The 56,131-nt window shown below is 63.2% G+C and carries 55 protein-coding genes (2 of these 55 only partly in view); 48 read left to right on the top strand and 7 right to left on the bottom strand.

Features of this window, described 5'->3' with window-relative positions:
- The 4 genes from DN388_RS04885 to map all read right to left on the bottom strand — a co-directional run.
- A protein-coding gene (locus DN388_RS04885) for a M12 family metallopeptidase (protein ID WP_052504292.1) crosses the window boundary here: on the bottom strand, positions 1 to 325 show its beginning. The gene continues 419 nt to the left of window position 1, outside the view; only the first 325 of its 744 coding nucleotides appear in the window; the start codon lies at positions 323 to 325; the stop codon falls past the left edge of the window.
- Positions 326 to 419: 94 nt separating this feature from the next.
- A complete protein-coding gene (gene dapC / locus DN388_RS04880) occupies positions 420 to 1,613 on the bottom strand; it encodes a succinyldiaminopimelate transaminase (RefSeq protein WP_043863249.1) in 1,194 nt (397 codons plus the stop codon).
- A gap of 23 nt (positions 1,614 to 1,636) precedes the next feature.
- Complete coding sequence (locus DN388_RS04875; RefSeq protein ID WP_043863250.1) at positions 1,637 to 4,339, bottom strand: [protein-PII] uridylyltransferase; 2,703 nt, start codon at positions 4,337 to 4,339, stop codon at positions 1,637 to 1,639.
- A gap of 20 nt (positions 4,340 to 4,359) precedes the next feature.
- The gene (map, locus tag DN388_RS04870; protein WP_043863251.1) at positions 4,360 to 5,142 is read right to left on the bottom strand and encodes a type I methionyl aminopeptidase; all 783 of its coding nucleotides are present in this window, start codon (positions 5,140 to 5,142) and stop codon (positions 4,360 to 4,362) included.
- Positions 5,143 to 5,487: 345 nt separating this feature from the next.
- Between map and rpsB the strand changes: the two genes are divergently transcribed.
- From rpsB to ispD, 23 genes are all read left to right on the top strand, one after another.
- The gene (gene rpsB, locus DN388_RS04865) at positions 5,488 to 6,228 is read left to right on the top strand and encodes a 30S ribosomal protein S2 (protein WP_043863252.1); all 741 of its coding nucleotides are present in this window, start codon (positions 5,488 to 5,490) and stop codon (positions 6,226 to 6,228) included.
- 193 nt (positions 6,229 to 6,421) lie between these two features.
- Positions 6,422 to 7,285, top strand: a complete 864-nt coding sequence (tsf, locus tag DN388_RS04860; RefSeq protein ID WP_043863253.1) for a translation elongation factor Ts — start codon at positions 6,422 to 6,424, stop codon at positions 7,283 to 7,285.
- Positions 7,286 to 7,467: 182 nt separating this feature from the next.
- Positions 7,468 to 8,211 carry a UMP kinase gene (pyrH, locus tag DN388_RS04855; protein ID WP_038614006.1) on the top strand — a complete coding sequence of 248 codons (744 nt, stop codon included), beginning with the start codon at positions 7,468 to 7,470 and terminating at the stop codon, positions 8,209 to 8,211.
- Positions 8,208 to 8,765: a ribosome recycling factor gene (gene frr / locus DN388_RS04850; RefSeq protein ID WP_043863254.1), complete on the top strand. Its 558-nt coding sequence runs from the start codon at positions 8,208 to 8,210 to the stop codon at positions 8,763 to 8,765. Before pyrH ends, frr begins: the two co-directional genes overlap by 4 nt.
- An 18-nt stretch (positions 8,766 to 8,783) precedes the next feature.
- Complete coding sequence (uppS, locus tag DN388_RS04845) at positions 8,784 to 9,539, top strand: polyprenyl diphosphate synthase (RefSeq protein ID WP_043863255.1); 756 nt, start codon at positions 8,784 to 8,786, stop codon at positions 9,537 to 9,539.
- Complete coding sequence (locus tag DN388_RS04840; protein ID WP_054915002.1) at positions 9,539 to 10,354, top strand: phosphatidate cytidylyltransferase; 816 nt, start codon at positions 9,539 to 9,541, stop codon at positions 10,352 to 10,354. Before uppS ends, DN388_RS04840 begins: the two co-directional genes overlap by 1 nt.
- Positions 10,351 to 11,541, top strand: coding sequence for a 1-deoxy-D-xylulose-5-phosphate reductoisomerase (ispC, locus tag DN388_RS04835; RefSeq protein WP_254997172.1), 1,191 nt, complete (start codon positions 10,351 to 10,353; stop codon positions 11,539 to 11,541). Before DN388_RS04840 ends, ispC begins: the two co-directional genes overlap by 4 nt.
- Positions 11,542 to 11,598: 57 nt before the next feature.
- On the top strand, positions 11,599 to 12,951 hold the full coding sequence (rseP, locus tag DN388_RS04830; protein WP_254997170.1) for an RIP metalloprotease RseP: 1,353 nt from the start codon (positions 11,599 to 11,601) through the stop codon (positions 12,949 to 12,951).
- A 74-nt stretch (positions 12,952 to 13,025) separates the two neighbouring features.
- Positions 13,026 to 15,374: an outer membrane protein assembly factor BamA gene (gene bamA, locus DN388_RS04825; RefSeq protein WP_043863259.1), complete on the top strand. Its 2,349-nt coding sequence runs from the start codon at positions 13,026 to 13,028 to the stop codon at positions 15,372 to 15,374.
- A 45-nt stretch (positions 15,375 to 15,419) separates the two neighbouring features.
- The gene (locus tag DN388_RS04820; protein ID WP_043863260.1) at positions 15,420 to 15,923 is read left to right on the top strand and encodes an OmpH family outer membrane protein; all 504 of its coding nucleotides are present in this window, start codon (positions 15,420 to 15,422) and stop codon (positions 15,921 to 15,923) included.
- Between the two features lie 2 nt (positions 15,924 to 15,925).
- Positions 15,926 to 16,981 (top strand): UDP-3-O-(3-hydroxymyristoyl)glucosamine N-acyltransferase, encoded by a 1,056-nt coding sequence (gene lpxD, locus DN388_RS04815; protein ID WP_254997165.1) that lies wholly within the window; start codon positions 15,926 to 15,928, stop codon positions 16,979 to 16,981.
- A gap of 112 nt (positions 16,982 to 17,093) precedes the next feature.
- Positions 17,094 to 17,534 (top strand): 3-hydroxyacyl-ACP dehydratase FabZ, encoded by a 441-nt coding sequence (fabZ, locus tag DN388_RS04810; protein ID WP_038613986.1) that lies wholly within the window; start codon positions 17,094 to 17,096, stop codon positions 17,532 to 17,534.
- Positions 17,531 to 18,307 (top strand): acyl-ACP--UDP-N-acetylglucosamine O-acyltransferase, encoded by a 777-nt coding sequence (gene lpxA, locus DN388_RS04805; protein ID WP_088514540.1) that lies wholly within the window; start codon positions 17,531 to 17,533, stop codon positions 18,305 to 18,307. The genes fabZ and lpxA overlap by 4 nt, the downstream gene beginning before the upstream one ends.
- Before the next feature lies 1 nt (position 18,308).
- Entirely contained in the window at positions 18,309 to 19,436 is a 1,128-nt protein-coding gene (gene lpxB / locus DN388_RS04800) for a lipid-A-disaccharide synthase (protein ID WP_078480069.1), read from the top strand.
- Positions 19,437 to 20,066 carry a ribonuclease HII gene (gene rnhB / locus DN388_RS04795; RefSeq protein ID WP_054914999.1) on the top strand — a complete coding sequence of 210 codons (630 nt, stop codon included), beginning with the start codon at positions 19,437 to 19,439 and terminating at the stop codon, positions 20,064 to 20,066.
- Positions 20,067 to 20,168: 102 nt separating this feature from the next.
- Positions 20,169 to 23,690, top strand: coding sequence for a DNA polymerase III subunit alpha (gene dnaE / locus DN388_RS04790; protein WP_254997159.1), 3,522 nt, complete (start codon positions 20,169 to 20,171; stop codon positions 23,688 to 23,690).
- 106 nt (positions 23,691 to 23,796) lie between these two features.
- A complete protein-coding gene (locus tag DN388_RS04785; protein WP_043863266.1) occupies positions 23,797 to 24,744 on the top strand; it encodes an acetyl-CoA carboxylase carboxyltransferase subunit alpha in 948 nt (315 codons plus the stop codon).
- Positions 24,745 to 24,807: 63 nt separating this feature from the next.
- Complete coding sequence (gene tilS / locus DN388_RS04780) at positions 24,808 to 26,091, top strand: tRNA lysidine(34) synthetase TilS (protein ID WP_254997156.1); 1,284 nt, start codon at positions 24,808 to 24,810, stop codon at positions 26,089 to 26,091.
- Between the two features lie 271 nt (positions 26,092 to 26,362).
- Positions 26,363 to 27,991 (top strand): CTP synthase, encoded by a 1,629-nt coding sequence (locus DN388_RS04775; protein ID WP_043863268.1) that lies wholly within the window; start codon positions 26,363 to 26,365, stop codon positions 27,989 to 27,991.
- Positions 27,992 to 27,994: 3 nt separating this feature from the next.
- Positions 27,995 to 28,840 carry a 3-deoxy-8-phosphooctulonate synthase gene (gene kdsA, locus DN388_RS04770; protein WP_043863269.1) on the top strand — a complete coding sequence of 282 codons (846 nt, stop codon included), beginning with the start codon at positions 27,995 to 27,997 and terminating at the stop codon, positions 28,838 to 28,840.
- 155 nt (positions 28,841 to 28,995) lie between these two features.
- A complete protein-coding gene (gene eno / locus DN388_RS04765; RefSeq protein ID WP_043863270.1) occupies positions 28,996 to 30,285 on the top strand; it encodes a phosphopyruvate hydratase in 1,290 nt (429 codons plus the stop codon).
- Between the two features lie 160 nt (positions 30,286 to 30,445).
- Positions 30,446 to 30,724 (top strand): cell division protein FtsB, encoded by a 279-nt coding sequence (gene ftsB, locus DN388_RS04760; protein WP_043863271.1) that lies wholly within the window; start codon positions 30,446 to 30,448, stop codon positions 30,722 to 30,724.
- Positions 30,721 to 31,431, top strand: coding sequence for a 2-C-methyl-D-erythritol 4-phosphate cytidylyltransferase (ispD, locus tag DN388_RS04755; protein ID WP_054914996.1), 711 nt, complete (start codon positions 30,721 to 30,723; stop codon positions 31,429 to 31,431). The genes ftsB and ispD overlap by 4 nt, the downstream gene beginning before the upstream one ends.
- Positions 31,432 to 31,526: 95 nt before the next feature.
- Here ispD and DN388_RS04750 read toward each other — a convergent pair whose 3' ends face one another.
- Positions 31,527 to 32,423, bottom strand: a complete 897-nt coding sequence (locus DN388_RS04750; RefSeq protein ID WP_043863273.1) for a LysR substrate-binding domain-containing protein — start codon at positions 32,421 to 32,423, stop codon at positions 31,527 to 31,529.
- 106 nt (positions 32,424 to 32,529) lie between these two features.
- Between DN388_RS04750 and DN388_RS04745 the strand changes: the two genes are divergently transcribed.
- From DN388_RS04745 to rpoS, 8 genes are all read left to right on the top strand, one after another.
- A complete protein-coding gene (locus DN388_RS04745; protein ID WP_043863274.1) occupies positions 32,530 to 33,642 on the top strand; it encodes an S-(hydroxymethyl)glutathione dehydrogenase/class III alcohol dehydrogenase in 1,113 nt (370 codons plus the stop codon).
- An 8-nt stretch (positions 33,643 to 33,650) separates the two neighbouring features.
- Positions 33,651 to 34,499 carry an S-formylglutathione hydrolase gene (fghA, locus tag DN388_RS04740; protein ID WP_043863275.1) on the top strand — a complete coding sequence of 283 codons (849 nt, stop codon included), beginning with the start codon at positions 33,651 to 33,653 and terminating at the stop codon, positions 34,497 to 34,499.
- Between the two features lie 76 nt (positions 34,500 to 34,575).
- A complete protein-coding gene (ispF, locus tag DN388_RS04735; RefSeq protein WP_043863276.1) occupies positions 34,576 to 35,049 on the top strand; it encodes a 2-C-methyl-D-erythritol 2,4-cyclodiphosphate synthase in 474 nt (157 codons plus the stop codon).
- Positions 35,046 to 36,104, top strand: a complete 1,059-nt coding sequence (gene truD / locus DN388_RS04730) for a tRNA pseudouridine(13) synthase TruD (protein WP_043863277.1) — start codon at positions 35,046 to 35,048, stop codon at positions 36,102 to 36,104. The genes ispF and truD overlap by 4 nt, the downstream gene beginning before the upstream one ends.
- Positions 36,092 to 36,841 (top strand): 5'/3'-nucleotidase SurE, encoded by a 750-nt coding sequence (gene surE, locus DN388_RS04725; protein WP_043863278.1) that lies wholly within the window; start codon positions 36,092 to 36,094, stop codon positions 36,839 to 36,841. Before truD ends, surE begins: the two co-directional genes overlap by 13 nt.
- Positions 36,841 to 37,518 carry a protein-L-isoaspartate(D-aspartate) O-methyltransferase gene (locus DN388_RS04720; protein WP_162484879.1) on the top strand — a complete coding sequence of 226 codons (678 nt, stop codon included), beginning with the start codon at positions 36,841 to 36,843 and terminating at the stop codon, positions 37,516 to 37,518. The genes surE and DN388_RS04720 overlap by 1 nt, the downstream gene beginning before the upstream one ends.
- 174 nt (positions 37,519 to 37,692) lie before the next feature.
- Positions 37,693 to 38,553, top strand: a complete 861-nt coding sequence (locus tag DN388_RS04715) for a peptidoglycan DD-metalloendopeptidase family protein (protein ID WP_043863279.1) — start codon at positions 37,693 to 37,695, stop codon at positions 38,551 to 38,553.
- A 108-nt stretch (positions 38,554 to 38,661) separates the two neighbouring features.
- Positions 38,662 to 39,669, top strand: a complete 1,008-nt coding sequence (gene rpoS, locus DN388_RS04710; protein WP_054914992.1) for an RNA polymerase sigma factor RpoS — start codon at positions 38,662 to 38,664, stop codon at positions 39,667 to 39,669.
- 536 nt (positions 39,670 to 40,205) lie between these two features.
- Here rpoS and fdxA read toward each other — a convergent pair.
- Positions 40,206 to 40,529 carry a ferredoxin FdxA gene (gene fdxA / locus DN388_RS04705; RefSeq protein ID WP_043863281.1) on the bottom strand — a complete coding sequence of 108 codons (324 nt, stop codon included), beginning with the start codon at positions 40,527 to 40,529 and terminating at the stop codon, positions 40,206 to 40,208.
- Positions 40,530 to 40,668: 139 nt separating this feature from the next.
- A complete protein-coding gene (gene mutS, locus DN388_RS04700) occupies positions 40,669 to 43,236 on the bottom strand; it encodes a DNA mismatch repair protein MutS (RefSeq protein ID WP_254997139.1) in 2,568 nt (855 codons plus the stop codon).
- A gap of 169 nt (positions 43,237 to 43,405) precedes the next feature.
- Between mutS and DN388_RS04695 the strand changes: the two genes are divergently transcribed.
- The 17 genes from DN388_RS04695 to DN388_RS04615 form a co-directional block, all read left to right on the top strand.
- Positions 43,406 to 44,140: an XRE family transcriptional regulator gene (locus tag DN388_RS04695; RefSeq protein ID WP_078480062.1), complete on the top strand. Its 735-nt coding sequence runs from the start codon at positions 43,406 to 43,408 to the stop codon at positions 44,138 to 44,140.
- Positions 44,141 to 44,682: 542 nt separating this feature from the next.
- Complete coding sequence (locus tag DN388_RS04690; RefSeq protein ID WP_254997136.1) at positions 44,683 to 45,066, top strand: phage holin family protein; 384 nt, start codon at positions 44,683 to 44,685, stop codon at positions 45,064 to 45,066.
- A gap of 57 nt (positions 45,067 to 45,123) precedes the next feature.
- Positions 45,124 to 46,143 (top strand): hypothetical protein, encoded by a 1,020-nt coding sequence (locus tag DN388_RS04685; protein ID WP_236176925.1) that lies wholly within the window; start codon positions 45,124 to 45,126, stop codon positions 46,141 to 46,143.
- Between the two features lie 73 nt (positions 46,144 to 46,216).
- Positions 46,217 to 46,735: a hypothetical protein gene (locus DN388_RS04680; RefSeq protein WP_058541495.1), complete on the top strand. Its 519-nt coding sequence runs from the start codon at positions 46,217 to 46,219 to the stop codon at positions 46,733 to 46,735.
- Positions 46,732 to 47,292 (top strand): phage baseplate assembly protein V, encoded by a 561-nt coding sequence (locus DN388_RS04675; protein ID WP_043864286.1) that lies wholly within the window; start codon positions 46,732 to 46,734, stop codon positions 47,290 to 47,292. The genes DN388_RS04680 and DN388_RS04675 overlap by 4 nt, the downstream gene beginning before the upstream one ends.
- An 80-nt stretch (positions 47,293 to 47,372) precedes the next feature.
- The gene (locus DN388_RS04670) at positions 47,373 to 47,699 is read left to right on the top strand and encodes a GPW/gp25 family protein (RefSeq protein ID WP_043864285.1); all 327 of its coding nucleotides are present in this window, start codon (positions 47,373 to 47,375) and stop codon (positions 47,697 to 47,699) included.
- Positions 47,696 to 48,577, top strand: a complete 882-nt coding sequence (locus DN388_RS04665; RefSeq protein ID WP_088514467.1) for a baseplate J/gp47 family protein — start codon at positions 47,696 to 47,698, stop codon at positions 48,575 to 48,577. Before DN388_RS04670 ends, DN388_RS04665 begins: the two co-directional genes overlap by 4 nt.
- A gap of 1 nt (position 48,578) precedes the next feature.
- The gene (locus DN388_RS04660) at positions 48,579 to 49,181 is read left to right on the top strand and encodes a phage tail protein I (protein WP_054914988.1); all 603 of its coding nucleotides are present in this window, start codon (positions 48,579 to 48,581) and stop codon (positions 49,179 to 49,181) included.
- Positions 49,181 to 51,097 (top strand): phage tail protein, encoded by a 1,917-nt coding sequence (locus DN388_RS04655; protein WP_100633087.1) that lies wholly within the window; start codon positions 49,181 to 49,183, stop codon positions 51,095 to 51,097. Before DN388_RS04660 ends, DN388_RS04655 begins: the two co-directional genes overlap by 1 nt.
- 2 nt (positions 51,098 to 51,099) lie before the next feature.
- Positions 51,100 to 51,537 (top strand): phage tail assembly chaperone, encoded by a 438-nt coding sequence (locus DN388_RS04650; RefSeq protein WP_100633088.1) that lies wholly within the window; start codon positions 51,100 to 51,102, stop codon positions 51,535 to 51,537.
- Between the two features lie 67 nt (positions 51,538 to 51,604).
- On the top strand, positions 51,605 to 51,790 hold the full coding sequence (locus tag DN388_RS04645) for a Com family DNA-binding transcriptional regulator (protein ID WP_080922947.1): 186 nt from the start codon (positions 51,605 to 51,607) through the stop codon (positions 51,788 to 51,790).
- Between the two features lie 10 nt (positions 51,791 to 51,800).
- Positions 51,801 to 52,133, top strand: coding sequence for a hypothetical protein (locus DN388_RS04640; protein ID WP_088514470.1), 333 nt, complete (start codon positions 51,801 to 51,803; stop codon positions 52,131 to 52,133).
- Positions 52,134 to 52,242: 109 nt separating this feature from the next.
- On the top strand, positions 52,243 to 53,409 hold the full coding sequence (locus DN388_RS04635) for a phage tail sheath family protein (RefSeq protein ID WP_088514471.1): 1,167 nt from the start codon (positions 52,243 to 52,245) through the stop codon (positions 53,407 to 53,409).
- Between the two features lie 12 nt (positions 53,410 to 53,421).
- Complete coding sequence (locus tag DN388_RS04630) at positions 53,422 to 53,931, top strand: phage major tail tube protein (protein ID WP_123752976.1); 510 nt, start codon at positions 53,422 to 53,424, stop codon at positions 53,929 to 53,931.
- Positions 53,932 to 53,940: 9 nt separating this feature from the next.
- Positions 53,941 to 54,240 (top strand): phage tail assembly protein, encoded by a 300-nt coding sequence (locus tag DN388_RS04625; protein WP_043864277.1) that lies wholly within the window; start codon positions 53,941 to 53,943, stop codon positions 54,238 to 54,240.
- A 140-nt stretch (positions 54,241 to 54,380) separates the two neighbouring features.
- Positions 54,381 to 55,763, top strand: a complete 1,383-nt coding sequence (locus DN388_RS04620; protein ID WP_123752977.1) for a hypothetical protein — start codon at positions 54,381 to 54,383, stop codon at positions 55,761 to 55,763.
- A 9-nt stretch (positions 55,764 to 55,772) separates the two neighbouring features.
- Positions 55,773 to 56,131, top strand: partial view of a phage tail protein gene (locus DN388_RS04615; RefSeq protein ID WP_123752978.1) — the 5' portion only. The gene runs 487 nt beyond the window's last position; 359 of the gene's 846 nt are visible here — the first part of the coding sequence; its start codon is at positions 55,773 to 55,775; the stop codon falls past the right edge of the window.

Raw genomic sequence — 56,131 nt, 5'->3', positions numbered from 1 at the left:
TCCCCGTGCCGCTTGGCTTCATCTCGATCCTGATCTGTGCCTCGGCCCAGTCGGCGGTGCGCTGGAACTTGAGGTTGGCGTACGCCAGCCATTGGCAGGCAACCTCGAAGATGCTCTGTTGCGTCTGTTCCGGTACGTCGGCCGCGAAGGCGATGAGCAGGGTGCGGCCCGGCGCCCACAGGCGGCTGTGGTAGGCAACGCCGCGTTTCTGACGACCCGAGCGCGAGGGCTGCGGGGCGTTGAGCGGGTTTTCTTTCAGGGCTGTTTCGTAGGATTGCTGCTGATCGGCCACCTGGGTGACCTTGCACAAGGTTGGTATGTCCATGCTGGAGCTCCTGTTGAGTGGAGCTCCATGATTGGCGGGCCGACCGGGCCTTGGGCGTTACTTATCTATCGGTCGGCCGACCAGGCGTACCGGCTCAGCCTTCGACGAATGCGCGGATGCGCTGGGCCGCCTCGACACATTCGGCAAGCGGGGCCACCAGCGCCAGGCGCACGCGTCCGGCCCCCGGATTGAAGCCCTCCACCTCGCGAGACAGGTACGAGCCCGGCACCACGGTCACGTGCTGCTGTTCGAACAGGTCGCGGCAGAACTGCGCGTCATCGCCGGGGACCTTCGGCCACAGGTAGAAACCGCCGTCGGGCTTCTGTACATCCATTACCGGGGCCAGCACCTGCAGCACGGCGTCGAACTTCTCGCGATACAGGTCGCGGTTCTCCAGGACATGCGCCTCGTCGTTCCAGGCGGCGATGCTCGCCAGCTGGGTCTGTACCGGCATCGCGCAACCGTGATAGGTGCGGTAGAGCAAAAAGGCCTTGAGAATCTCGGCATCGCCGGCCACGAAGCCCGAACGCAGGCCTGGCAGGTTGGAGCGCTTGGACAGGCTGTGGAACACCACACAGCGCTTGAAGTCGCTGCGGCCAAGTTCCACGCAGGCGCTGAGCAGGCCGGGTGGCGGGGCCTGCTCGTCGAAGTACAGCTCGCTGTAGCACTCGTCGGCGGCGATCACGAAGTCGTGCTCGTCGGCCAGTGCGATGAGTTTTTTCAGGGTGTCCAGCGGCACCAGTGCGCCAGTCGGGTTGCCTGGCGAGCACAGGAACAGGATCTGGCAACGCTGCCAGATCTCGGCTGGCACCGCGTCGAAGTCCGGGTTGAAGCCGTTGCTGTCCAGGCACGGCAGGTAGTGCGGCTGGGCGCCGGCGAGCAACGCGGCACCTTCGTAGATCTGGTAGAACGGGTTGGGGCTGACGATCAGCGCGTCCTCACCACGGCTGACCACCGCCTGGGTGAAGGCGAACAGCGCCTCGCGGGTGCCGTTGACGGGCAGCACGTGCTGTGCGGCACTCAGCCAGCCGGCCGGTACACCGAAGCGGCGCTCGCACCAGTGCACGATGCTTTCGCGTAGCGCGGGCAGGCCCAGGGTGGTGGGGTACACCGCCATCTTGTCGAGGTTGTCGGCCAGCGCCTTGGCCACGAATGCCGGCGAGGCGTGCTTGGGCTCGCCGATCGACAGGGCGATGGCGCGCTTGTCTGCGGCCGGCGTCACGCCATCGAGCAGGGCACGCAGTTTCTCGAACGGGTAGGGCTGAAGCTGGTTCAAAGCGTTGTTCATTGGCGCTGGGTCTCGTCAATCGGTCAAAGGGTGAGGCGGGTCATCTCGACGCCGGTGGCCTGGTCGACGCGCAACTGCTCGACGATCTCGGCCTGCAGGCGGCGGCACAGTTCAGGGTCGGACAGCGGCTGGTTGTCGGCGTCGGTAATGAAGAACACGTCTTCCACCCGCTCGCCCAGGGTGGCGATCTTGGCGTTCTGCAGCGACAGGTCGAACTCCAGGAAGATCTTGCCGATGCGTGCCAGCAGGCCCGGGCGGTCCGGGGCGCTGAGCTCGAGGATGGTCACCGGGCGCTGGGCATCGTTGAGGATGGTCACCTGGGGCGCGAAGGTGAAGTGCTTGAGCTGGCGCGGTACCCGACGCTGGATGATGGTGGGGTAGTCGTCGGGGTTGCGCAGGGCTTCGGTGAGGCCTTCACGGATTTCCTTGACGCGCTGCGGGTTGTCGCCGATCGAGCCGCCGTCGTTGTCGAGCACGATGTAGGTGTCGAGGGTGAACTGGCTGCTGGAGGTGATGATGCGTGCGTCGTGGATGTTCAGGTTGAGCTGGTCCATCGCGGCCACGGTCACGGCGAAGAAGTCGTGCTGGTCGGGGGCATAGATGAAGATCTGCGTACCGCCCTCGAACTCGCGCTGGGTGGTCTCCTTGATCAGCACCAGCGGGCCGCCGTCGGCCGGCTGCTGCAGGATCGCGTCGGAGTGCCAGGCCACGTCCGCGGCGGTGTGGCGCAGGAAGTAGTCATCGCCCAGTTGCGACCACAGTTGTTCGACGTCGTCCGGGTCGGTGCCTTCGCGTACCAGGATGTCCAGAGCTGCGCTCTGGGTCTGGCGGATCTGCTCTTCGCGTTCCAGCGGGTTTTCCAGGCCGCGGCGCAGGGCCCGCTTGGTTTCGGTGTAGAGCTGGCGCAGCAGGCTGGCGCGCCAGGAGTTCCACAGGCTCGGGTTGGTGGCGTTGATGTCGGCCACGGTGAGCACATAGAGGTAGTCCAGGTGCACCAGGTCGCCGACCAGCTGGGCGAAGTCGTGGATCACCTGCGGGTCGGAGAGGTCCTTGCGCTGGGCAGTGGTCGACATCACCAGGTGGTTCTGTACCAGCCACACGATCAACCGGCTGTCCCAGGCGGGCAACTGGTGGCGGCTGCAGAATGCCTGGGCGTCCACCGCACCGATCTCGGAATGGTCGCCCTGACGCCCCTTGCCGATGTCGTGGTACAGGCCGGCGAGGTAGATCAGCTCGGGCTTGGGCAGGCGCCCCATGAGCTTGCTGGCCAGCGGGAATTTCTCGGACACGGGGGTGTACTGCAGTTTGCGCAGGTGCTTGATCAGGTTCAGGGTGTGCGCATCGACCGTATAGATGTGGAACAGGTCGTGCTGCATCTGCCCCACGATCAGGCCGAACTCGGGCAGGTAGCGCCCCAGGATGCCGTAGCGGTTCATGCGGCGCAGGTTGCGGTGGATGCCGATCTCGCACTTGAACAGCTCGATGAACAGGCTGGTGTTGCGGATATCGTTGCGGAACTCGTCGTCGATCAGGTGCCGGTGCTCGCGCAGCAGGCGGATGGTGTCGGCACGCACGCCCTTGATTTCGGGGTGCTGGGCCATCAGCACGAAGATCTCGAGCATGGCGAACGGGGTGCGCTTGAACACGTTGCTGCGCACCGCCTCGATATAGCCGTCATGCAGCTGGAAGCGCGGGTTCAGCGGCTGGGTGCTGCTGGCGCTGTCATCGGCGAGGATGACTTCCTCGAAGTGCTGGATGATCAGGTCGCTGAGCTCGGCGATGCTCATCACCACCCGGTAGTACTGCTGCATGAACTGTTCGATGGCGCGCTTGGGGTTGTCATCGGTAAAGCCCAGCAACGCGGCGATGCTGCGCTGGTGGTCGAACAGCAGGCGGTCTTCGGCGCGCCCGGCGAGCATGTGCAGGGCGTAGCGCACCTTCCACAGAAACTCCTGTGACGAGGCCAGCAGGTTGTTCTCGCTCTCCAGCAGGAAGCCTTCGCCGGCCAGCGCATGCAGGTTGAGCGTGCCGTACTGGCGGCGCGCTACCCAGAGCACGGTCTGGATGTCGCGCAGGCCGCCGGGGGAGCCCTTGACGTTGGGTTCCAGGTTGTACTCGGTGTCGTTGTACTTGTGGTGGCGCGCCTTCTGCTCGGCGCGCTTGGCCAGGAAGAATTCCTTGCTTGGCCACATGTGCGCCGTGCTGGTGACCTCGAGCATGCGCTGGCGCAGGTGTTCGGGGCCGCAGATGGTGCGGCTTTCCATCAGGTTGGTGACCACCGTGAGGTCGGCGCGCGCCTGTTCGGCGCATTCGTCCACCGAGCGCACGCTCTGGCCGACTTCCAGGCCGATGTCCCAGAGAAGGGTGAGAAAGCGCTCGATCGAGTCGCGAAACACCTCGTGGTCGGCGTCATCGAGCAGGATCAGCAGGTCGATGTCGGAGTAGGGGTGCAGCTCGCCGCGCCCGTAGCCGCCGGTGGCGATCAGGGCGATGTCGGCGGCTTCGCTCCAGCTGAACTGGTTCCATGCCTGTTGCAGGATGTTGTCGACGAACCAGGCGCGGTCCTCGATCAGTCGGCGGATCTCGCGGCCGCTGCGAAAGCGCCCGTCGAGCACCTCGCCGGCCTGGCGGATGGCTTTCTTGAAGGCCGCTATGGGGCTGGCCTTGAGGGCCAGTTCCGCCTGGAACTGGCCGCGGTCGAACAGCTCGGGGTCCACCTGGGGCATCGATGACGTTCCTGTGAGGGTCAGGCCGAAGTGCGCGGGATCGTGTCGTCCTTGCGCAGGGTGAAGATCTCGTAGCCGGTGGCGGTGACCACCAGGGTGTGTTCCCACTGCGCCGAGAGCTTGCGGTCCTTGGTGATGGCGGTCCAGCCGTCGCCCAGCACCTTGGTGTCGGCCTTGCCCTGGTTGATCATCGGCTCGATGGTGAAGGTCATGCCTTCCTTGAGTTCCATGCCGGTACCGGCGCGGCCGTAGTGCAGGATCTGCGGCTCTTCATGGAACACCTTGCCGATACCGTGGCCGCAGAACTCGCGCACCACCGAGAAGCCGTTCTTTTCGGCGTGCTTCTGGATCACTTCGCCGATGTCGCCCAGGCGGCAGCCCGGCTTGACCAGCTCGATGGCCTTGTACATGCACTCCTGGGTGACCTGGGACAGGCGCTCGGCCCATACCGGCACGGTGCCGACGTGGAACATGCGGCTGGTGTCGCCGTGGTAGCCGTCCTTGATCACGGTCACGTCGATGTTCAGCGTGTCGCCATCCTTGAGCGGCTTGTCGCCCGGGATGCCGTGGCACACCACGTGGTTGACCGAGGTGCAGATCGACTTGGGGAAGCCCTTGTAGTTCAGGGGCGCGGGGATGGCCTGCTGCACGTTGACGATGTAGTCGTGGCACAGGCGGTCGAGTTCCTCGGTGGTGACACCGGGCTTGACGTGTTCTTCGATCATCTCCAGGACTTCGGCGGCCAGGCGGCCGGCGACGCGCATCTTTTCGATGTCTTCGGCGGTTTTGATAGTGACGGTCATTGCAGGCTCTCTACGGCGCGCGCAGGCGCAAATGAAACGGGAAAGGCGTGATTCTAACAGAGCGAGGCGGCGGGCTGGGGCCTGGGCTGCGGGGCATTGCCTACTATTTATGTTGATTGCATCGGTCGCTGCGTGAGCAGGGCGGGTGCAACCCTCGGGTGTCGTCTGTTTTTTCGGTTTCGCTCGGCTCACTTGTGTGGTATAAAATGCGCCGCTTTCGGGGATAGCCCCGTCTGCTCAAACCCACACACGTGTCGACACGATGGCCTGGGTGCCCCTGACTTCGGTTTCGGGGTTGGTCATTGGGATACGTGGAGGCCCAACCCGACTTATCAAGGAACTATCATGTCCCAAGTCAACATGCGCGATATGCTGAAGGCCGGTGTGCACTTCGGTCACCAAACCCGTTACTGGAATCCGAAAATGGGCAAGTACATTTTCGGCGCGCGCAACAAGATCCACATCATCAACCTTGAAAAAACCCTGCCGATGTTCAACGAGGCACTGACCTTCGTAGAGCGCCTGGCCCAGGGTAAAAACAAGATTCTGTTCGTCGGCACCAAGCGTTCCGCTGGCAAGATCGTTGCTGAAGAAGCAGCACGTTGCGGTTCGCCGTACGTCGATCACCGCTGGTTGGGCGGCATGCTGACCAACTACAAGACCATCCGTGCTTCGATCAAGCGTCTGCGCGACCTGGAAACCCAGGCCGAAGATGGTACCTTCACCAAGCTGACCAAGAAAGAAGCGCTGATGCGCACCCGCGATCTGGAAAAACTGGACCGCAGCCTGGGTGGTATCAAGGACATGGGCGGCCTGCCTGATGCCCTGTTCGTGATCGACGTTGACCACGAGCGCATCGCTATCACCGAAGCCAACAAGCTGGGTATCCCGGTCATCGGCGTTGTCGATACCAACAGCAGCCCGGAAGGCGTTGACTACATCATCCCAGGCAACGATGACGCCATTCGCGCCATCCAGCTGTACATGGGTTCGATGGCTGACGCCGTTATCCGTGGTCGCAACAACGTTGCCGGCGGCACCGAAGTGTTCGCAGAAGAAGCAGCTGCACCGGCTGCCGAAGCCTGAGTAGCTGACGCTTAGCGTCGACTCGGCACGCAAAAAGGGGGCTTGGCCCCCTTTTTGCCACCTTGAAATCCTCTTGTCAGCGTCGCCGTTGCATCATTGCGAACTGCATGTGCTCTGGCAGTGGATTTCCAGAATTGAACGCCCGTCAGGTATCGGGTGGAATGGTTGAAAACCTATCCAAGAGGAATTTGAAATGGCAGCAATTACTGCAGCGCTGGTAAAAGAACTGCGCGAGCGTACCGGCGAAGGCATGATGGATTGCAAGAAAGCCCTGGAAAAGGCTGGCGGCGACATCGAAAAAGCCATTGACGACATGCGCGCTTCGGGTGCCATCAAGGCAGCCAAGAAAGCTGGCAACGTTGCCGCTGAAGGCGCCATCGCCATCAAGGCCGACGACAAGTCCGCTGTCCTGCTGGAAGTGAACTCGCAGACCGACTTCCTGGCCCTGCAAGACGACTTCAAGGCCTTCGTCGCCGAAAGCGTCGAGCAAGCCTTCGCTGAAAAACTGACCGACGCTGCGCCGCTGATCGCTGCGCGTGAAGCTGCTCGTGAAGCCCTGGTGGCCAAGGTTGGCGAAAACGTCAACATCCGTCGCCTGGTGCGCGTTGAAGGTGACGTTGTCGGTACCTACCTGCACGGCAACAAGATCGGTGTTGCAGTGGTCCTGAAGGGCGGCGACGTCCAACTGGCCAAAGAGATCGCCATGCACGTGGCGGCAAGCAACCCTGAGTTCCTGCTGCCGTCGGAAGTTTCGGCTGAAGCGATCGAGCGCGAAAAAGCCGTGTTCCTGCAGCTGAACGAAGAGAAGATCAAAGGCAAGCCTGAGAACATCGTCGAGAACATGGTCAAAGGCCGTATCTCGAAGTTCCTGGCCGAAGCCAGCCTGGTCGAGCAAGCCTTCGTCATGAACCCGGAAATCAAGGTCGGCGAGCTGGCCAAGAAAGCCGGTGCCGAAATCGTTTCCTTCACCTACTTCAAGGTAGGCGAAGGCATCGAGAAGCCAGTCGACAACTTCGCTGAAGAAGTTGCTGCACAGCTGGCTGCTGCCAAGCAGTAAGACAGAGTCACCTCTGTCGCCCCAAAGAGGCTGCCCGCTCACGCGCGCAGCCTCTTTGTCAAAGCGGGGGCGGTTTACAACGCCGCCCTTTCGCTGGCGCAGTCGCTGCGCCACGCTACAGTTAGCAGGCTGAAAACAGCCCGCCCAGATTTTTTTTCAAAACGCCGCAGGAGAGATTCGCAATGGCTCAGCAGGGCAGTGGTTATCAAGCTCGCTATAAACGCATTCTACTCAAGCTTAGCGGCGAGGCCCTGATGGGCTCGGAAGAGTTCGGCATCGACCCCAAGGTGCTGGATCGCATGGCGCTGGAAGTCGGCCAGCTGGTCGGTATCGGTGTGCAGGTCGGCCTGGTGATCGGTGGCGGCAACCTGTTCCGTGGCGCGGCGCTCAGCGCAGCGGGCATGGATCGCGTTACCGGCGACCACATGGGTATGCTGGCCACGGTAATGAATGCGCTGGCCATGCGCGATGCGCTGGAGCGCGCCAACATCACCGCCATCGTCATGTCGGCGATCTCCATGGTAGGCGTGACCGATCACTATGATCGCCGCAAGGCCATGCGCCACCTGAACTCGAAAGAAGTGGTAATTTTCGCGGCCGGTACCGGCAACCCGTTCTTCACCACCGACTCCGCCGCCTGCCTGCGCGCCATCGAAATCGATGCCGACGTGGTATTGAAGGCAACCAAGGTCGATGGTGTATACACTGCAGACCCATTCAAAGACCCGCATGCCGAGAAGTTCGATCATCTTACCTACGATGAAGTGCTGGATCGCAAGCTGGGCGTGATGGACCTGACAGCTATCTGTCTGTGCCGAGACCACAAGATGCCGTTGCGCGTCTTCAACATGAACAAGCCTGGCGCCCTGCTGAACATCGTGCATGGTGGCGCTGAAGGGACCCTGATCGAGGAAGTTCAAAAATGATCAACGAAATCAAGAAAGACGCCCAAGCGCGTATGCAGAAATCCCTGGAGTCTCTGGCTTATGCGTTCGGCCAGATTCGTACCGGCAAGGCACACCCCAGCATCCTGGCAAGCGTGATGGTGCCTTACTACGGTACCGACACCCCGATCAGCGGCGTGGCCAACGTCACCGTGAAAGATTCGCGCACCCTGCAAGTCGTGGCGTTCGAGCGCAACATGCTCGCTGCCGTCGACAAGGCCATCCAGAGCGCCGGTTTGAATCTCAATCCGACCAACCTGGGTGAGCTGCTGCTGATCAGCATGCCAGCCCTGACCGAAGAAACCCGCAAGGGCTTCACCAAGCAGGCGCGCAGTGCAGCCGAAGACGCGCGCGTTGCTGTGCGCAACATTCGCCGCGATGCTCTGGGTGAACTGAAGAAGCTGGTCAAGGACAAGGAAATCAGTGAAGACGAAGAGCGTCGCGCCATTGCTGATATCGACAAGCTGACCAAAGATACCGAGGCCCAGATCACCAAGGCCACCGAAGAGAAAGAAAAGGACCTGATGGCCGTTTAAGGGCCGGGACTTTTTTCAATGGAAAAGACCAAGCAGGGTGTGCCTCCATCGGTGCCGCGCCATGTCGCGATCATCATGGATGGAAATAATCGCTGGGCGAAGAAGCGCCTGTTGCCCGGCGTTGCCGGGCACAAGGCAGGCGTGGATGCGGTGCGCGCGGTCATCGAGGTGTGCGCCGAGGCCAAGGTCGAGGTCCTGACCCTGTTCGCGTTCTCCAGCGAGAACTGGCAGCGCCCGGCCGACGAGGTCGGTGCGCTGATGGAGCTGTTCTTCTCGGCGCTGCGCCGCGAGGCCAGGCGGCTCAACGAGAACAACATCAGCCTGCGCATCATCGGTGATCGCTCGCGCTTTCACCCTGAGTTGCAGGCTGCCATGCGCGAGGCCGAGGCGCTGACCGCAGGCAGCAATCGCTTCATCCTGCAGATCGCCGCCAACTACGGTGGTCAGTGGGATATCGCCCAGGCCGCCCAGCGCCTGGCGCGTGAAGTGCAGGCCGGGCATCTGCGCCCGGAAGACATCACCCCCGAGTTGCTGCAGCCGTGCCTGGCGACAGGCGATCTGCCGTTGCCCGACCTGTGCATCCGCACCGGTGGCGAGCACCGCATCAGCAACTTCCTGCTGTGGCAGCTGGCGTACGCCGAGCTGTATTTCTCCGACCTGTTCTGGCCGGACTTCAAACACGAGGCCATGCGCACTGCATTGGCCGATTTCGCTTCGCGCCAGCGCCGCTTCGGTAAAACCAGCGAGCAGGTCGAGGCTGGAGCCCGTGCTTAATGCTTAAACAACGCATCATCACTGCGCTGATTCTGTTGCCGATTGCCCTGTGCGGGTTTTTCCTGCTCGACGGGGCGAACTTTGCCTTGTTCATCGGCCTGGTGGTCACCCTTGGGGCCTGGGAATGGGCCCGCCTGGCCGGGCTGATCGCCCAGGGCCTGCGCGTTGCCTATGCCGTGGTGGTCGCCGGCCTGCTGATGCTGCTGCACCTGATGCCGGAGCTGGCACCCTGGGTGCTGGGCGTTTCGGTGCTGTGGTGGGCGCTGGCCACCTGGCTGGTGCTGACCTACCCGCGTACCAGCGAGCTGTGGGCCAGTGTGGCCTGCCGCCTGCTGATCGGCCTGCTGGTGCTGTTGCCGGCCTGGCAAGGCCTGGTGCTGATCAAGCACTGGCCCCTGGGCAACTGGCTGATCATGGCGGTGATGGTCCTGGTATGGGGCGCCGATATCGGCGCCTACTTCTCGGGCCGGGCCTTTGGCAAGCGCAAGCTGGCGCCGCAGGTCAGCCCCGGCAAGAGCTGGGAAGGTGTCTACGGTGGCCTGGCGCTGAGCCTGGTGATCACGGCGGTGGTGGGCGTGACCCGCGAGTGGAGCGCCGGCGAGCTGATCCTCGGTCTGTTCGGTGCCGCCGTCGTGGTACTGGTGTCGGTGGTCGGCGACCTGACCGAAAGCATGTTCAAGCGCCGTTCCGGAATCAAGGACAGCAGCAACCTGCTGCCGGGGCATGGTGGGGTACTGGATCGCATCGACAGCCTCACGGCTGCCATCCCGCTGTTTGCCGTGCTGCTGTGGGCCGCCAACTGGGGCGCGCTGTGAGCCGCCCGCAACGGATCACGGTGCTGGGCGCCACAGGTTCCATTGGCCTGAGCACACTGGACGTGATTGCCCGTCACCCCGAGCGCTACCAGGCCTATGCCCTGAGCGGCTATTCGCGCCTGGGCGAGCTGCTGGCCCTGTGCCTGCGCCATGCTCCGGTGTTTGCCGTGGTGCCGGGCGATGAGGCCGCGCAGCAGTTGCAGGCCGACCTGCGTGCTGCGGGGTCGAGTACCGAGGTGCTGGTGGGCGAGCAGGGCCTGTGCCAGGTGGCGGCCGACCCGCAGGTGGATGCGGTGATGGCGGCCATCGTCGGTGCGGCGGGGTTGCGTCCGACCCTGGCCGCAGTGGAGGCGGGCAAGAAGGTGCTGCTGGCCAACAAGGAGGCGCTGGTGATGTCCGGCGCCCTGTTTATGCAGGCCGTGCAGCGCAGTGGTGCGGTACTGCTGCCGATCGACAGCGAGCACAACGCGATCTTCCAGTGCCTGCCCAGGGACTATGCCCGCGGCCTGGCCCAGGTGGGTGTGCGGCGCATCCTGCTGACCGCCTCCGGTGGTCCGTTTCGTGAAACGCCGCAGGCCGAGCTGGAGCATGTCACCCCGGAGCAGGCCTGTGCGCACCCGAACTGGTCCATGGGGCGCAAGATCTCCGTCGACTCGGCCAGCATGATGAACAAGGGCCTGGAGCTGATCGAGGCGTGCTGGCTGTTCGATGCCAGGCCTGCCCAGGTCGAGGTGGTGGTCCACCCGCAAAGCGTGATTCACTCGCTGGTCGACTACGTCGATGGTTCGGTGCTGGCGCAGTTGGGCAACCCCGACATGCGCACGCCGATCGCCAACGCCCTGGCCTGGCCGCAGCGCATCGACTCGGGTGTGGCGCCGCTGGACCTGTTCGCCGTTGCCCGCCTGGATTTCCAGGCGCCGGACGAGCAGCGCTTTCCGTGTCTGCGCCTGGCGCGTGAAGCGGCGGACGCCGGCAACAGTGCCCCTGCGATGCTCAATGCGGCCAATGAAGTGGCCGTCGAGGCATTTCTTCAGCGGCGCATCCGCTTCCCGCAGATCCCGAGTATCATCGAGCACGTGCTCAACCAGGAAGCGGTCGTTGCCGTGCCGACGCTGGAGGCGGTGTTTGCAGCCGACCAGCGTGCACGCAGCCTGGCCGGGCACTGGTTGGATCGTCACGGGGTCTGAGGTGCGACGTCGCCACGGGTTGCGCCCGCTCCCGCTGAACGCTATTCGGAGAAAGACATGAGTGCGCTCTACATGATTATCGGCACCCTGGTCGCATTGGGCGTGCTGGTCACCTTTCACGAGTTCGGTCACTTCTGGGTGGCGCGGCGCTGCGGCGTCAAGGTTTTGCGGTTTTCCGTAGGGTTCGGCATGCCGCTGGTACGTTGGCATGACCGCCATGGTACCGAGTTCGTGGTGGCCGCCATTCCCCTGGGCGGCTACGTGAAGATGCTCGACGAGCGCGAAGGCGAAGTGCCTGCCGACCAGCTCGAGCAGTCGTTCAACCGCAAGAGCGTGCGCCAGCGCATCGCTATCGTCGCCGCCGGCCCCATCGCCAACTTTCTGCTGGCCATCGTGTTCTTCTGGGCACTGGCCATGCTTGGCAGCCAGCAGGCGCGGCCGGTCATCGGCGCGGTCGAGGCTGGCAGCCTGGCGGCTGCCGCAGGCCTTAGCGCCGGCCAGGAGATCGTCGCGGTCGACGGCAAGCCGACCAACGGCTGGGCAGCGGTCAACCTGCAGCTGGTGCGCCGGCTGGGTGAAAGCGGCGCGCTGCAGGTCAGCGTGCGTGAAGAGGGTACCAGCACCGACAGCAGCCATGTGCTCAAGCTCGATGCCTGGCTCAAGGGTGCCGACGAGCCCGACCCGATCCGCTCCCTGGGCATCCGCCCATGGCGCCCGGCGCTGGTGCCGGTGCTGGCCGAACTTGATCCCAAGGGGCCGGCCCAGGCCGCCGGTCTGAAAACCGGCGACCGCCTGCTGGCACTCGACGGCAAGGCGCTTGACGATTGGCAGCAGGTGGTGGACACCGTGCGCGGCCGTGCCGGCAGCCGCATCGTGCTGAGCGTGGCGCGTGACGGGGCGACGCTGGAGTTGCCGGTAACCCTCGCCAGCCGTGGCGAAGGCCAGAATGCCAGTGGTTACCTGGGGGCAGGCGTGGCGCCGGTGGAGTGGCCTGCGGCCATGTTGCGCGAGGTCAGTTATGGCCCGCTGCAGGGCCTGGGCGAGGGTGTTTCGCGCACCTGGAACATGAGCGTGCTGACCCTCGATTCGCTGAAGAAAATGCTGTTCGGCGAGCTCTCGGTAAAAAACTTGAGCGGACCGATAACCATTGCTAAAGTGGCGGGCGCTTCGGCCCAGTCCGGCGTTGGGGATTTCCTGAATTTCCTCGCCTACCTGAGCATTAGCCTGGGGGTTCTTAATTTGCTGCCCATTCCTGTACTGGATGGGGGGCATTTGCTGTTTTACCTGATCGAATGGGCGCGTGGTCGTCCGCTTTCGGATCGGGTGCAAGGTTGGGGGGTCCAGATCGGTATCAGTTTGGTAGTCGGGGTGATGTTGCTTGCCCTGATCAACGATTTGGGTCGACTGTAACGCTTCGCTCAATTGCGAACCTGCCGCGTCCCGCGGTGGGTCGTTTATTGCCAGTTGGAATAAGAAAGGACTTCATGAAACGTCTGCTGCTAACTGCGGTTCTCGCCGTACTGATGATCGCTGAAGTTCACGCCGAGTCCTTCACCATCTCCGATATTCGTGTCAATGGTCTGCAGCGGGTTTCCGCGGGCAGCGTGTTCGGCGCCTTGCCATTGAACGTTGGGGACGAGGCCGATGATCGGCGCCTGGTGGATTCCACCCGTGCGCTGTTCAAGACCGGCTTCTTCCAGGACATCCAACTGGGTCGCGACGGCAACGTCCTGATCATCACCGTGGTCGAGCGTCCTTCCGTCTCGAGCATCGAGATCGAAGGCAACAAGGCCATCAGCACCGAAGACCTGATGAAGGGTCTGAAGCAGTCGGGCCTGGCCGAAGGTGAAATCTTCCAGCGTGCCACCCTCGAAGGTGTGCGCAACGAGCTGCAGCGCCAGTACGTGGCCCAGGGCCGCTACTCGGCCGAGGTCGACGCCGAGGTGGTGCCGCAGCCGCGCAACCGCGTAGGTCTGAAAATCAAGATCAACGAAGGCACCGTCGCTGCCATCCAGCACATCAACGTGGTGGGCAACACCAAGTTCAGCGACGACGAGCTGGCCAGCCTGTTCGAACTCAAGACCACCAACTGGCTGTCGTTCTTCAAGAACGACGACAAGTATGCCCGCGAAAAACTGTCCGGCGACCTCGAGCGCCTGCGCTCCTACTACCTGGACCGCGGCTACATCAACATGGACATCGCCTCCACCCAGGTGTCGATCACCCCGGACAAGAAGCACGTCTACATCACCGTGAACGTCAACGAGGGCGAGAAGTACACCGTTCGTGACGTCAAGCTGTCCGGCGACCTGAAGGTGCCGGAAGACCAGGTCAAGGCACTGATGCTGGTGCAGCCTGGCCAGGTGTTCTCGCGCAAGGTGATGACCACCACCTCCGAGCTGATCACCCGCCGCCTGGGCAACGAAGGCTATACCTTCGCCAACGTCAACGGCGTGCCGCAGCCTCACGATGACGACCACACCGTCGACATCACCTTCGTCGTCGACCCGGGCAAGCGTGCCTACGTCAACCGCATCAACTTCCGTGGCAACACCAAGTCCGAGGACGAAGTGCTGCGCCGCGAGATGCGCCAGATGGAAGGTGGCTGGGCATCGACCTACCTGATCGACCAGTCCAAGACCCGCCTCGAGCGCCTGGGCTTCTTCAAGGAAGCCAACGTCGAGACCCCGGCCGTGCCGGGCACCGACGACCAGGTCGACGTGAACTACAGCGTCGAAGAGCAGGCATCGGGTTCGATCACCGCCAGCGTCGGTTTCGCGCAGAGCGCCGGCCTGATCCTGGGTGGTTCGATCAGCCAGAACAACTTCCTGGGTACCGGTAACAAGGTCTCCATCGGCCTGACCCGTTCCGAATACCAGAGCCGCTACAACTTCGGCTTCGTGGACCCCTACTGGACTGCCGATGGCGTGAGCCTTGGCTACAACGCCTTCTACCGCACCACCGACTACGACGACCTCGACGTCGACGTGGCCAGCTATGCGGTGGACAGCCTGGGTGCGGGCGTCAGCGTCGGCTACCCGATCAGCGAGACTTCGCGCCTGACCTTCGGCCTCACCGCCCAGCAGGACAAGATCAAGACCGGTCGCTACACCGTTGACGAGATCTTCGACTTCGTCAAAAAGGAAGGCGACAACTACCTGAACTTCAAGGCATCGGCCGGCTGGTCGGAGTCCACCCTGAACAAGGGCGTGCTGGCTACCCGTGGTCACTCCCAGAGCCTGGTGCTCGAGGCGACCACCCCGGGCAGCGACCTGTCGTTCTTCAAGCTTGACTACCGTGGCCAGCTGTTCAAGCCGATCAACAACGACTACACCCTGCGTCTGCACACCGAGCTGGGCTACGGCGACGGCTTCGGCGGCACCTCGGGCCTGCCGTTCTACGAGAACTACTACGCCGGTGGCTTCAACTCCGTGCGTGGCTTCAAGGACAGCAGCCTGGGCCCGCGCAGTACCCCGAGTAAAGGCAACAACCCTGGCACTGCGCGCGACCCGGACCAGGATCCACTGCCGTTCGGCGGCAACGTGCTGGTGCAGGGCGGCGTGGAACTGCTGTTCCCACTGCCGTTCGTCAAGGACCAGCGTTCGCTGCGCACCTCGGTTTTCTGGGACGTGGGTAACGTGTTCGACACCAACTGCGGCTCCAAGCCGGATTGCGAGAAGGTCGGCCTCAGCGGCCTGGCCAGCTCGGTCGGCCTGGGCGTGACCTGGATTACTGCACTGGGCCCGTTGAGCTTCAGCCTGGCGATGCCGGTCAAGAAGCCGGACGATGCCGATACCCAGGTGTTCCAATTCTCTCTGGGCCAGACCTTCTAAGGGTCTGCCCCGCGTAAACGACAACGGATTCTGTAGGAGTGCATCGTGCGTAAGTTGACTCAACTGGCTGTACTGGCTGCGACCCTGATCGCGACCCCGGCATTTGCCGAGATGAAAATTGCCGTCCTGAACTATCAGATGGCGCTGCTGGAATCGGACGCGGCCAAGAAGTACGCGGTCGATGCGGAGAAGAAATTCGGCCCGCAACTGACCAAGCTGAAAAACCTGGAAAGCAGCGCCAAGGGCATCCAGGACCGTCTGGTCAAGGGTGGCGACAAGATGGCCCAGGGCGAGCGCGAGCGTCTGGAGCTTGAATTCAAGCAAAAGGCCCGTGACTTCCAGTTCCAGTCCAAGGAGCTGAACGAAGCCAAGGCCGTTGCCGACCGCGAGATGCTCAAGCAGCTCAAGCCCAAGCTCGACGGCGCAGTGGAGGAAGTGATCAAGAAGGGTGCTTTCGACCTGGTACTCGAGCGTGGCGCGGTCATTGATGTCAAGCCTCAGTACGACATCACCCGCCAGGTCATCGAGCGCATGAACCAGTCCCGTTGAACATGACTGCGACCATGAAACTCGGCCAGCTGGCCGAGTTCCTCGGGGCCACCCTCAGTGGCCCGGCGGAGCTCGACATCACTGGCCTTGCGACCCTGCACGAGGCTGGCTCGGGACAACTGAGCTTCCTGGCCAACCCGCAGTACCGCAAATTCCTGCCTGAGAGCAAGGCCGCTGCGGTCCTGCTCAAGGCTGCCGATGCCGAGGGCTTTGCCGGTCACGCGCTGATCGTTGCAGATCCCTACCTGGCCTACGCACGTGTTTCCCACCTGTTCGATCCAAAGCCCAGGGCTGTGGCGGGAGTTCATCCCAGCGCCGTGGTGGCTGCAGACGCACAGGTCGATGCCAGCGCCAGCATCGGTGCCTGTGCAGTGATCGAAAGCGGGGCGCAGATCGGCCCTGGCGTGACCATCGGTGCCCACTGCTTCATCGGTGCGCGCAGCGTGATCGGCGAAGGCGGCTGGCTGGCCCCGCGCGTCACGCTGTACCACGATGTGCATATCGGCAAGCGTGTGGTGATCCAGTCCGGCGCCGTGCTGGGGGGTGAGGGTTTCGGTTTCGCCAATGAAAAGGGCGTATGGCAGAAGATTGCCCAGATCGGCGGCGTGAGCATCGGCGACGATGTCGAGATCGGCGTGAACACCGCCATCGACCGCGGTGCACTGGCCGATACCAGTATCGGCAATGGCGTGAAACTCGACAACCAGATCCAGATCGCCCATAACGTACAGGTCGGCGACCACACGGCAATGGCCGCGTGTGTCGGTATTTCCGGCAGCACCAAGATCGGCAAGCATTGCACCATCGCCGGCGGTGTCGGCATGGTCGGGCATATTGATGTGTGTGATGGGGTGTTCGTCTCCGGGATGACCATGGTCACCCGTTCCATCACCGAGCCAGGTGCCTATTCGTCCGGTACGGCCATGCAGCCGCTGGGTGAGTGGCGCAAGAGTGCCGCGCGCATTCGCCAGCTGGATGAGATGGCCAAACGTCTTCAACAAGTGGAAAAGCGACTCGAGGCCGTGACCTCGGGCGACAAAGCTTCATCAGAAGGCTGATACCATTTCCTGATCAAGAGCGCCCAGCCGCTAGACTGCGCTCCTTGATTTGCTAAAGGAGCGCCGCTCGAACGTGCGCGCTCCCTATCTTTACTACAGGCTTCCCCCCGAAATGATGGACATCAACGAGATTCGCGAATATTTGCCTCACCGTTACCCGTTCCTGCTGGTGGACCGGGTGGTGGACTTGGACGTAGAGGCCCAGCGCATTCGTGCCTACAAGAATGTCAGCATCAACGAGCCTTTCTTCAACGGTCACTTCCCGGCGCACCCGATCATGCCCGGCGTGCTGATCATCGAAGCGATGGCCCAGGCAGCCGGCATCCTCGGGTTCAAGATGCTGGACGTCAAACCCGCGGACGGTACCCTGTACTACTTCGTCGGTTCCGACAAGTTGCGCTTTCGCCAGCCGGTGCTGCCGGGTGATCAACTGATCCTCGAAGCCAAGTTCATCAGCTGCAAGCGCCAGATCTGGAAGTTCGAGTGCCAGGCGTCGGTGGACGGCAAGCCGGTATGCTCGGCCGAGATCATCTGCGCGGAACGCAAACTATGAGTTTGATTGACCCTCGGGCAATCATCGATCCATCGGCAAAGATTGCCGACGGCGTCGAGGTCGGCCCATGGTCGATCGTCGGTGCCGGGGTCGAGATCGGGGAAGGGACCGTGATTGGTCCGCATGTGATTCTCAAAGGGCCGACCCGCATCGGCAAGCACAACCGCATCTACCAGTTCTCCTCTGTCGGCGAAGACACCCCTGACCTCAAGTACAAGGGTGAACCGACGCGCCTGGTGATCGGCGACCACAACGTGATCCGCGAAGGCGTGACCATTCACCGTGGCACCGTGCAGGACCGTAGCGAAACCACCCTGGGTGATCACAACCTGGTCATGGCCTATGCCCATATCGGGCACGACAGCGTGATCGGCAACCACTGCATCCTGGTCAACAACACCGCGCTGGCCGGGCATGTGCATGTGGGCGACTGGGCGATACTGTCCGGGTTTACCCTGGTGCACCAGTTCTGCCATATCGGCGCCCACAGCTTTTCCGGCATGGGTACCGCCATCGGCAAGGATGTGCCGGCCTTCGTCACCGTGTTCGGCAACCCGGCCGAGGCGCGCAGCATGAACTTCGAAGGCATGCGCCGTCGCGGTTTCAGCGATGAAGCTATCCATGCCCTGCGCCGCGCCTACAAGGTGGTGTATCGCCAGAACCTGACGGTCGACCAGGCCATCGCCGAACTGGCCGAGCCCGCCCAGCAGTTCCCCGAGGTCGACCTGTTCGTCAAGTCGATCCAGAACTCCGCCCGCGGCATCACCCGCTGACATGGCGCCACTCTGTGTAGCGCTGGTGGCAGGCGAAGCCAGCGGCGATATTCTTGGCGCCGGCCTGATGCGTGCACTCAAGGCCCGCCATCCGCAGGTACGCTTTATCGGCGTCGGCGGCCCATTGATGGAAGCCGAGGGGCTGAGCTCCTACTTTCCCATGGAGCGCCTGGCCGTCATGGGCCTGGTCGAAGTGCTGGGTCGCCTGCGCGAGCTGCTCAAGCGCCGCAAGCTGCTGATCCAGACGCTGATCGAGCAGAAGCCGGACGTGTTCATCGGTATCGATGCGCCCGACTTCACCCTCAACATCGAACTGAAACTGCGCCAGGCCGGCATCAAGACCGTGCACTACGTCAGCCCTTCGGTATGGGCCTGGCGGCAGAAGCGCGTGCTGAAGATCCGCGAAGGCTGCGACCTGATGCTCACGCTGTTTCCGTTCGAGGCGCGGTTCTATGAAGAACAGGGCGTGCCGGTGCGTTTCGTCGGCCACCCGCTGGCCGATACCATCCCGCTGCAGGCCGACCGCACTGCAGCGCGTGAAGCACTGGGCCTGCCCGACGGCCCCTTGGTGGCGCTGATGCCAGGCAGCCGTGGCGGCGAAGTAGGGCGCCTGGGTGCACTGTTTCTGGATACCGCACAGCGGCTTCGCGAGCTGGTGCCGGGGGTGCGCTTCGTCTCGCCCTGCGCCAACCCGGTGCGCCGTGCCCAGCTCGAACAGATGCTCGAAGGCCGCGACCTGCCACTGACCCTGCTCGACGGCCAGTCGCACCAGGCCCTGGCGGCCTGCGATGCGGTATTGATCGCCTCGGGCACCGCTACCCTGGAGGCGCTGTTGTTCAAGCGACCCATGGTGGTGGCGTACCGCGTGGCCCCGGTGACCTACTGGATTCTCAAGCGCCTGGTCAAAAGCCCTTATGTATCGCTGCCCAACCTGCTGGCCCAGCGCCTGCTGGTGCCCGAACTGCTGCAGGAGGCCGCCACCAGCGAGGCCCTGGCGCAGACCCTGGCACCACTGGTGAGCGGTGGCGAGCAGCAGACCGAGAGCTTCGATCAGATTCACCGTACCCTGCGCCGCGATGCCTCCAACCAGGCAGCCGACGCGGTACTGGCCTTGCTGGAACATCGATAAATGCAAATCGGACTGGATTTCAACCTGGTCGAAGACCTGGTCGCCGGGGTTGACGAAGTCGGCCGCGGCCCGCTGTGTGGCGCGGTGGTGACCGCTGCCGTGATCCTCGACCCGAGCCGGCCGATCCTGGGCCTGAACGATTCGAAAAAACTCACCGAGGCGCGCCGCGAAAAGCTCTTCGACGAGATCTGCGAGAAGGCCCTGAGCTTTCACATCGCCCGCGCCGAGGTCGACGAGATCGACCAGCTGAACATTCTGCATGCCACCATGCTGGCCATGCAGCGCGCGGTCGAAGGCCTGCACATCACGCCCAAGCTGGCACTGATCGATGGCAACCGTTGCCCCAAGCTCAACGTGCCATCGGCGCCGGTGGTCAAGGGTGACAGCCAGGTGCCGGCCATCGCTGCGGCCTCTATCCTGGCCAAGGTGACCCGTGACCGGGAAATGGCTGCCTTCGAGCTGATCTACCCTGGCTACGGCATCGGCGGGCACAAGGGCTACCCGACCCCGCTGCACCTTGAAGCCCTGGCCCGGCTTGGCCCCACGCCGATTCACCGGCGCTCGTTCGCCCCGGTACGGGCTGCATTCGAGGCCCGTGGCCTGCAGGCCAACGGCCTGTTGCCGGTGTAGAGGCAACCCCCGTTCAGCCTGACCGCTCCCGCGCAGGCTGTAGTTTTGATCGAGGCCCGGTACAATCCGGGCCTTGTTGTTTTGTGCTGCTATAGGATCATCATGTCGGCTTCTTTCGTTCATCTTCGCCTGCACACCGAATTCTCGCTGGTCGATGGCCTGGTGCGGATCAAGCCGCTGGTCAAGGCCCTGGCCGGGATGAACATGCCGGCGGTGGCCGTCACCGACCAGAGCAACATGTGCTCGCTGGTCAAGTTCTACAAGACCGCCATGGGCAGCGGGATCAAGCCGATCTGCGGGGCCGACCTGTGGCTGTCCAACGCCGACCCCGACCTGCCGCTGTCGCGCATCTGCCTGTTGGCGATGAACGCCAAGGGCTACCGCAACCTCACCGAGCTGATCTCCCGTGGCTGGATGGACGGCCAGCGCAATGGCGTGGTGGTCATCGAGCGCGAGTGGATCGCCCCGGCCAGCGAGGGCCTGATCGCCTTGTCGGCGGCCAGGGAAGGCGATATCGGCATGGCACTGCTGGGCAACAACCCGCAGGAAGCCGAGGCCCTGCTGCGCGACTGGATGGCGATGTTCCCCGATCGCTTCTATGTCGAGGTGCAGCGCACCAACCGCAGCGGCGACGAAGAGTACCTGCACGCCGCCGTGGCCCTGGCCGACCGCCTGGGCGCGCCGCTGGTGGCCACCAATGACGTGCGCTTCATCAAGCAGACCGACTACGACGCCCACGAAACCCGGGTGTGCATCGGCGAAGGCCGTGCCCTGGACGATCCGCGGCGTTCGCGCAACTACAGCGACCAGCAGTACCTGAAAAGCCCGGAAGAAATGGCCGAGCTGTTCAGCGACCTGCCCGACGCCCTGGCCAACACGGTCGAGATCGCCAAGCGCTGCAACATCGAGGTGCAGCTGGGCAAGCACTTCCTGCCCGACTTCCCCACGCCCAACGGCATGGGCATCGACGAATACCTGCGCCATGTGTCCCATGAAGGCCTGGAAGAGCGCCTGGCGGTGCTCTGGCCCAAGGACACCACGCCCAACTATGAAGAGAAGCGCCAGGTCTACCTCGACCGGCTGAAGTTCGAGCTGGACATCATCATCCAGATGGGCTTCCCCGGTTACTTCCTGATCGTTATGGACTTCATCAAGTGGGCCAAGAACAACGGCGTGCCGGTAGGTCCGGGCCGGGGGTCGGGTGCCGGCTCGCTGGTGGCCTACGTGCTGAAGATCACCGACCTCGACCCGCTGGCCTACGACCTGCTGTTCGAACGTTTCCTCAACCCTGAACGGGTCTCGATGCCCGACTTCGACGTCGACTTCTGCATGGACGGTCGCGACCGCGTGATCGAGTATGTGGCCGATGCCTACGGGCGCAATGCGGTGAGCCAGATCATCACCTTCGGCACCATGGCGGCCAAGGCGGTGGTGCGTGACGTGGCGCGGGTGCAGGGCAAGTCCTACGGCCTGGCCGACCGCCTGTCGAAGATGATTCCGTTCGAAGTCGGCATGACCCTGGAGAAGGCCTACGAGCAGGAGGAAATGCTGCGCGACTTCCTCAAGACCGACGAGGATGCCAAGGAAATCTGGGACATGGCCCTCAAGCTCGAGGGTGTTACCCGGGGCACCGGCAAGCACGCCGGTGGCGTGGTCATCGCGCCGACCAAACTCACCGACTTCTCGCCGATTGCCTGTGACGAAGAGGGCGGCGGCCTGGTAACCCAGTTCGACAAGGATGACGTGGAGGCGGCCGGCCTGGTGAAGTTCGACTTCCTCGGCCTGCGTACGCTGACCATCATCAAGTGGGCGATGGAGACGATCAACCGCGAGCAGGCCAAGGCCGGCCTGCCGGACCTGAACATCGACTTCATCCCGCTGGACGACAAGAAAACCTACGACCTGCTGCAGAAGGCCGAGACCACTGCGGTATTCCAGCTCGAGTCGCGCGGCATGAAGGAGCTGATCAAGAAGCTCAAGCCCGACTGCCTGGAAGACCTTATCGCACTGGTGGCACTGTTCCGCCCGGGCCCGCTGCAATCGGGCATGGTGGACGACTTCATCAACCGCAAGCACGGCCGCGCCGAGCTGGCCTACCCGCACTCCGACTACCAGTACGAAGGCCTCAAGCCGGTACTGGCGCCGACCTACGGCATCATCCTGTACCAGGAACAGGTGATGCAGATCGCCCAGGTGATGGCCGGCTACACCCTCGGCGGTGCGGACATGCTGCGCCGGGCGATGGGCAAGAAGAAGCCCGAGGAAATGGCCAAGCAGCGTGGCGGTTTCATCGAAGGCTGCGCCACCAACAACATCGACCCGGACCTGGCGGGCAACATCTTCGACCTGGTGGAAAAGTTCGCCGGTTACGGCTTCAACAAGTCCCACTCCGCCGCCTACGGCCTGGTGTCGTACCAGACCGCCTGGCTCAAGACCCATCACCCGGCCGCGTTCATGGCTGCGGTACTGTCGGCGGATATGCACAACACCGACAAGGTGGTGACCCTGATCGAGGAAGTGCGCAGCATGAAGCTGCGCCTCGATGCACCGGATGTGAACACCTCCGACTTCAAGTTCACGGTCAACGACGACGGCCGCATCGTGTATGGCCTGGGCGCGATCAAGGGCGTGGGCGAGGGCCCTGTCGACGCGATCGTCGAGGCGCGCAGCAGCGGGCCGTTCAAGGACCTGTTCGACTTCTGCGAGCGGGCCGACCTCAAGCGCATCAACAAGCGCACCCTCGATGCATTGATCCGCAGCGGTGCGCTGGACCGCCTGGGGCCGTTCTTCCACGACGAGATCAAGGCCTACCAGGCCAACATCGACCGTAACCGCGCGGTGCTGCTGGGGGCGATGGAAGAGGCGATCAAGTCGGCCGAACAGACCGCACGCACCCACGACAGCGGGCACTCGGACCTGTTCGGCGGGTTGTTCGTGGAGGCCGACGCCGACGTCTATGCCAACCACCGCAACGCCCGCGAGCTGACCCTCAAGGAACGCCTGCGCGGCGAGAAGGACACCCTGGGCCTGTACCTGACCGGCCACCCGATCGACGAGTACGAAGGTGAGATCCGCCGTTTCGCCCGTCAGCGCATCATCGACCTCAAGCCGGCCCGCGATACCCAGACCGTGGCCGGCATGATCATTGCGCTGCGCGTGATGAAGAACAAGAAGGGCGACAAGATGGGCTTCGTGACCCTCGACGACCGCTCCGGGCGCATTGAGGCGTCGCTGTTTGCCGATGCGTTCATGGCCGCGCAGCCTTTGCTGCAGACCGACGCGATGGTGGTGGTCGAAGGGGAGGTCAGCAATGACGACTTCTCCGGTGGCCTGCGCCTGCGGGTCAAGCGTGTGATGAGCATGGAAGATGCACGTACCAACCTGGCCGAAAGCCTGCGCCTGAAGATCCATGCCGACGCCCTCAAGGGCGACCGCCTGGCGTGGCTGGGCGAGCTGTTCAAGCGCCATCGCGGCGCGTGCCCGATCAGCATGGAATACACCGGCAACGATGCGCGCGCCCTGCTGCAGTTTGGCGAAGGTTGGCGCATCGACCCCGCGGACGGACTGATTCAGGCCCTGCGTGACCAGTTCGGGCGTGAGAACGTCTTCCTGCAATATCGATGAATTGATGAATTTTTAATCTCGACCTGAATGCGCCTGATCCCTTAAGGTAGGGCGCCAAACGGATCAACCGGCCGGCCGCCTGGCCGTCGACCCAAGACGGATGCCTATGAACCCGAATTTTCTGGATTTCGAACAGCCGATTGCTGACCTGCAAGCCAAGATCGAAGAGCTGCGCCTGGTCGGCAATGACAACTCGCTGAACATCGGCGATGAAATCGCCCGTCTGCAAGACAAGAGCAGCACGCTGACCGAGAGCATTTTCGGCAACCTGACCAGCTGGCAGATCGCGCGCCTGGCGCGTCACCCGCGTCGTCCGTACACCCTGGACTACATCGACCACATCTTCACCGAGTTCGACGAGCTGCATGGCGACCGCCACTTCTCCGACGACGCCGCGATCGTTGGTGGCATCGCCCGCCTGGACGACCAGCCGGTGATGGTGATCGGTCATCAGAAAGGCCGTGAAGTGCGCGAGAAGGTACGCCGCAACTTCGGCATGCCACGCCCTGAAGGTTACCGCAAGGCGTGCCGCCTGATGGAAATGGCCGAACGCTTCAAGATGCCGATCCTGACCTTCATCGACACCCCGGGCGCCTACCCCGGCATCGACGCCGAAGAGCGCAACCAGAGCGAAGCGATTGCCTGGAACCTGCGCGTGATGGCTCGCCTGAAAACGCCGATCATCGCCACCGTGATCGGCGAAGGCGGTTCGGGCGGTGCACTGGCCATCGGCGTTTGCGACCAGCTGAACATGCTGCAGTACTCCACCTACGCGGTGATTTCGCCGGAAGGCTGCGCCTCGATCCTGTGGAAGACTGCCGAGAAGGCTGCTGACGCAGCCGAAGCGATGGGCATCACGGCCGAGCGCCTCAAGGGCCTGGGTATCGTCGACAAGGTGATCGGCGAACCACTGGGCGGCGCACACCGTGACCCGGCGGCGGCCTCGGCCAACATCCGCGCTTCGCTGATCGAGCAGTTGGACATGCTCAAGGCGTTCGACAACGACGCGCTGCTCAAGCGCCGTTATGATCGCCTGATGAGCTACGGGCTCTGATCTGAACTCATCGGTGGCCCTTTCGCTTCTGTAGGAGCCGGCTTTGCCGGCGAAGGGCCACCGATGATCGACCTGCGCAACACCCTGTCCCCCTGGCACCAAGCTACCGGCTGGTGCGTCGCCCTCTCTGGCGGCCTCGACTCCACCGTGCTGCTGCACCTGCTGGCCCAACAGCCGGCTGCGCCCCTTCGTGCCCTCCATGTCCACCACGGTCTGCAAGCCGCTGCCGATGCGTGGCCGGCCCACTGCCAGCGCCTGTGCGACAGCCTGGGCGTACCGCTGGACATCATCCATGTGCACGTCGCCCCAGGCGCCAGCCTGGAGCAGGGCGCCCGGGACGCGCGCTATGCAGCCTTCGCCCGGGCCCTGCGCCCGGGCGAACTGCTGCTGACCGGCCAGCACCGCGACGACCAGGCCGAGACGCTGCTGTTTCGGCTGTTGCGCGGGGCCGGCCTGCGTGGCCTGTCGGGGATGCCGGCGCAGCGGGCGCTGGGGCAGGGCAGCCTGCTGCGACCCTTGCTGGATACCCCGCGTGATGAACTGCTGGCCTACGCCACCGCGCATGGCCTGCACTGGATAGAAGACCCCAGCAACGATGACACCCAGTTCTCGCGCAACTACCTGCGCCACCAGGTGCTGCCGGCGCTGACCCGACGCTGGCCCCAGGCGTCGCGCAGCCTGGCGCGCAGCGCCGCGCACCTGGCCGAGGCGCAGGGCCTGCTCGATGAAGTGGCGCAGCAGGACCTCGCACAAGCCTCGACCCCCGATGCCTTCGCCTGGTTGGGCTGCCCGTCGCTGGATCTGGAGGTGCTGCGCCAACTGTCCCCGGCACGCCAGCGCAACGCCCTGCAGTACTGGCTGGCGGCGCGCACGCGCCTGCCGGACACCCGCCACTGGTCGGGTTGGGATGACGTGCGCGATGCCGGCGGCGAAGGGCGTCCTGTATGGCGCCTGGCCGATGGCGAGCTGCACCGCAGTGGCTTGCGCATCTACTGGCTGGATGCGCACTGGCTCACGCCGCCGGCGCAGCCGGGGCCTTGGCTCGACCCGCGCCAGCCGCTTGCACTGCCCGGCAATGGCCAGTTGACACTCAGCGGCAGGTTGCCGCAGGGCCCGCTGCAGGTGCGCTATCGGCAGGGCGGCGAGAGGATGGCGGTCGAGGGCCGGGGCCATCGCGACCTCAAGCGGTTGCTCAACGAGCGCCAGCTACCCTTGTTCGCCCGCCAGCGCGTGCCGCTGCTGTACCGCGACGGGCAGTTGCTGGCGGTGGCCAACCTGCCGGGGCTGGGGCTTGCCGACGGGCAACTGCACTGGTGCGTACCGACAAGCGCGCAAGGTTTGAGATGAAAGGGACATTCCGGTAGACTACGCTCCCTTCTTGATACAACTTCTGTGACTTCATCTGAATCACGGCAGTTGCCGATTACCAAGCAGTTTTTTGCTGGGCGATTCTAAAAATGTTTAGCGAGCTCCTTACCGGGTTTTCAACCCCCGGTCTGACCAGGCGCGGCAGTTTTTTAAGATGCACTGTGATTGACGCAGGTGATCGGGGGCTTCGGCCTTCCTTCGCTTTCCCCGGCGGCACTGACCGCTTTAACGCAGACTTCTAGGGTTTTTCATGACGCGCTACATATTCGTCACGGGCGGTGTTGTTTCTTCATTGGGGAAAGGCATTGCCTCGGCTTCATTGGCGGCCATCCTGGAGGCGCGGGGGCTCAAGGTCACCATGCTCAAGCTGGACCCGTACATCAACGTCGACCCGGGCACCATGAGCCCGTTCCAGCACGGTGAAGTGTTCGTCACCCACGACGGCGCCGAGACCGACCTGGACCTGGGCCACTACGAGCGGTTCATCCGCACGACCATGACCCAGAACAACAACTTCACCACCGGCCGCGTGTACGAGCACGTGCTGCGCAAGGAGCGCCGTGGTGACTACCTGGGTGCCACCATCCAGGTGATCCCGCACATCACCGACGAAATCAAGCGCCGCATCATCAAGGGCGCCGGCGATGCCGACGTGGCCATGGTCGAGATCGGCGGTACCGTGGGTGACATCGAGTCGCAACCGTTCCTCGAGGCCATCCGCCAGCTGCGCTTCGAAGTGGGCGCCAAGCGCGCGATGCTGATGCACCTGACCCTGGTGCCGTACATCGCCACCGCCGGGGAGACCAAGACCAAGCCTACCCAGCACTCGGTCAAGGAACTGCGCTCCATCGGCCTGCAGCCGGACGTGCTGGTGTGCCGTTCCGATCACCCGATCGACAGCTCGTCGCGCCGCAAGATCGCGCAGTTCACCAACGTTGAAGAACGTGCGGTGATCGCGCTGGAAGACGCCGACACCATCTACAAGATCCCGGGCATCCTGCACTCCCAGGGCCTGGACGACTTCGTCGTCGAGCGTTTCGGCCTGCAGTGCGGCAGCGCCGACCTGTCCGAGTGGGACGCGGTGGTCGATGCCAAGCTCAACCCCGAGCACGAAGTCACCATCGCCATGGTCGGCAAGTACATGGAGCTGCTCGATGCCTACAAGTCGCTGATCGAAGCGATGAGCCATGCCGGCATCAGCAACCGCACCAAGGTCAACCTGCGCTACATCGACTCCGAAGACATCGAGAACCAGGGCACCGGCCTGCTCGAAGGCGTGGACGCCATCCTGGTACCGGGCGGTTTCGGCCTGCGCGGCGTGGAAGGCAAGATCACTGCCGTTCAGTACGCTCGCGAGAACAAGGTGCCTTACCTGGGTATCTGCCTGGGCATGCAGGTGGCGGTCATCGAATTCGCCCGCAACGTGATGGGCTGGAAGGACGCCAACTCCACCGAGTTCGATCGCGCCAGCGGTCACCCTGTGGTGGGCCTGATCACCGAGTGGGAAGATGCCACCGGCGCGGTCGAGACCCGTACCGAAGCCTCGGACCTTGGCGGCACCATGCGTCTGGGCGCCCAGGAGTGCCAGCTGCAAAGCGGCTCCAAGGTGCACGACTGCTACGCCAAGGACGTGATCGTCGAGCGTCACCGTCACCGCTACGAGGTCAACAACAACCTGCTGCCGCAACTGATCGAGGCGGGCCTGGTGGTCTCGGGTCGTTCCGGCGACGGCGCACTGGTCGAAGTGGTCGAGTCCAAGGACCATCCGTGGTTCGTGGCCTGCCAGTTCCACCCGGAGTTCACCTCTACCCCGCGTGACGGCCACCCGCTGTTCAGCGGCTTCGTCAAAGCTGCATTGGCTCAAAAGAACAAGGCCTGATCCATGACCCAGAAGATCATTCGCGTCGGTAACATCGAGATCGCCAACGACAAGCCGTTCGTCCTGTTCGGCGGCATGAACGTGCTGGAATCCCGTGACCTGGCCCTGAAGGTCTGCGAAGAGTACGTGCGGGTTACCGAGAAGCTCGGTATCCCCTACGTGTTCAAGGCCAGCTTCGACAAGGCCAACCGTTCGTCGATCAACTCCTACCGCGGCCCTGGCCTGGAAGAGGGGATGAAGATCTTCGAAGAGATCAAGCGCACCTTCAACGTGCCGGTGATCACCGACGTGCACGAGCCGCACCAGGCGCAGGCCGTGGCCGACGTGTGCGACATCATCCAGCTGCCGGCCTTCCTGTCGCGCCAGACTGATCTTGTTGTCGCGATGGCCAAAACCGGCGCGGTGATCAACATCAAGAAGGCGCAGTTCCTCGCACCCCAGGAGATGAAGCACATCCTGAGCAAGTGCGAAGAGGCCGGCAACGACCAACTGATCCTCTGCGAGCGTGGTTCGAGCTTCGGCTACAACAACCTGGTGGTGGACATGCTCGGCTTCGGCATCATGAAGCAGTTCGAGTACCCGGTGTTCTTCGACGTGACCCATGCCCTGCAGATGCCGGGTGGTCGCGCCGATTCCGCAGGTGGCCGCCGTGCCCAGGTCACCGACCTGGCCAAGGCCGGCCTCAGTCAGGGGCTGGCGGGCCTGTTCCTCGAGGCTCACCCGGACCCTGACAATGCCAAGTGCGACGGCCCGTGCGCCCTGCGCCTGGACAAACTGGAGCCATTCCTGGCCCAGCTCAAGCAACTGGACGAACTGGTCAAGAGTTTTCCGACGGTAGAAACCGCGTAAACCTCGATTCTCCGGTAAAGTACCGCCCGTTCATCCCCTGACCCCCGGGTCAGGGGCTTGTCCTCGTCAGGCCTGCCCGTGCGCCGACCGCCTGTGACGGACCCGGTTTTTTTCTCAGCTGCGTTGTTTTCGTCAATTCTGGAGTGCTTACAACAATGGCAAAAATCGTCGACATCAAAGGTCGTGAAGTTCTCGATTCGCGCGGTAACCCTACCGTCGAAGCGGACGTACTGCTCGACAACGGCATCATCGGCAGCGCCTGTGCGCCGTCGGGTGCTTCCACTGGCTCGCGCGAAGCGCTGGAGCTGCGTGATGGCGACAAGAGCCGTTACATGGGCAAGGGCGTACTGAAGGCCGTCGCCAACATCAACGGCCCGATCCGCGACCTGCTGCTGGGCAAGGACCCGGTCGAGCAGAAAGCGCTCGACCTGGCGATGATCAAGCTCGACGGTACTGAAAACAAAGGCAACCTGGGCGCCAACGCCATCCTCGCCGTGTCCCTGGCTGCCGCCAAGGCCGCTGCACAGGACCAGGACCTGCCGCTGTACGCGCACATCGCAAACCTCAATGGCACCCCTGGCCAGTACTCGATGCCGGTCCCGATGATGAACATCATCAACGGCGGCGAGCACGCCGACAACAACGTCGACATCCAGGAGTTCATGGTGCAGCCGGTCGGCGCCAAGACCTTCTCCGACGCGCTGCGCATGGGCACCGAGATCTTCCACCACCTAAAGGCAGTACTGAAGGCCCGTGGCCTGAACACCGCCGTGGGTGACGAGGGTGGTTTCGCACCTAACCTGGCTTCCAACGAAGACGCGCTGTCGGCCATCGCCGAAGCCATCGCCAACGCCGGCTACACCCTGGGCACCGACGTGACCCTGGCGCTGGACTGTGCGGCCAGCGAGTTCTACGAGGACGGCAAGTACAACCTGTCCGGTGAAGGCAAGTCGTTCGACGCAGCCGGTTTTGCCGACTACCTCAAGGGCCTGACCGAGCGTTTCCCGATCATCTCGATCGAAGACGGCCTGGACGAGTCCGACTGGGCTGGCTGGAAGATCCTGACCGACAAGATCGGCGACAAGGTGCAACTGGTCGGTGACGACCTGTTCGTGACCAACACCAAGATCCTGAAGGAAGGCATCGACAAGAAGATCGCCAACTCGATCCTGATCAAGTTCAACCAGATCGGCACCCTGACCGAAACCCTGGAAGCCATCCAGATGGCCAAGGCCGCCGGTTACACCGCGGTGATCTCGCACCGTTCGGGCGAAACCGAAGATTCGACCATTGCCGACCTGGCCGTGGGTACCGCTGCCGGCCAGATCAAGACCGGTTCGCTGTGCCGCTCCGACCGCGTCTCCAAGTACAACCAATTGCTGCGTATCGAAGAGCAACTGGGCAGCAAGGCTGTGTACCGTGGTCGCGGCGAGTTTCGCGGCTAAGCCAGAGATGGTAAAAAGGCCGCAGTGTGAGGCTGAAAGACGCAGCTAATCTTTCAGCAACCCTGTGCAGCAAGTGCTTTCCCCACAAAGCCTGGCTTCGGTCAGGCTTCGTGCCATCAGCCCCTTGTGCACGGGCGGCCTTTTTCCAGTGGATACCCTGATGCGTAGTCCCTATTGGTTGTTCCTCGTCTTGCTCCTGTTGCTGGGTGGCCTGCAGTACCGTCTGTGGGTGGGCAACGGCAGCCTGGCCCAGGTTGCCGACCTCAAGCAGCAGATCGCCGACCAGCACGCTGAAAACGAGCGTCTGCTGGAGCGTAATCGCGTGCTTGATGCCGAAGTGCTGGAGTTGAAGAAAGGTATGGAAACCGTCGAAGAACGCGCTCGTCATGAGCTGGGTATGGTCAAGGAGGGTGAAACCCTCTACCAGTTGGCCCAATGACGGCGTCCCTGCCTGCCTTCTGGGCAGTGATTCCTGCCGCGGGTGTTGGTGCCCGCATGGCGGCCGACCGTCCCAAGCAGTACCTGCAACTGGGCGGGCGGACGATTCTCGAGCATAGCCTCGACTGTTTTCTCGACCATCCATGCCTCAAGGGCGTGGTGGTCAGCATTGCTGCCGACGACCCTTACTGGCCGGGCCTGGCCTGCGCCAGCGATACGCGCATCCAGCGTGCGGCAGGTGGGCGCGAGCGTGCCGATTCGGTGCTCAACGCCTTGCTGCTGCTGCACGCCCAGGGCGCGGCCGACAACGACTGGGTGCTGGTGCACGATGCGGCGCGGCCGAACCTGGCGCGCGACGACCTTGACCGCCTGCTGGGCGAGCTGGCGAATGATCCGGTGGGCGGGCTGCTGGCGGTGCCGGCGCGCGACACGCTCAAGCGTGCCGATGCCAACGGGCGGGTAAGCGCCACTATCGACCGCAGCACGGTGTGGCAGGCGTACACCCCGCAGATGTTCCGCCTGGGGGCATTGCACCGTGCGCTGGCAGACAGCCTGGTGGCGGACGTGGCGATCACCGACGAGGCGTCTGCCATCGAATGGTCGGGGCAGGCACCACGCCTGGTCGAAGGGCGCAACGACAATATCAAGGTGACGCGACCGGAAGACCTGGAGTGGCTGAGGCAGCGCTGGGCCAATCGCGGCAATTGACCACGGTGGCCCATTCTCTGGCAAGCCAGCCTTGCACAAGGGACTGCAGTACGTTCAAGGGCGGGTGAATGATTTGTGGGAGCCCGCGACGTTTTCTACACGCTGCGGTACTCAGGCAACTGTCCCAACTTCTCCCGTAGATAATCCACCAGCTTGCGCACCTTCGGCGACAGGTGCCGCTGTTGCGGGTACAACGCCCACACCGCCGTATTCGGCGGCTGATGCGCTTCAAGCAGCGACACCAGCGCGCCACTGCCCAGATGCTCCAGCACGTAGTAGTCCGGCAACTGGCACAGCCCCATCCCCTGCAGCGCCGCATCCAGCACCGCCTGCCCGCTGTTGCAGCGCCAGTTGCCCTGCACCCGCTGACTGATTTCCCGCCCCTCCTGCTGCAAGGCCCAGATATCCGTGCTGCCGATCAGGCAGTTGTGCCGCGCCAGCTCCGACACGCTGTGGGGCCGCCCATAGCGCTCCAGGTACGCTGGCGAGGCGCACAGGTACATGCGCCGTGGGGCCAGGCGTGCCGCCACCAGGCGTGACTCCTGCAACCGGCCCAAACGAATCGCCATGTCCATGCCTTCGTGCAGCAGGTCGAGGGTGCGGTTGGTCAGCTCGATGTCCACCCGCAACTGCGGGTACTGCGCCATGAAGCGGGTGACCAGCGGCACGATGAAGCGCTCGCCATAGGCCACCGCACAGGTCATGCGCAGCAGCCCCTTGGGCTCGCTGGTCAGGTCGCCTATGGCGCGCAGGGCCTCTTCGCGGCCATCCTGCAGGCGCTGGCAGTGCTGAAGAAAGGTCTGCCCGGCCTCACTCAAGGTCACCTTGCGCGTGCTGCGGTACAAAAGGCGCGTCTGCAGGCGATCTTCCAGGCGCGCCACCGCACGGCTGACGTGCGACGACGATACCCCCAGGCGCTCGGCTGCTGCGGTGAACTGGCCCGATTCGGCCACCGCGACGAATTCGTCGATCCCTTCCCAGCGGCTGCTCATCGATTATCCCTGCATGGCAATAATGTTTTGTGTTTGGCTCGATTATTAAGCAAAAGACGATGAATTACACTTCACGCCTGAACTGAAACCTTTGTGGAGAACCTTGATGATCAAGTCCCGTGCTGCCGTTGCCTTCGAAGCCAAGAAACCGCTGGAGATCGTCGAAGTCGACGTGGCCATGCCCAAGGCCGGCGAAGTGCTGTTGCGCGTGGTCGCCAGCGGCGTCTGCCACACCGACGCCTACACGCTGTCGGGCGCCGACCCGGAAGGCATCTTCCCGTCCATCCTGGGCCATGAAGGCGGCGCCATCGTCGAGGCCATCGGTGAGGGCGTGACCTCGGTGGCGGTGGGCGATCACGTGATCCCGCTCTACACCCCGGAATGTCGCCAGTGCAAGTTCTGCAAGTCGGGCAAGACCAACCTGTGCCAGGCCATCCGCGCGACCCAGGGCAAGGGCCTGATGCCCGACGGCACCACCCGTTTTGCCTACAAGGGTCAGCCGCTGTTCCACTACATGGGCACCTCGACCTTTTCCGAATACACCGTGCTGCCGGAAATTTCCGTGGCCAAGATCCAGAAAGAGGCCCCGCTGGAGAAGGTGTGCCTGCTTGGTTGCGGCGTGACCACCGGCATCGGTGCGGTACTCAATACCGCCAAGGTCAAGCCGGGTGACACCGTGGCCATCTTCGGCCTGGGCGGCATCGGCCTGTCGGCCGTGATCGGTGCGGTCAAGGCCAAGGCCAGCCGCATCATCGCCATCGACATCAACCCGGCCAAGTTCGAGATCGCACGCCAGCTGGGTGCCACCGACTGCATCAACCCCAAGGACTACGATCGCCCGATCCAGGAAGTGATCGTGGACCTGACCGATGGCGGCGTGGACTTCTCGTTCGAGTGCATCGGCAACGTGCAACTGATGCGTGCGGCCCTGGAGTGCTGCCACAAGGGCTGGGGCGAGTCGGTGATCATCGGCGTCGCCGGTGCCGGCCAGGAGATCGCAACGCGTCCGTTCCAGCTGGTCACCGGCCGCGTCTGGCGCGGCTCGGCATTCGGTGGCGTGCGTGGTCGCACCGAGCTGCCAAGCTATGTGGACATGGCCGAGCAGGGCGAGATCCCGCTGGACACCTTCATTACCCACACCATGGGCCTGGAGGACATCAACAAGGCCTTCGACCTGATGCATGAAGGCAAGAGCATCCGCAGCGTCATCCACTTCTGAGGTCTGCCATGAGCCTGGAAAACATCTCCTGCCAGAAGAGCTTCGGCGGCTGGCACAAGCGCTACCGGCACCGCTCCAGCGTGCTGGGGTGCGACATGGTGTTTGCCGTGTACCTGCCGCCGCAGGCGGAGCAGGGCGGCAAGCTGCCGGTGCTGTACTGGCTGAGCGGGCTGACCTGCACCGACGAGAACTTCATGCAGAAGGCCGGCGCGCACAAGCTTGCCGCCGAGCTCGGCCTGATCATCGTGGCGCCGGACACCAGCCCGCGCGGGCCACAGGTACCGGACGACCCGGACGGCGCCTGGGACTTCGGCCTGGGCGCGGGGTTCTACCTCAATGCCACCGAACAGCCGTGGGCCGAGCACTACCGCATGCACGACTATGTGGTGGATGAGCTGCCGGCACTGGTGGAGGCGCATTTCCCGGCCTCCGCTGCGCGCAGCATCAGCGGTCACTCCATGGGTGGGCACGGCGCGCTGGTGTGCGCCTTGCGCAACCCCGGGCGCTATGTGTCGGTGTCGGCGTTCTCGCCCATCGGCAACCCGATGGACTGCCCCTGGGGCCAGAAGGCGTTCAGTCGCTACCTGGGCGAGGAGCGTTCACGCTGGCGCGAATGGGATGCCAGCGTGCTGATCGCGCAGGCGCAGGAAACGCTGCCGCTGCTGGTCGATCAGGGCGATCGCGACGACTTCCTGCAAACCCAGCTCAAGCCCGAAGTGCTGGCCCAGGCCGCGCAGGCGGCTGGTTACCCGCTGACGTTGCGCCTGCAGCCTGGCTACGACCACAGCTACTACTTCATCGCCAGCTTCATCGATGACCACCTGCGCCACCATGCGGCGGCATTGGGGCGGGCGTAGGGCTAGTCCTACAAATAAGCCAAACCCCCGGCAAAGCAGGTAGAATCACGCCCTGACTCAATCAGGGCGTTTTTTTATGCGTATTGGCCACGGCTACGATGTGCACCGCTTCGCGGAAGGCGATTTCATCACCTTGGGTGGGGTGCGCATTGCGCACAAGTTCGGCCTGCTGGCCCATTCCGACGGCGATGTGCTGCTGCACGCGCTGAGCGATGCACTGCTGGGCGCCGCCGCGCTGGGTGACATCGGCAAGCATTTCCCCGATACCGACCCGCAGTTCAAGGGCGCCGACAGCCGCGTGCTGCTGCGCCACATCCTGTCGATCATCCATGCCAAGGGCTGGAAGGTGGGCAACGTCGACGCCACCATCGTGGCCCAGGCACCCCGGATGGCCGCGCACATCGAAACCATGCGTACCCTGATCGCCCAGGACCTGCAGGTCGAGCTCGACCAGGTCAACGTCAAGGCCACCACCGAAGAGAAGCTCGGCTTCACCGGCCGTGAAGAAGGCATCGCCGTTCACGCCGTCGCGTTGTTGCTGCGCGCATGACCGAACTCGAACTGCTCGGCCCGCAGGCAGCCGGGCCGGCGCTGGGCAGCGCCATCCTCAAGGCCACGGCCGAAGATTTCCAGGTCGATGAAGTGCTCGACATTCCCCTGTCGGGTGAAGGCGAGCACTTGTGGCTGTGGGTCGAGAAACGCGACCTCAATACCGAGGAGGCCGCCCGCCGCCTGGCCCGCGCCGCCGGCGTACCGCTGCGCACCGTGAGCTATGCCGGCCTCAAGGACCGTCAGGCGCTGACTCGCCAATGGTTCAGCCTGCACCTGCCGGGCAAGGCCGACCCTGACCTGAGCGCGGCTGAAAACGAAACCCTGAGCATCCTCAGACACACCCGTCACTCGCGCAAACTCCAGCGTGGCGCGCACTCGGCCAACGGCTTCACCCTGCGCCTCACAGCGCTCAGCGCCGATCACCAGGCCCTGGACGCGCGCCTCGAGCAATTGCGCATACAAGGCGTGCCCAACTACTTCGGCAGCCAGCGCTTCGGCTTTGCGGGCGGCAACGTGCACGATGCGCGCCAGTGGGCCGAGCGCAAGGCCCTGCCCGAGCAGCGCAATGTGCGCTCGCGGCTGCTGTCCAGCGCACGCAGCTACCTGTTCAACCGGGTGCTGGCCGAGCGGGTTGCCGATGGCAGCTGGCAACAGGCTCAGGTCGGCGACCTGCTGGCGTTTACCGACAGCCGCAGCTTTTTCGCGGCGGGCGAGGCCGAGTGCAGCGATCCGCGCCTGGCAATACTCGACCTGCACCCTACCGGGCCGCTGTGGGGCGAGGGCCTGCCGGCCACCAGTGGGGCAGGCGGTGCGATCGAGCAACGCGTGGCCGAACAGGAGGCAGCCCTGTGCCAATGGCTGGGCAATGCCAACCTCAAACAGGAACGGCGCATTCTGCGGCTGCCCATTGGCGGCTTGACGTGGCATTATCCCGAGCCTGATATCCTGCAACTGGAATTCGTCCTTCCGGCCGGATGCTTCGCCACCGTGGTGGTGCGCGAACTCGTCGATCTGGTGCCGGCAGGGCAGACGGACAGCCCATGCGTATTCTGATTTCGAACGACGACGGGGTCACCGCACCCGGTCTCGCCGCGCTGCATGCTGCGCTGGCGGATTATGCCGAGTGCGTGGTGATTGCCCCGGACCAGGACAAGAGCGGCGCCAGCAGTTCGCTGACGCTCGACCGCCCGCTGCATCCGCAGACCCTGGCCAACGGCTACATCAGCCTCAACGGCACACCGACCGATTGCGTGCACCTGGGCCTGAACGGGCTGCTGGAGCATCCGCCGGACATGGTCGTCTCGGGTATCAACCTGGGCGCCAACCTGGGCGATGACGTGCTGTACTCGGGCACGGTCGCCGCGGCGCTGGAAGGTCGATTCCTGGGGGGCACCTCGTTTGCCTTCTCGCTGCTCTCGCGCCTGCCGGACAACCTGCCCACTGCCGCCTATTTCGCGCGCAAGCTGGTCGAGGCGCATGCAAGCCTTGAGCTGCCACCGCGCACCGTACTCAATGTGAACATTCCCAACCTGCCGCTGGAGCACATCCGTGGCATCCAGCTGACACGCCTGGGGCATCGTGCACGTGCGGCGGCGCCGACCAAGGTGGTCAACCCGCGCGGCAAGGAAGGCTACTGGATCGCGGTGGCCGGCGACGCCGAGGATGGCGGCCCGGGTACCGATTTTCACGCGGTGATGCAGGGCTATGTCTCGATCACCCCGCTACAGCTTGACCGCACCTTCAACGATGCCTTCGACCGTCTCGAGGGTTGGCTGGAGGGGCTGCTCTGATGCGAGAGCCGGAGGATCTGATGCGCCATGGTATCGGTTTTACTTCGCAGCGAACCCGTGAACGGCTGATCCAGCGTTTGATCGAGGAAGGCATCAAGGACCAGCGGGTGCTAGAGGCCTTGCGCAACATCCCGCGGCACATGTTCGTCGACGAGGCGCTGTCGCACCGTGCGTATGAAGATACCGCCCTGCCCATCGGCAACAACCAGACCATCTCGCAGCCGTTCATGGTCGCGTACATGAGCGAGGTGCTGCTGGAGGACGGTCCGCTGGACAAGGTGCTGGAGATCGGCACCGGGTCTGGCTACCAGACAGCAGTGCTGTCCAGGCTGGTGGAGCGGGTGTTCTCGGTAGAGCGCATCAAACCCCTGCAGGACCGCGCCAAGGAACGGCTGGTCGAGTTGAACCTGCGCAACCAGGTGTTCCGCTGGGGCGACGGTTTCGAGGGATGGCCGGCACTGGCCCCCTACAATGGCATCATCGTCACCGCCGGCGCACCCGAAGTGCCCCAGGCCTTGCTCGACCAGCTGGCACCGGGCGGGCGCATGGTGATACCGGTGGGCGCCAGTGGCGAGACACAGCAATTGCTGTTGATAGTGCGCGAAGAACAGGGCTTCTCGCGGCGCAAACTGTGTGACGTACGCTTCGTGCCGTTGCTCAATGGCACATTGAGCTGAGTCGATTTTTTTCGCGGGCGTCGAATTCCCGGTGCATTGCCGGGTCTATGGGGCGTGCGGTTTCTTGAACGATCGCACAACCTGGCAAGCAGTTGATCTGCATTGCCTGTGCGCTCGGTTATAATTGCAACAATATTGCATTCCTACATCGGTCACCACATAAGGGAGCGGCGGGTGAGTCACACAGTCATTCGGCAGCGCATGGGTCTATCGAGCTTAAAGCTTCTGGTGATTGCACTCGCCTTGGGAACCCTGGTTTCAGGGTGTTCCAGTTCATCTTCGAGCAGCGTGCGGGTGGTCGACCGCAACAGCGCCGCGCCCAAGCGCCCGGTGGTCACTACGGGGCAGTACGTGGTTCGCCCGGGCGATACGCTGTTCTCGATTGCCTTTCGCTACGGCTGGGACTACAAGGAGCTCGCTGCGCGCAACGGTATCCCGGCGCCCTATACCATCCGGCCCGGCCAGGCGATCCGCTTCGGCTCCGGCACGGCTACCAGCAGCGGCTCGCGGGTCGTCACCTCCACCTCGCCCTCCAGCAAGACCACGGTCACCCGTCGTCCGGCAGGTACCCCGGCACCGGCAAAAACCACGTCTCCAGGCGGTACCAGCGCGCCGCCCGTCGTCGCCACCACCCCCGTCCAGGTGCCGGCTTCGGAGCGTTCGGCCGGTGGCTGGGCATGGCCGGCCAACGGTGTGCTGATTGGAAAATTCGCTTCAAACGGTAGTTTGAATAAAGGCATTGATATCGCCGGTGATTTGGGACAGCCTGTTTTTGCTGCGTCGGATGGTTCCGTTGTGTACGCCGGAAGTGGCTTGCGGGGCTACGGTGAACTGGTAATCATCAAGCACAGCGATACCTACGTCAGTGCCTACGGTCACAACCGCAGGCTGTTGGTTCGGGAGGGACAGCAGGTCAAGGTTGGGCAGACAATTGCCGAAATGGGGTCCACGGGCACCGACCGGGTGAAGCTTCACTTCGAGATTCGCCGCCAGGGCAAACCTGTAGATCCGTTGCAATTCCTGCCACGTCGTTGATAAGCATGTACCCGGCCTGTTCCTTCGCGTAGTGGGGACAGGCTCAGCGTTGCCAAGGATAAAGGCGCCGCTTGAGTCTGAGTTCGAACTCAGCAAAGGACTATAACAATGGCTCTCAGTAAAGAAGTGCCGGAGTTTGACATCGACGATGAGGTGCTCCTTATGGAAACCGGCATCGTTTTGGAAACGGATGTGGTGTCAGACGAACCTGCTGTATCTCCGGTTCGGACCCGGGCCAAACAAGGCTCACCGCTCAAACAGCACAAGTACATCGATTACACTCGAGCACTTGATGCAACTCAGCTCTACCTCAACGAAATCGGCTTTTCGCCCCTGCTTTCCCCGGAAGAAGAAGTTCATTTTGCGCGTTTGTCGCAAAGTGGCGACCCTGCCGGGCGCAAACGCATGATCGAAAGCAACCTGCGCCTGGTGGTGAAGATTGCGCGCCGCTACGTCAACCGCGGTCTATCGCTGCTCGACCTGATCGAAGAGGGCAACCTGGGCCTGATTCGCGCAGTCGAGAAGTTCGACCCCGAGCGTGGGTTCCGTTTCTCGACCTACGCCACCTGGTGGATCCGGCAGACCATCGAACGCGCCATCATGAACCAGACGCGCACCATTCGCCTGCCGATCCATGTGGTCAAGGAACTGAACGTCTACCTGCGTGCAGCACGCGAGCTGACCCAGAAACTCGATCACGAGCCGTCACCGGAAGAGATCGCCAACCTGCTGGAAAAACCCGTAGGCGAGGTCAAGCGCATGCTCGGCCTGAACGAGCGCGTGTCTTCGGTGGACGTTTCACTGGGCCCGGACTCGGACAAGACCCTGCTCGATACCCTCACCGACGATCGTCCCACCGACCCTTGCGAGCTGTTGCAGGACGACGACCTGTCCCAGAGCATCGACCTGTGGCTGAGCGAACTGACCGACAAGCAGCGTGAGGTGGTGATTCGTCGCTTTGGCCTGCGCGGGCATGAGAGCAGCACCCTGGAGGATGTTGGCCTGGAGATTGGTCTTACCCGGGAGCGGGTACGTCAGATCCAGGTGGAGGGCCTCAAGCGGCTGCGGGAGATCCTGGAGAAGAACGGTCTGTCCAGCGAGTCGCTGTTCCAGTAACTGCGACGGCTGTGAAAAGGCGCCTCGACCCAGTCGAGGCGTTTTTGTTCGTGGCTGTCTCAAGCGCTCAGACACGCGCAGAAACACCGATACCACGGCGGCAACCTTTCCCGGTTGCGTATTGTTATTGGATTTGTAGGTTATCGCTTACAAGATCCGTAAGCCTTTACATCAAGCGGGTGTAAATTCCAGTCGGTTTTGACGTGGTATTTTATCTAACCAATTGATATTGAAAGAGTTTATTGTGAGGTGGCGTCACCTTCCGGACTTTTTTTGAGAGCTTTTACCAGTTGCTCTGCCGGCTGCAGGGGATAGTATCTGAACTGTGTCTACGGACTGACACAGGTTCTCAAGGATGAGCGCCAAGGACATCGCGGGATGCGATTCATCAGGATGATGATAGGGAATACAGGGACTACGGAAAAAAATGTGGGCGGGTCATACCGCCCCTTTTTTTTGCCTGCGAAAAAGTGGGTGGCCCTGCAGCGAGCATAAAAAAAGGCCCCGAAGGGCCTTTTTCATTGATCCGGCGTCGATCAACGCTCCAGATCTGCAATCTTGCCCGGCTTGCCATCCCACTCTGCAGCGTCTGGCATCGAATCCTTCTTCTCGGTGATGTTCGGCCAGATTTCGGCCAGCTCGGCGTTGAGCTCGATGAAGTTTTCCATGCCGGCCGGCACTTCATCTTCCGAGAAGATCGCAACGGCGGGGCACTCAGGCTCGCACAGTGCACAGTCGATGCACTCATCCGGGTGAATGACCAGGAAGTTCGGGCCTTCGTAGAAGCAGTCCACCGGACAGACTTCTACACAGTCGGTGTACTTGCACTTGATGCAGTTGTCGGTGACGACGAAGGTCATTTCTAATTTTCTCCTCAGGCGACGGCAGCGTTCCCTTCCAGACAGGGCCGCTCGGTTCGGTAGGTCGGCAGCGAGCCAGGCTAATAACTCGCTGCCCCGCCGAACCGCGCGGGATTCTATCAGTTTGTGCGATGGGGCGTTATAACAGAGTCTTTAGTGTATAGAGCATTTCGATAGCTTGGCGTGGCGTCAGGTTGTCCACGTCGAGCTTGCCGATCTTCTCGATCACCGGATGCGGCAGGCTGGCGAACAGGTCGCTCTGGTGCGGCGTGCTGGGCGCTCCCGGGCTTGCTGGCGCGTTTTCGTGGGGCAGGCTGTTGGTTTCCAGGCGGCCCAGGTGCTCGCGGGCACGCTGGATCACCGGTGCCGGCACGCCTGCCAGTTGTGCCACTGCCAGGCCGTAGCTCTGGCTGGCAGGCCCTGGCAGTACATGGTGCAGGAATACGATGCGTTCGTTGTGCTCGGTAGCGTTCAGGTGCACGTTGGCCACCAGCGGCTCGCTTTCGGGCAGCACGGTCAGTTCGAAGTAGTGCGTGGCGAACAGCGTGTAGGCGCGCAGCTGGGCCAGGCGCTCGGCGGCTGCCCAGGCCAGCGAGAGGCCGTCGAAGGTACTGGTGCCGCGGCCCACTTCGTCCATCAGCACCAGGCTGCGTTCTGTGGCGTTGTGCAGGATGTTGGCGGTTTCGCTCATCTCCACCATGAAGGTAGAGCGCCCACCGGCCAGGTCGTCGCTGGAACCGATACGGGTGAAGATGCGGTCCACCAGCGACAGCTCGCAGCTGGCGGCCGGCACGAAGCTGCCGATATGCGCCAGCAGCACGATCAGTGCGGTCTGGCGCATGTAGGTGGACTTACCACCCATGTTCGGGCCGGTGATCACCAGCATGCGCGTGTTGTCGTCCAGGCCCAGGTCGTTGGCCACGAACGGCGTGGTCAACACCTGCTCGACCACCGGGTGGCGACCCTGGCTGATGCGCATGCACGGTTCGTCGACGAATGTCGGGCAGTTGAGGTCAAGGTTCAGCGCACGCTCGGCCAGGTTGCTGACCACATCCAGTTCGGCCAGCGCCGCGGCGGTGTCCTGCAGCGGGGCCAGGTGGCCGATCAGGGTTTCGAGCAACGCATCGTAGAGCATCTTCTCGCGCGCCAGGGCGCGGCTCTTGGCCGACAGCGCCTTGTCTTCGAACGTCTTGAGCTCTGGGGTGATGAAGCGCTCGGCGCCCTTGAGGGTCTGGCGGCGGATGTAGTCGGCCGGCGCCTGTTCGGCCTGCTTGCTCGGCAGCTCGATGAAGTAGCCATGCACGCGGTTGTAGCCGACCTTGAGGTTGGCAAGGCCCGTGCGGGCCTTTTCGCGGGCTTCGAGGTCGATCAGGAACTGCCCGGCGTTCTCGCTCATCGACAGCAGGTCGTCGAGCTCGGCGTCATAGCCGACCTTGAGCACGCCGCCATCACGGATCACCGCAGGCGGGTTGTCGATGATCGCCTTCTGCAGCAGGTCGGCCAGTTCCGGGTAGGTACCGGCGATGGCCGCCAGGCGCGCCAGGTGCGGTGCCTCCAGCTCGGCCATGGCGTTCTGCAGTTCAGGCAGCGCGCCAAGCGCGTCGCGCAGGCGCGCCAGATCCCGTGGGCGAGCATTGCGCAGGCCGATACGGGCGAGAATCCGCTCGATATCGCCGATGTCCTTCAGTTGCGGTTGCAGCTTCTCGAAGCGGTAGCCGTCGAGTAGGCAGCGAATCGAGCTCTGGCGGGCCTGCAGCACCTTCAGGTCACGCAGCGGCCGGTTCAGCCAGCGGGTCAGCAGGCGGCTGCCCATGGCGGTCTGACAGCGGTCGATCACCGATTGCAGAGTGTTGTCGCGGCCCCCGGCCAGGTTGACGTCCAGCTCCAGGTTGCGCCGGCTGGCGCCGTCGAGCACCACGGTGTCGTCCAGCCGCTCGTGCTTGAGGCTGCGCAGGTGCGGCAGGGCGGTGCGCTGGGTTTCCTTGGCGTAGGCGAGCAGGCAGCCGGCGGCGCCGATGGCCAGGGTCAGCTTCTCGCAGCCGAAGCCCTTGAGGTCCTGGGTTGCGAACTGCTGGCACAGGCTCTTGCGCGCCGAGTCACGGTCGAAGTCCCATGGTGCGCGGCGGCGCGAGCCACGGCGCTTCTCGGCGGGCAGGCCCTGGGGCCAGTCGTCGGGGATCAGCAGCTCCACGGGGTTGACCCGCTCGAGCTCGGCCAGCAGGTTTTCCCAGCCCTTGAACTCCTGCACGGTGAAGTTGCCGCTGGTGATATCCAGCACGGCCAGGCCGAACAGGCGTTCGTCACCCAGTACGGCGGCGATCAGGTTGTCGCGGCGCTCGTCGAGCAGGGCTTCGTCGCTGACCGTGCCTGGGGTGATGATGCGCACCACCTGGCGTTCCACCGGGCCCTTGCTGGTGGCCGGGTCGCCGATCTGCTCGCAGATCACCACCGATTCGCCCAGCTTCACCAGCTTGGCCAGGTAGCCTTCGGCGGCGTGGTAGGGGATACCGCACATGGGGATCGACTGGCCCGCTGACTGCCCGCGGGCGGTCAGGGTGATATCCAGCAGTTTGGCGGCCTTCTTCGCGTCTTCGTAGAAGATCTCGTAGAAATCGCCCATGCGGTAGAACATCAGCTGGTCCGGGTGCTGGTTCTTCAGCTTCCAGTACTGCTGCATCATCGGGGTGTGTGCGGAAAGATCGCTCATTACAGAAACTTGGCTCGCAGTGTCGTTTAGACCAAAGGCAGCGGGCAATGGTACAGGGATTTTTTCCCCGTTGCCGGGCCTAACGCTGCGCAGCGACCTTTTGCCTCTGGTATTGTGTTAATGCATATTTGAATTTGCATTTGCGCACGAGATGGGTACTATGCACGTTATGCAAAAACGCAACGTAGCTACCGTCTTGAGAGCATTGCTCGACCGCCACGGGATCTCCCCCACGGAGCTTCACCGTCGCACCGGCGTGCCCCAATCCACCCTGTCGCGGATTCTCAGCGAGAAGATCGTCGATCCTTCCGACAAGCATGTGTCGAAGATCGCCGAGTACTTCGGCGTGAGCACCGATCAGTTGCGCGGCCGTGCCGACCTGGGCGATACCCGCCCGGCGAACGCGCCGCGCGCCGACGTGCAGCTGCAGGACATCAGCCTGTGGGATGACGACACCCCCGTCGAGGACGACGAAGTGTCCATTCCGTTTCTTCGTGAGGTCGAGTTGGCAGCAGGATCAGGACGATTCGTCATCGAGGAAAGCGAGAAGGCCAGCCTGCGCTTCGGCAAGCGCAGCCTGCGTCACAACGGCGTGCAGTTCGACCAGGCCAAGTGCGTGACGGTGCGAGGCAACAGCATGCTGCCGGTGCTGCGTGATGGCGCCACGGTGGGGGTGAATGCGGGCAAGAGCGGCATCGGCGACATTGTCGACGGCGACCTGTATGCCATCAACCACAATGGCCAGTTGCGCGTGAAACAGCTGTATCGCCTGCCCACGGGTATCCGCCTGCGCAGCTTCAACCGCGACGAGCACCCGGACGAGGACTACACCTTCCAGCAGATGCAGGAGGAGCAGATCAGCATCCTCGGGCATGTGTTCTGGTGGGGCATGTACGCCCGTTAGGTTCTGTCGCTGCATCAAACCCGCCTCGGCGGGTTTTTTTGTGCCTGCAAATGCCTGCAGGGGACGGCCTTGCCGGCGAATGATCGCACCAAATATTTGCGGCAATCCCACCGAATCCTTCACCGGCAAGGCCGGTTCCTGCAAAAAATCTACCCCTCAAGACAGCACTGCAGCGCAAGCAGGGCAAGGCTTTCATGCGTTGTTGCAAAATCAGATGCATAAATATTTCCAAAAATGCATTGACTGCATATGCATTGATGCATAACCTTTGTCTCAAGCCGGTCAGACACCGGCAGTGGCAAAGGCAGCGATGAACAGGCCTGAACTGTTCAGAGGGTTGGCAACTGACCCGGGTGTGCAGCGTAAAGCACCGTAAGCAGTTATCCGGCGGGCAGGCGGCCGCGGTCGGAGGAACAATTTGAGGCGGGATCGCACGGCGCACCAGCAGTGGCCGGCGGTCCGACAACGCATTACTGAAAAGCCTGGGTTACCGGGCTTTTTGGAATGCCGAGTGATCGGCTGTTCAACAAGGGAGCACGAGCATGACAAACGAGCAACAGACGTTGCTGGAAATGCCGATCTGGCTGGTGATCGTCCTGGCATTGCTGGGCGGTCTGTCTGGTGAGATGTGGCGCGCAGACAAGGAGGGCGCCCGCGGTTGGGGCCTGTTCAGGCGACTGCTGCTGCGCTCCGGGGCCTGCATGGTCTGCGGCGTATCGACCGTGATGCTGCTGTATGCCAGCGGGCTGTCGATCTGGAGCGCCGCAGCCTTTGGTTGCCTGACCGCCATGGCGGGCGCCGACGTGGCCATCGGGCTTTACGAGCGCTGGGCTGCGAAGCGGCTGGGTGTGGCACAGGGCGTGCGGCCCCTGGCATCGGATGCGCCACTGCAGCGCGACCTGCGTGAGCGCGACCAGGAGCAATGATCATCGCAACACTATCGAAAGCCGCTTGAAGCGGCTTTTTCATGTCCGGAGAAACCTATGTCTGATAACACCCGCTTGTACGAGAATGCCGGCAACGTCGGCCTAACCCTGGCCCAGGGGCCGCGCGACGCGGTGATCTACGGCTCTGCCACGTCGGTCAGGCTGAGCAGGAATTTTGTTGCGATGGGCGGTTTTCGCTTTCGCGGCCAATACACACGGGGCATGGTTCCGACCTTCGCGATGGCTGACAAGGTCGCTAGCGTGGCGCCAGCCGGTCTCGGTGCCGAACGCAGCAACTGCAAAGAGAGCTGGTACGCCGCCTTTGCCTGTGCCAATGAAGGTGACGCCAGTGCTGTGGTGAAAACCATGCCGTTCCTGCGCGTGGGCAGTATCAGCGGCAACGTGATCACGCTGAACAAGGCCGGCGAGGGTACCCACGATATCGCTGAAAAAAGCTACGACTGGATGGCCGACAACAATCTTGCCGGTGTGCAGTGCCTGGTCATCAGTGAGGGCGGGCAGTGGTCCGGCCGGGTAGCGACCGTCGTCGCTAACACTGCAACCACCCTTACGCTCGACAACATAGGGGCGCTGTCCTTCGGCGCATTTTTGTTGCCCGCGCCCCCCGGGTTCGCACATTTCTGCTACCTGGCGTCGTTCTATCTGGACACCCATGAGGTGCGCAACATCTACGACACCGGCACCGAGGTGGTGTCCAGAGGCATTTACCTGCTACGACCCGAAACGCCCGGTGCAAGTCCAGGCCCTGTCGGCACCTTGATGGACTGCTCCGGGTATATCGCACCCTTGGCTACCGGCGTTCGAATGGACTCCAGGTGCGTCATGAGCACCTCTGCCACCGGTGACTACGCCGAGTACTTCTCGCCCGACAGCGGAAACCACGATGTACGTACCAACTACGACCTGAAGGACAACAGCGGCTCGCGCAGCTTCGTGTTCGGTGGCGTATCGCTGGCGTTCCTGTACCCGCAGACCTTCAACTTCAAGAATGCCGGCACGCTGGCAGCCAAGCGCTCCGAGGGTCGGATTGCGCCGACCGGCTGGTTTGAGCCGTAGTCGCCGCAGTGAACGCAACGCCTGCTGCAACCGCAGTGGGCGGCTTGCCGAAGAAGACACGAAAGGAGGGCTTGTGAACGAACTCAAGCTATTGAGCCAGGCCATTACCGCAACATTCCAGGCGGGTGTACCTGATTTCGCGACGGTTGGAGCGTTCAGCGCAGTCAACGAGCACACTCCGCAACCGGCACTGTGTCACACCATCACCGCTATGGAGGCAAGCGTTGACCCCGGCGATGGACGCTTGTGCATCCTGGCGCGTTTCGAGGCACGCATCCTGGTGGATGCACAGCAGCAACACGCCGCCCTGCAAGCCGCCACATTGGCGGCGAAATCAACGCTTGTGCTGCACAAGCAGTTCTGGGGCGTGGATTTCGTCGCGGCGACCCTCAATGTGAAGGCGCAGACGGCCATACCTGCCGAAGTACCCGGCACCCTGGAATGGCGGGTGCAATGGCAGCAGCCCGTTTACCTTGGCGACCTGCAGTGGCCCTGGCCAGACCAGCCACCCGGTTCGCTACTGTTCGCCTTCAGCCCGGACACAGGGCCCGCGCACAAGGACAGCTACCAGGCACCGGAGGACATGGCATGAGTTACGCCAGCTCCATGCATGACCGCATGCTCGCGGCGCTGGTCATTCCATGTCGGGTGGTCGGCATCGACCTGGCAGCAGCGCGGGTACGGGTCTCCGATGGCGCCGGCTGGACCAGCGCCTGGGTGCGCTGGCACAGCCACGCGGCAGGCAAGGCCCGCCACTGGCGTGCGCCGAGCCTGAACGAGCAGGGCGCACTGCTCAGCCCCAGCGGTGAGCCGGCGCAGGGTACCTTCGTACCGGGCCTGTACGGCAATGCCGGCGCGCCACCCGACAACCGCGAGCACGTCGAGGTATGGCGCTTCGATGACGGTGGTTCGCTGGTCTACGACTGGCAGGCCCGCAGCTACAGCATCGAGCTGCCCGGTGGCACCGTCAGCCTAAAGGTGGCCGGCAGCTCGCTGCTGGTCACCGACAACGCAATCACCCTGAACGCCGCCAACATTGCCCTGACCGGTGAGGTGAGCATCAACGGTGGCCTGCGTGTGACCGGTGACATCCTGGGGGCCGGCAAGATCATCGACACCGGCGGCAACACCGCCAATCACAAGCACTGAACCCCGCCCGCCGACGCGGGCTTTTTTATGCCTGGAGACAACATGGCTAGTGAATGCATTCAGGCCAGGGAGGTACCGCGATGATCGGCATGAGCCGCCACGGCGGGCAGACGCTGTCCGGCATCGGGCACCTGCGCCAGTCCATCGAAGACATCCTCACCACCCCGCTGGGCAGCCGGCGCATGCGCCCCGACTACGGCAGCAAGCTGCGCCGTTTCGTCGACCTGCCGGTCAACGAGGGCTGGAAGAGTGCGGTGCAGGCCGAGGTCGCCCGCGCCCTGACCCGCTGGGAACCACGCCTGAAATTGCAGCGGGTGCGCGTGGTGGCGGTAGTGGGCGGGCAGATCAGCCTGCAGCTGAGCGGGCAGTACCTGGGCGACAGCCAACTGCTGGAGATAACGGCATGAGCAACGTGGAACTGTCGGCGCTGCCCGCGCCGCAGGTGCTGGAAGATCTCGACTTCGAGGACATCTTCCAGGATGACCTGGCGGCCTTTCGGTCGCACATGGGCGAGAACTGGGACGCGCTGCTGGAAAGCGACCCGGTAACCAAACTGCTGGAGGTGGGCGCGTACCGCAAGCTGCTCAATCGGGCGCGGGTCAACGATGCCGCCAAGGCGCTGCTGCTGGCCTATGCCCAGGGCAGCGACCTGGACCAGTTGGCAGCCAACGTGCAGCTCAAGCGGCTGGTGGTACAGGCCGAAGACGCGAACAGTGTGCCACCGACCCTCGAAGTGCTTGAGGAAGACGATGCACTGCGCGAGCGGGTGCAACTGGTGTACGAGGGCCTGACCACCGCCGGCCCGCGCAACAGCTACATCCTGCATGCACGCAATGCCTCGGGGCAGGTGGCCGATGCCTCTGCAGAAAGCCCGTCACCGGCAGTGGTGGAGGTGACGGTGCTGAGCCTGGAGGAGCACGGCATCGCCAGTGCGCAGTTGCTGGCCGAAGTGGCCGCCTACCTCAACGACGACGATGTACGCCCGGTGGCGGACCGCCTGGAAGTGCGCAGTGCCGAGGTGATTCCTTATCGCATCGATGCCGTGCTCTACATGGCCGGGACGGGGCCGGAGAACGAAGCGACCCTGGCCGAGTGCCAGCGGCGCCTGCAGGCCTGGGTCAACCCCCGACGACGTCTTGGCGTGGAGGTCTCGCGCTCGGCCATCGATGCGCAACTGCACATCGCCGGTGTGAGCCGGGTGGAGCTGCGCAACTGGACCGACATCCGACCGAGCAAGGCGCAGGCGGCCTGGTGCACCGGGTTCGAACTGACGCGGGGGGGCTGACATGCACAGCCTCCTGCCGCTCAACAGCACGCCGCTGGAACGGGCCGTCGAGGCGGCCTCCAGCGAAGACCTCAAGGTCACCCTGCGCACCCTGTACAACCCCGATACCTGCCCGGCGAACCTGTTGTACCAGCTGGCCTGGGCCTGGTCGGTGGACCGTTGGGACGACACCTGGCCCGAGGCGATCAAGCGCTCGGTGATTCGCTCCTCGTTCTACGTGCATGCCCACAAGGGCACGATCGGCGCATTGCGCCGCGTGGTGGAGCCGTTTGGTTATTTGATCGAAGTGATCGAGTGGTTCAAGGCCACGCCCCCGGCGGTGCCCGGCACGTTCGCGCTGAAGATCGGCGTGTCCGAGGCGGGGATCAGCGAACAGACGTACCAGGAACTGACCTGGCTGATCGACGACGCCAGGCCCGTCAGCCGACACCTGAGTGGCCTGGTCATCAGCCTGGAAACCGCTGGGTCGCTTTACCTCGGCGCCGCGCTGCAAGACGGCGACGAACTTGACATCTACCCGCCTGCGCCGGCCGACCTCACGGTCATGGGGGCCATCGGGCGTGGTGGGCGAGAACACACCATTGACTATCTGGACATTTACTAATGGTTGATCAGAACTCCCAGTTCTACGCGATCCTGACCAAGGTGGGGGCCGCGAAACAGGCCAATGCGGATGCCCTGGGCATTCCTTGGAAAATCACACACATGGCCGTCGGTGACGCCAGTCCGGCAGGGCTGGACAACCCGCCGCTGCCAATGCCCGACGCGAGCTGGACCAGCCTGCTCAACGAGTGGCGGCGGGCGCCGCTGAACCAGCTCAAGGTCGACGAAAAGGACAGTGCGGTCATCGTCGCCGAGCAGGTGATTCCGGCCGAGATCGGCGGTCGCTGGATTCGCGAGGTGGGGCTGTACGACGCCGACGGCGACCTGGTGGCGGTGGCCAACTGTGCGCCTACCTACAAGCCGCTGCTCAACCAGGGCTCGGGTCGTACCCAGGTGGTGCGCATGAACCTGGTGGTCAGCAGCGCCAGCAATGTGCAACTCAAGATCGATCCGGGTGTAGTGCTGGCGACCCGCGAGTTCGTGACCGAGGAACTGGCCAAGCGCGACTTCAAGCACTCGGTGCTGGCTGCGACCACGGCCGCGATCACCTTGAGCGGGTTGCAGACGATGGATGGTGTTGCGCTACAGGCGGGCGCGCGCGTGCTGGTGAAGAACCAGGCCGCTGCCAAGGACAACGGCCTGTATCTGGTTGCCAGTGGAGCGTGGACACGTTGCCCGGATGCGGACAGCAGCGCCAAGGTCACGCCCGGCCTGCTGGTGCTGGTGGAGCGGGGTACGGCCAACGGTGACAGCGCCTGGCAACTGACCACGGATGCCCCCATTACTCTGGGCGTAACGGCGCTGGCGTTTGAAATGGCGTTCGGGCGCAGCGGGGTCGCCGCTGGCACCTATCGCAGCGTCAAGGTGGATGCTTACGGCCGCGTTGTCGCCGCGACGAACCCGACCACGCTGAGCGGGTATGGCATCACCGACAGTTACACCAAAGCGCAGATTGAAGAGATGATCGCCGAGGCCTCGGCGATGCCGGTGGGAGTCATGGCAGCACTGCCGGTGAACAAGATCCCGCCAGGCTGGCTTGAGGTCGATAACAGTGCGAAGAGTATCGCTGCTTATCCCGACTTGGCTGCGTTCCTTGGCGGCGCCTACAACAACGGCACAGAACCGGCGGGTTACTTCCGTTTGCCGGAGTCGCGCGGCGCTGCATTGCGGGGCTGGGATCATGGCCGTGGTATCGACGTCGGCCGTGCGCTGGGTGACGAGCAGCTTGATGCGATGCAGCGGATTACTGGCAAATTTGGCATCCGTGGTGCCTATCAGGGCGGCGTTATGGTTGCCGATCAGGAAGGGGCTTTCAAAGCGTCCTCAACTACTACCGCCGGCTTTTATGTTGCAAATGGCAGCACCAGTGGAGCATTTCAGGGTACTGAGTTCGATACGGGGCTTGTAGCCCGTACTGCCTCTGAAACCCGCATGCGCAACGTTTCTGTGGTCTGGTGCATCAAGGCCTGGAGTGCGCCGATCAATCAAGGAAACATTGATATTGCTGCGTTGGCCGCGTTGGCCGCTCAAGCGACCGAAACCAATTTGGGTATGGTGAGAATCGCCACCCAAGCGCAGGTCAACGCAGGCTTGGCCGATGATGTGCTCGTTACACCAAAAAAACTGCGCTGGGGGCTCACGGCCAGCTTCACTACCAATGGCTACCTGGTTTTCCCTTCCTGGCTTGGTGGGTTCACTGTGCAGTGGGGCGCGCTGTCAGGTAACGCGGGAGTGCGTGACCTCAACTTCCCTCTTGAATTTCCGAGCAGTGTCCTGCAGTTGATGCTCACCGGACAAGCCAGCCAGGCGACCGTCGGCGAGTACAACGACCAGTGGGTGAACTCACTGTCGAAGTCGGGTGCGGTGATCTATGCAGAGGCCGCTCAATCCATACGTTGGCTCGCCCTAGGACGATAAATATGCAGCGCTACTACAGTCTCTCCACCGCTACTACCTACCTGGAGGGCATTCACCTGGAAATGCCACCGGATGCCCGCCCTATCACCGAAGCGCTTTTTCTTGACGTGATCGCCAATCCTGATCCGAGCAAGGTACGCTCCCACGACCCCGATGGGCTGCCCATTCTGATTGAGCCCCCGCCGGTGGTACTGACTTTGGAACAACATTCGGCCCGCGAGCGCGCAGGCCGTGATTCGCAAATAGGTGCTACGGAATGGTTAGTCACTCGCCATAGAGACGAGCTTGACATGCAGTTGACTACCAGCTTGTCAGCCGAGCAGTTCGCCGAGCTGCTGCAGTACCGCCAGGCCCTGCGCGACTGGCCCCAGTCTGAGCTGTTCCCAGTTTCTGAGCACCGGCCGGTACCGCCGCTCTGGTTGGAAAGCATCAGCCCCTGAAGCCCCGCACTGTCGGGGCTTTTTCATTCTTCAAGACCCTTCAGCAGAAAATCACAAGGCTTTGCAGATGTTGAAAGATTGCAGATGCGGCAGATGCAAACGACTGCTTGCCCGTATGGGCGAGTTCACAGAACTCCAGATCAAATGTTCCCGCTGCGGAACGTTGAATCATGTGAAGGCCACGAGCCTCGAACCATCGCCTGTGAGCGACATGAACGCGGAATGTTCCGCTACCCAGCATTCGACTCGATAGGTAAAAAATCATGGAACCAGTAAAAGTAGGCAAGCATTTCTTCAACGCTCACCCGACCACGGTGACTCAAGTCTTCAGCCCGGAAGAAAACAAGGAAGGCGTCTATCTGCGCACCGCCACCATTTGCACCGGCGGCGGCATCATCAACCTGTACAGCGGTCCCAAGGCACCTGCTCGTCTGGGTGACATGACGGTGCACGCTATCATGGGCGGAGTAGCCAGTAGCAACAACTGGCAGTACACCCAACCCTACCCACTGCTTATCCCTGCTGGCTACGGGCTGTGGACCGTCTCGAACAACTCTGTCGCCGCGATCTCGCTGACCTGGGACTTCCTCGCCTGATTTTGGCCACCGCACCTGTACCTGCAACGGGCGGTTCGCCCCGATAGTTGCCGATCCAACCTTACAAGGCCCTGCATTGCAGGGCCTTTTTCATACCCGGAGTTTACCCATGAGTGGTTTCTTTCACGGCGTCACCGTCACCAACGTCGACACCGGCGCCCGCACCATCGCGTTGCCGTCGTCCTCGATCATCGGCCTGGTGGACACCTTCACCGAAGGCCCGACCGCCAGCGCCAAGTTCAACGACCTGGTGCTGATCACCAGCGAGCGTGAAGCCATCGCCGCCTTCGGCGCCGACGCGGCCATCACCCGTGCCTGCCAGGCCATCTACCAGCGCGCCAAGGCGGTCATCGTCGCCTGCGGCGTGGCCAAGGTTGCCGATGCGGCCGAGCAGACCTCGGCCATCATCGGCAGCGTGCTGGCCGACGGCAAGCGTACCGGCCTGCAAGCGCTGCTCGACGGCAAGAGCCGTTTCAACGCCCAGCCGCGCCTGCTAGTCACTCCAAAGCACAGCGCAACTCAAGCCGTCGCCACCGCCCTGGTGGCCCTGGCCGACAAGCTGCGCGGCCTGGCCATCATCGACGGCCCGGCCACCACCGACGAGGCCGCCCTGGCCTACGCCGAAAACTTCGGTGCCAAGCGCGCCTTCCTGGTCGACCCGGGCGTGCAGTACTGGGACACCACCGCCAGCGCCACCGTCGATGCAGCGGCCTCGGCCTGGGTCGCCGGCCTGTTCGCCTGGACCGACAACGAGTACGGCTTCTGGGCCTCGCCCTCGAACAAGGAGTTCGTCGGCATCACCGGCACCACCCGCCCCATCGAGTTCCTCGATGGCGACGAGACCTGCCGCGCCAACCTGCTCAACAACGCCAACATCACCACCATCATCCGCGATGACGGCTATCGCCTGTGGGGCAACCGCACCCTGAGCAGCGACCCGAAGTGGGCCTTCGTCACCCGCGTGCGCACCATGGACATCGTGATGGACGCGATTCTCTACGGGCACAAATGGGCAGTCGACCGCTCGATCACCGCCACCTACGTCAAGGACGTGACCGAAGGCCTGCAGGCGTTCATGCGCGACCTCAAGGCCCAGGGCGCGATCATCAACTTCGAAGTGTTCGCCGACCCGGAACTCAACAGTGCCAGCCAGCTGGAGCAGGGCAAGGTGTACTGGAACATCCGCTTCACCGACGTACCACCGGCCGAAAACCCCAACTTCCGCGTCGAGGTCACCAACCAGTGGCTGACCGAAGTTCTCGATAACGCAGCTTAAGGAGCACTAGCAATGGCAATGATTCCCGAAACCCTGGCGAACTTGAACCTGTTCGTCGATGGCACCAGCTTCCAGGGCGATGTCACCAGCCTGACCCTGCCCAAGCTCACCCTGAAAATGGAAGAGCACCGGGTGGGCGGCATGGACATGCCCATCGAGATGGACATGGGCATGGAGAAGCAGGAAGCCGGCTTCACCACTACCGGCGTGCGCCGTGAGTCGCTGAAGTTCTTCGGCCTGGCCGATGGTTCTGCGTTCAACGGCACCTTCCGCGGTGCCTTCAAGGGCCTCAAGGGCGCTGTCACCCCGGTGATCGTGACCCTGCGCGGCGCGCTCAAGGAAGTCGACATGGGCGATTGGAAGGCCGGTGACAAGGCCGAGGTCAAGCACACCGTCGCCGTCACCTACTACAAGCTGGAAGTCGGCGGACGCCTGATCTACGAGGTCGACCCCATCGGCATGAAGCGCGTGATCGACGGCGTCGACCAGCTCGCGGCACAACGTTCGGCCCTGGGCCTGTAAGGACTTCTCATGACCCAAGCAAAGATCCCCAGCTGGATGAAGCTGAGCGCCGACGGCGTGGTGGTGGCGTTGACCCGGCCGAGCGAAGCCAATGGCATCAAGGTCGACAGCCTGTCGTTGCGCTCGCCTACGGTACGCGACATTCGTGCGGCTCAGTCGGCCGGCAGCGGCGACGACGAACAGCGTGAGCTGAACCTGTTCGCCTCCCTCGCCGAGGTGGGCATCAAGGACCTGGAGGGCCTCGCGCTCAAGGACTATGGCCGCCTGCAGGCGGGCTATTTTCGCCTGGTGCAAGACGACGAGCTTTGACCCCTCCCTTCAGAAGGTGGCCGCCAGGCGGCTTGCCCGTGAGCTGAATTTTTCTGCCACCGAGATCATGACCATGTCATTCAACGACATGGTCTGGTGGCTCACGGAGTGAGCCGGTTTTGCACGCACAGGGGGACCGTATGGCAAACGCGTTAGCGTTGAAACTGGTTATCGGCGCCTCGGTCAGTTCGACGATCGGCGCATCATTCAAGCTGCTTGAGGCGCGGATCCGGCAACTCAGGCAATTGAGCAGCGAAGGCAAGGGCGACCTGTACCCGCTCGGGCACGAGACGCTGGGCAACGGGATGCTCGACAGCGCTCCTGGTGACCCGCCAGGCGCGAGAACTCAAGCAAAGACCGGGGGCGCCGTACAGGCTGCTGAAACGCAGGGCTCCCGGCACAGGCTGACATTGTTGAAGAGCATCGACGGGCACTTGCAGGTGATCAGTTTCCAGGTCGCCGATGTTGCGCGCCGGCTTTCGCAATCGAAGCCCGCCAGGGTATCCGTAAACATCAGATCGCAAGCGGCACCGCAGGCACCCGCAGGGGCAGCTGCGGCTGCTTCACTGGAGACTGCAGCGCCCGCATCTCTGCCAACCGATGGGGCACCTGCGGCGGGTCGGGTATCCGACCCGCTCAGCAGGAGGATGGCGGGGAGCGATGATACCGGGCCCCCGGCAAAGGGGCCGCAGCCCATAGGCATCATCGCTGTTGCCAGTGATTTCAGGGCAGGGCCACGGAAGGCTGGCGTGCTGGGTGGCGACGCTCCCAAAGGCGCAAGGGCGCCGCAACGCGTGTTTGTCGTCAATGCCCAGGACTTTTGCTGCGGCGCGATAACTTCGAGAAGGGGTAGAGGGGGAAGAAAGAACAGCCCCTCCAGGCGCCGACTTTCATCTGCTCCGGTTGGGCGCTGGGAAAGCATCAAAGGTTACCTCGGCAAGGCTGTTCCGGCGATCAAGGCCGCTCGAGCGCCCGCAGCCGTCGAGGCCATCTACAAGTTCGGCAAGACCTTCCTCACTGCAGAAACCACCGAGCAGAAGGCCGAGGGATATGGTGGGGCAGTGGGCGGTTTTGGTGGCGCACTGGCCGGGGCTGCGCTGGGCGCTTTCGTTCCTGTCATCGGTCCTGCGATCGGTTCGCTGATCGGGGGTATTGTGTTCAGCGAGTGGGGCTCCTCGTTAGCCAAGAAGTGGTTTGCAGACGACGATGCTGCCAAGCCTCCTGCTGGCGAACCCACTCACTTGTCCAAGTCGCTGGGCGATGTCGCTCGTTCGATGAATCCCGGCGCTGGCGAGCCGATGACAATTCTGTCGTTGCCGCCTGCGCCACCTTCGATCAGCCCTGCGCCGCAGCCGATTGCCCAACAGATCACCTTCGCCCCGAACATGCCCATCACCGTGCAGGGCAGTGTCACCGACCCGGCCCAGTTGGCGATGAACATCGAGCCGATCATTCGACGTCAGTTCCTCGAACTGACCCGTCAGGCTTCGATGCGGCAACTGGCCGACCCCACATTTGTATAAGGAGCTGCCATGACCTACATGGACCAGTTGCACTCGGCCCTGCGAGCGCTGATCGCAGCGGGGGAGGCGGGCCGGCGCAGTGCCGACGAGATGCTGGAGCCCATGACCGGCGCCATCAGCGATATCGCCGAAGCCGCTGCGGCGCTCGAGGACATCCCCTACGTCGGGCCGCTGATCGGCGCCAGGCTGCAACGCACGATGCGCGCCATCAACCGGGCGCAGCGGGGCGTCGAGAAGGTGCTGGGCCGTTACAGCCGCGCCGTGGCCAAGGTCGCGCTGGTGCAGGAGCGCATCGTCATCTTCGAGCAGAAGGCGGCCAAGGCTGCCGCAGCCATCAACAAGGTGGCGGGTCGCATCAGCCCGTCGCT

This window comes from Pseudomonas sp. S12(2018) (genome assembly GCF_024355235.1).
Classification (GTDB): Bacteria; Pseudomonadota; Gammaproteobacteria; order Pseudomonadales; family Pseudomonadaceae; genus Aquipseudomonas; species Aquipseudomonas palmensis.
This window is presented reverse-complemented; position numbering and strand designations above follow the sequence as displayed.

What these genes read in the sequence shown, in the direction of transcription:
- DN388_RS04620 (WP_123752977.1), top strand. Translation starts at nt 54,381, where the DNA reads ATGGCAAACGCGTTAGCGTTGAAACTGGTTATCGGCGCCTCGGTCAGT.
- bamA (WP_043863259.1), top strand. Translation starts at nt 13,026, where the DNA reads ATGAAACGTCTGCTGCTAACTGCGGTTCTCGCCGTACTGATGATCGCT.
- pyrH (WP_038614006.1), top strand. Translation starts at nt 7,468, where the DNA reads ATGGCTCAGCAGGGCAGTGGTTATCAAGCTCGCTATAAACGCATTCTA.
- DN388_RS04775 (WP_043863268.1), top strand. Translation starts at nt 26,363, where the DNA reads ATGACGCGCTACATATTCGTCACGGGCGGTGTTGTTTCTTCATTGGGG.
- dnaE (WP_254997159.1), top strand. Translation starts at nt 20,169, where the DNA reads ATGTCGGCTTCTTTCGTTCATCTTCGCCTGCACACCGAATTCTCGCTG.
- mutS (WP_254997139.1), bottom strand. Translation starts at nt 43,236, where the DNA reads ATGAGCGATCTTTCCGCACACACCCCGATGATGCAGCAGTACTGGAAG.
- DN388_RS04655 (WP_100633087.1), top strand. Translation starts at nt 49,181, where the DNA reads ATGGTTGATCAGAACTCCCAGTTCTACGCGATCCTGACCAAGGTGGGG.
- eno (WP_043863270.1), top strand. Translation starts at nt 28,996, where the DNA reads ATGGCAAAAATCGTCGACATCAAAGGTCGTGAAGTTCTCGATTCGCGC.
- surE (WP_043863278.1), top strand. Translation starts at nt 36,092, where the DNA reads ATGCGTATTCTGATTTCGAACGACGACGGGGTCACCGCACCCGGTCTC.
- tsf (WP_043863253.1), top strand. Translation starts at nt 6,422, where the DNA reads ATGGCAGCAATTACTGCAGCGCTGGTAAAAGAACTGCGCGAGCGTACC.
- fghA (WP_043863275.1), top strand. Translation starts at nt 33,651, where the DNA reads ATGAGCCTGGAAAACATCTCCTGCCAGAAGAGCTTCGGCGGCTGGCAC.
- DN388_RS04785 (WP_043863266.1), top strand. Translation starts at nt 23,797, where the DNA reads ATGAACCCGAATTTTCTGGATTTCGAACAGCCGATTGCTGACCTGCAA.
- ispD (WP_054914996.1), top strand. Translation starts at nt 30,721, where the DNA reads ATGACGGCGTCCCTGCCTGCCTTCTGGGCAGTGATTCCTGCCGCGGGT.
- DN388_RS04640 (WP_088514470.1), top strand. Translation starts at nt 51,801, where the DNA reads ATGGAACCAGTAAAAGTAGGCAAGCATTTCTTCAACGCTCACCCGACC.
- DN388_RS04670 (WP_043864285.1), top strand. Translation starts at nt 47,373, where the DNA reads ATGATCGGCATGAGCCGCCACGGCGGGCAGACGCTGTCCGGCATCGGG.
- DN388_RS04675 (WP_043864286.1), top strand. Translation starts at nt 46,732, where the DNA reads ATGAGTTACGCCAGCTCCATGCATGACCGCATGCTCGCGGCGCTGGTC.
- tilS (WP_254997156.1), top strand. Translation starts at nt 24,808, where the DNA reads ATGATCGACCTGCGCAACACCCTGTCCCCCTGGCACCAAGCTACCGGC.
- fdxA (WP_043863281.1), bottom strand. Translation starts at nt 40,529, where the DNA reads ATGACCTTCGTCGTCACCGACAACTGCATCAAGTGCAAGTACACCGAC.
- DN388_RS04720 (WP_162484879.1), top strand. Translation starts at nt 36,841, where the DNA reads ATGCGAGAGCCGGAGGATCTGATGCGCCATGGTATCGGTTTTACTTCG.
- uppS (WP_043863255.1), top strand. Translation starts at nt 8,784, where the DNA reads ATGGAAAAGACCAAGCAGGGTGTGCCTCCATCGGTGCCGCGCCATGTC.
- lpxB (WP_078480069.1), top strand. Translation starts at nt 18,309, where the DNA reads ATGGCGCCACTCTGTGTAGCGCTGGTGGCAGGCGAAGCCAGCGGCGAT.
- dapC (WP_043863249.1), bottom strand. Translation starts at nt 1,613, where the DNA reads ATGAACAACGCTTTGAACCAGCTTCAGCCCTACCCGTTCGAGAAACTG.
- DN388_RS04665 (WP_088514467.1), top strand. Translation starts at nt 47,696, where the DNA reads ATGAGCAACGTGGAACTGTCGGCGCTGCCCGCGCCGCAGGTGCTGGAA.
- lpxD (WP_254997165.1), top strand. Translation starts at nt 15,926, where the DNA reads ATGACTGCGACCATGAAACTCGGCCAGCTGGCCGAGTTCCTCGGGGCC.
- fabZ (WP_038613986.1), top strand. Translation starts at nt 17,094, where the DNA reads ATGATGGACATCAACGAGATTCGCGAATATTTGCCTCACCGTTACCCG.
- DN388_RS04695 (WP_078480062.1), top strand. Translation starts at nt 43,406, where the DNA reads ATGCAAAAACGCAACGTAGCTACCGTCTTGAGAGCATTGCTCGACCGC.
- map (WP_043863251.1), bottom strand. Translation starts at nt 5,142, where the DNA reads ATGACCGTCACTATCAAAACCGCCGAAGACATCGAAAAGATGCGCGTC.
- DN388_RS04690 (WP_254997136.1), top strand. Translation starts at nt 44,683, where the DNA reads ATGACAAACGAGCAACAGACGTTGCTGGAAATGCCGATCTGGCTGGTG.
- DN388_RS04685 (WP_236176925.1), top strand. Translation starts at nt 45,124, where the DNA reads ATGTCTGATAACACCCGCTTGTACGAGAATGCCGGCAACGTCGGCCTA.
- kdsA (WP_043863269.1), top strand. Translation starts at nt 27,995, where the DNA reads ATGACCCAGAAGATCATTCGCGTCGGTAACATCGAGATCGCCAACGAC.
- ftsB (WP_043863271.1), top strand. Translation starts at nt 30,446, where the DNA reads ATGCGTAGTCCCTATTGGTTGTTCCTCGTCTTGCTCCTGTTGCTGGGT.
- DN388_RS04650 (WP_100633088.1), top strand. Translation starts at nt 51,100, where the DNA reads ATGCAGCGCTACTACAGTCTCTCCACCGCTACTACCTACCTGGAGGGC.
- rpsB (WP_043863252.1), top strand. Translation starts at nt 5,488, where the DNA reads ATGTCCCAAGTCAACATGCGCGATATGCTGAAGGCCGGTGTGCACTTC.
- lpxA (WP_088514540.1), top strand. Translation starts at nt 17,531, where the DNA reads ATGAGTTTGATTGACCCTCGGGCAATCATCGATCCATCGGCAAAGATT.
- rseP (WP_254997170.1), top strand. Translation starts at nt 11,599, where the DNA reads ATGAGTGCGCTCTACATGATTATCGGCACCCTGGTCGCATTGGGCGTG.
- rpoS (WP_054914992.1), top strand. Translation starts at nt 38,662, where the DNA reads ATGGCTCTCAGTAAAGAAGTGCCGGAGTTTGACATCGACGATGAGGTG.
- DN388_RS04635 (WP_088514471.1), top strand. Translation starts at nt 52,243, where the DNA reads ATGAGTGGTTTCTTTCACGGCGTCACCGTCACCAACGTCGACACCGGC.
- DN388_RS04745 (WP_043863274.1), top strand. Translation starts at nt 32,530, where the DNA reads ATGATCAAGTCCCGTGCTGCCGTTGCCTTCGAAGCCAAGAAACCGCTG.
- DN388_RS04875 (WP_043863250.1), bottom strand. Translation starts at nt 4,339, where the DNA reads ATGCCCCAGGTGGACCCCGAGCTGTTCGACCGCGGCCAGTTCCAGGCG.
- ispF (WP_043863276.1), top strand. Translation starts at nt 34,576, where the DNA reads ATGCGTATTGGCCACGGCTACGATGTGCACCGCTTCGCGGAAGGCGAT.
- DN388_RS04625 (WP_043864277.1), top strand. Translation starts at nt 53,941, where the DNA reads ATGACCCAAGCAAAGATCCCCAGCTGGATGAAGCTGAGCGCCGACGGC.
- DN388_RS04645 (WP_080922947.1), top strand. Translation starts at nt 51,605, where the DNA reads ATGTTGAAAGATTGCAGATGCGGCAGATGCAAACGACTGCTTGCCCGT.
- DN388_RS04840 (WP_054915002.1), top strand. Translation starts at nt 9,539, where the DNA reads ATGCTTAAACAACGCATCATCACTGCGCTGATTCTGTTGCCGATTGCC.
- frr (WP_043863254.1), top strand. Translation starts at nt 8,208, where the DNA reads ATGATCAACGAAATCAAGAAAGACGCCCAAGCGCGTATGCAGAAATCC.
- DN388_RS04660 (WP_054914988.1), top strand. Translation starts at nt 48,579, where the DNA reads ATGCACAGCCTCCTGCCGCTCAACAGCACGCCGCTGGAACGGGCCGTC.
- DN388_RS04750 (WP_043863273.1), bottom strand. Translation starts at nt 32,423, where the DNA reads ATGAGCAGCCGCTGGGAAGGGATCGACGAATTCGTCGCGGTGGCCGAA.
- DN388_RS04630 (WP_123752976.1), top strand. Translation starts at nt 53,422, where the DNA reads ATGGCAATGATTCCCGAAACCCTGGCGAACTTGAACCTGTTCGTCGAT.
- truD (WP_043863277.1), top strand. Translation starts at nt 35,046, where the DNA reads ATGACCGAACTCGAACTGCTCGGCCCGCAGGCAGCCGGGCCGGCGCTG.
- rnhB (WP_054914999.1), top strand. Translation starts at nt 19,437, where the DNA reads ATGCAAATCGGACTGGATTTCAACCTGGTCGAAGACCTGGTCGCCGGG.